We start from the raw sequence: 57,671 nt of genomic DNA, 5'->3' as shown, positions 1-57,671 counted from the left end.
CGATATCTCCATTAAGATTCCGGCATTAAAACCCGGGAAAGATATGCTGGCGCCCGCAGGCACTGTGAAAATTCACTTCCAGGTACAGGTAGCCGCCTGCAGGCTGGATTTTGAAGACCGTTGGTGTTACCAGGTAGAACGCCGGTCGGAAGATAAACGTTCAGCCGGCATAGTATTGGATTATGGAGTTCAACCTTTGCCGTCGCAAAGCCTGTCATTGCATATAACACAGGAGAAAAGCGCCCTTACGGTTGTTGTATTACGTATACTATATGAAGTAAAAAAGAATGGTAAACTTCAAATGGTTTCCGACAAGCGCTGGATGCCGGCAGGCATTGTGGGTTCGTGTTTTGGAGGTCATACATGAAGTAAAAGAGCGGAGATTTAATTCCAAAATCTGTCCCATTTATGTACAACCGATGCTTATCTCCGTTTCCTGTAATATCCCCTGAAATTTTAAAAATCCAATTATTTCGATAGTGCCTGTTTTCTAATCTGCGTATTATTGCTTCAGACCCGACCGACTTTTACAAGTTAGCATCTCACGTATTGTTATTTCATAATTTATAAACGGTATACTGATTGCTGTTAAGCGCTGATAAAACGCCGGTTTTTCCTATTGCCCTCGGCGGAGCTGGTATTGGTTCCTGTAACGAAGCTGTTTTTTTTCAGGGACCCGTATCTGAAAAGCAGGCGATTGAAACAGTTTTGTTTGCATTGGAAAATGGGATCAACCTTATAGATACTTCTCCATTTTATGGCAATAGTGAGCAAAAAATCGGTGTTGCTTTGAAAGAATACGGAAAGCGTTCATCCTTTATTCTTTCTACAAAAGCAGGCACGCATCCTATATATAAAGGATATTCAGGCAACAACATACAACAGAGTATTGATAATAGTTTAAAAACATTGCAAACAGATTACCTCGATGTTGTTCATATACATGATCCCTCCGATGCTGATTTTAAAAGTATGATGAAAAACGGCGGGATGGATATGTTGCTCCGGTTAAAAGAGGAAAAAGTAGTACTTAACATTGGCCTGGGCGTTAGGAGTCATGATCTGCATCGTCAGTTTATTGCTTCCGGTTACGCCGACGTTATTTTGCCATACCTCGATTATAATGTTTTATGTACAAAAGCAGATGCCTTATTGAAAGCAGCTCATGAAAAACAGATTGCCGTTATGCTGGGCTCAGCCTTATGCATGGGATTGCTTTCGGGTAAAAATCCGGCGCATACCAATATCCGGCACTATGCCATAGAAAAAGATGTTTCAGTTGAAAATGCAATGCAGATGTATCATTGGTGCAATAAAAACGAAGTCGGTTTAATGGCTCTTAATTATAAATTTATTCTTGATCATCTGGCTGTTAATACAATAGTGATTGGCGCCTCCTCCAAAGAAGAAGTAAGAGAAAGTTTACATGCCCACAAGGAAAATATTAACCCTGCGATCATGAACTCCTTCCTTCAGCTATTCGGTCTTTCATAAATCCGTTAAAAAACAAATTATTCTTATGAAAAAGAAGCTGCTAAATTATCAGGATGAACGCATTTTGAAATCGTCTAATGGATTGATTCCTGCAGATGTTTACCGTATGATCCTTGATAATGTTCCTTTGATTTGTGTTGACCTTGTGATTGTGAAGGACAACAAAGTTTTTCTTATCAAACGTAAAAATAAACCCTGTGAAGGTGTTTATTGGATACAGGGTGGCAGAATGATGAAGAATGAAGGGGTAGAACAATGTGGAATAAGAAAGGCCGCTTTGGAGTTGAATATTCCGGAACACAAAATTAAAATAACGAAGTTTCTGGGTACATTCTCTACAGAGTTCAACGATTCGGAACAGGGAGCTGCTTCTCATACGGTAAATATTACCTTTCAGGCAGAAATTGAAGATATTCCTTTAGGTTTTGACAAGGACCATTCAGATGGAAGGTGGTTTGATATTAATGGATCAATTCCGCCTGAATTAAAAAATCAGTATAAGCATCATCCATATATTGCTGAAGTATTAAAACTGGTTGAACCTAAACGCATCCTTACAAGTGATAAAATTAAAGTATTGATAACAGGGGCGAGTGGGTTTGTAGGTTCTCATTTGGGAAAACGGCTGAAGCGAGAAGGGTATTATGTAGTAGGCGCAGATTGGGAGGAGCCTGAATTTATGGAGCCGGATGAATTTTGCCATGAATTTCTTCAAACCGACCTGAGGTTTATGAAAAATTGTATGCAGGCCTGCCAGGGAATCGATTGGGTTTTCAATCTTGCTGCCGATATGGGAGGCATGGGATTTATACAAAGCAATCACAGCCGCATCGGATACAATAATACAATGATAAGTTTAAATGTGCTGGAAGCCGCAAGGCATCAGGGGGTGAGACGTTATTTTTATTCTTCAAGCGCCTGCGTTTATCCGTTAAATGCGCAGAATGATGCAGAGAATACCGTTGGGCTGAAAGAAGATTCAGCCTGGCCGGCTTACCCACAGGATATTTACGGACTTGAAAAATTATACGCTGAAGAAATCGCTATAAAATATTCAGAGGAATTTCCTCAGATGCAGGTACGTATCGCAAGATTTCATGGTATTTACGGTGAATACGGTACCTGGAAAGGTGGAAGAGAAAAAGTACCTGCTGCTTTTTGTCGTAAAGCGGCTACTTCAGAATTTGCTTTCGAAATATGGGGTGATGGTGAACAGAAACGTTCATTCTGTTATATCGACGATTGTGTGGAAGGCGTAATCCGGATTATGAAATCTGATTATGATAAGCCGCTCAATATTGGTTCGGATGAGATGATTTCAATGAACGATTTTGCCGGATTGGTGATGAACATTGCCGGCAGGGATTTGCCATTGAAACACCGCGAAGGTCCGGAAGGCGTACGTGGAAGAAATTCTGATAATACCCTCATTGAAAAAGTTCTTGGATGGAAACCATCTATCCCTTTGGCAGTGGGAATAGAAAAAACATATAGGTGGATCGAAAAACAGGTGGAGGAAGAAAAACAAACCGGTATCAATATATCAGCATACAGCGAATCAAAGGTGGTACTTACCGAAGCATCAGATATTAATGATTGAAAAAAAGAATTTTAACTGGACCAATTGGGCCGGAAATCATTCCTGCCTTGCTGAAAATTATTTTGAACCTGAAACGGAATCACAAATAAGAGAAGTGGTTCATTTTGCCCGAAAACACCGGAAAAAGATTCGTGTGGTTGGTTCGGGACATTCTTTTTCGCCCATTGCTATTAGTAATGAAATTTTAGTTTCTCTGAAAAACTACCGGAGATTAATTTCAGTGGGCAAAAATTCCATTCGCTGCGAAGGTGGAATGTATCTGCATGAACTATATTCAATTCTAAAACAAAACAAACTGTCGCTTGCCAATTTTGGAGTCATAAATAAACAAACAGTTGCCGGTGCATTGGCCACCGGCACACATGGAAGTGGTTTGAAACACAGGAGCCTTTCGGCAGCCATTGAGCATTTACGCATAATAAAAGCATCGGGAGAAGTATTGGAAATAAACCAAAATGCTGTATTGAGGATCGGTGATAAAGAATTTAATCTATGGGATGCCGCTTCCATTTCACTGGGCATGTTTGGGATCGTTGCAGAAGTGACATTCAGATGCGAACCCTTATTTTACCTGAAATCAGAGGAATCGATTATTGAGTTTGATGAGTTTATTGAATGCATGGATGACTTTGCAAGGCACTATGAATACTTTAAGGCCTGGTGGTTTCCGCATACCAATAAAGTTTATTTGTTTAAAGCCGTACGCGTAGGAGAGGATATTTATAAAGAAAAAGACAGGCACCAAAAGTTCACTATTGAGCAAAAAATGTGTGATCGTGAGATCGATGAAGTAACGGCGCCCCTGTTTATAAAAAGCAATGAGGATCCTTCTTTGATTCCCATAATCAACAAGTATTGTCTCGATTATTTTTTTACTCCACGTACAAAAATTGGAAATAGTTTCGAAATATTGGTGCATGATGAAACAGTGCCAATGGTTGTTTCAGAATATGGATTGCCTGTTTCTGATAACAATCATAAAAAAGCATTAAAAGAATTCAGGGATTCGCTGGAGCATTCCGGGAAAAAAATCCACTTCCCGGTAGATCTTCGTTATACCGCCGCTGAAAGTTCATGGCTCAGCCCGTCATATAACCGCGATACCTTTTATATTGGAATGTGTGTACGTGAGTATCGTAAGAAAGAAATTCATCCGTCGATGCAATTGTTTTTCGATGTGATGAGAAAATATAATGCCTGCCCTAATTGGGGGAAACTGTCGGATCTGTCAAAAACAGAATTAGAAAAAAAATATCTGCGCATGCATGATTTCCGGGAATTGCGGACCCGCATTGATCCGGAGGGTGTTTTCCTGAACGAATTTCTGAAAGATGTTTTTTAAAAGGTAAGACCTCCCGAAAAAACACGACATTTGCGTTTTTTCAACGACTATGAAGGTTTGCATTGCTGAAAAGCCCAGCGTGGCCAGAGACATTGCAGCCGTTATCGGCGCTAAAGAACGTAAGGAAGGATATCTCGAAGGCAACGGGTACCAGGTTACCTGGACCTTCGGGCATTTCTGTACCCTGAAGGAACCTCATGATTATACTGAACAATGGAAATTCTGGCGGCTCGATGATCTTCCTATGATCCCTGCCAGCTTTGGTATCAAACTGATAGATAACAGCGGCGTACTAAAACAATTCAAAGTCATAGAACAACTGGTGCACCAATGCGAGGAAGTGATCAACTGCGGGGATGCGGGCCAGGAAGGAGAATTGATTCAGCGATGGGTATTGCTGAAAGCGCAATGCGCTGCCCCTGTTAAAAGGTTATGGATCTCCTCCCTTACAGAAGATGCCATTCGCGAAGGTTTCCAAAAGCTTAAAAATGCCGATCAGTACGACAACCTCTATGCGGCTGGCAGTGCCCGGGCTATCGGCGACTGGCTGCTGGGTATGAACGCCACCCGGTTATTCACTAAAAAATTTGCACAGGGCAAAACTGTGCTCTCTATCGGAAGGGTGCAAACCCCAACGCTGGCCATGATCGTAGCCCGGCAAAAAGAGATCAATGCATTTGTGAGTGAAGAATATTGGGAATTAAAAACAGTATACCGCGAAACGGAATTCACAGCAACCATCGACCGTATCAAAGTGCTTGACAGGGCGCAGAAAGGCCTGGCCTATCTGAAGGAACATCCTTTTGAGATCACTTCTTTTGAGAAAAAAGAAGGGAAGGAGGGCAATCCCCGTTTGTTCGACCTTACTGCATTACAGGTAGAAGCCAATAAGAAATATGCTTATTCGGCCGATGACACGCTGAAATATATTCAGAACCTGTATGAGAAAAAAATGGTCACTTACCCAAGGGTAGATACCACCTATCTTTCGGAAGATCTGCATCCCAAAATTGCAGGAATCATGCAGAACCTTACGCCTTACGCCGCGTTAACAGCACCAATTCTTGCCAATCCTATTCCTAAATTGAAGTCGGTTTTCGATGATAAAAAAGTTACAGATCACCATGCTATTATTCCTACAGGTGTTTTTCCTTCGAACCTGCCTCCCGAAGAGAAACGTATTTATGATCTGGTAGCGAGGCGTTTCATTGCGGCTTTTTACCCTGAGTGTAAGATCGCCAATACGACCGTTTTGGGTAAAGTAGGACAGGTGCCTTTTAAAGTGACCGGTAAACAGATCCTGGAGCCGGGCTGGAAGGAAGTATATGCCAATGATGTTACTGTTAAAAAAGAGGATGAGAAGGATGATGAAGAAAAGATACTGCCGGTTTTTGTGGTAGGAGAGAGCGGTCCTCATACACCCCGGATACATCATGGAAAAACGTCGCCTCCCAAACCTTTCACTGAAGCCTCTTTGTTACGTGCGATGGAAACAGCGGGTAAACAGGTTGAAGATGAGGAAATGCGTGAGCTGCTGAAAGATAACGGTATTGGCCGTCCTTCAACCCGCGCTAATATTATCGAAACCCTGTTTCGCCGCAAGTATATTGAGAAACGTAAGAAAAATATTTATGCTACTCAAACCGGCATAGATCTGATAGATACTATTCAAACGGAATTGCTGAAAAGCCCGGAGCTAACAGGTATCTGGGAACGTAAATTACGCCAGATAGAAAAGGGTGAATATGCTATAGAAACTTTCAAGCAGGAACTGATCCAGATGGTCATAGACCTTACTGTAGAGGTAAAAACGGCTAATTATAAAATTATTACCGTGGCGCCTGACCAGCCGGCAAAAAAAGAAAAAGAGAAGGATTCAACACCTAAAAAAGAAGCAAAGCCCAAAGAACCCAAAAAGGCACTGGTGATTGAGGAACAGCAATGTCCCAAATGCAAATCGCATCTGTTGAAGAAAGGCAATACTGCTTATGGATGCGCCAACTTCAGGATCTGCGGCTTCAAGGTGCCTTTTGAAATATTTGGTAAGAAGCTTACCGACAAGCAGATCGCCGACCTGTTAACAAAAGGAAAAACCGGTAAGATCAAAGGATGGAAGCTTACCGCCGCCGACAATGAAACCGAAGGTAAGCTGAAATTGAATACTGCTTTTGAGCTGGAAATTGAGCAATGATTTCGTGTACATATGGCCTTTGGTTTCAATATTGAATGTTTTCGAAAAAGCAGAATAAGCATTTCAGTAAGCTATTTTACCAATTGACGCATTTTGTTTTATAAAATCAACAGAAATAATAACTTGTATGGGAAATGATTTCTGATTTTGAGATTTAGAGATTTCCTGATTTCTTTCGCATTATCATTACCATTAAATCTCAAAATCCCGAAATCTCAAAATCACAAAATTTATAACCCATGCAAAGTATTGCCTGCCGCACTGCCAGTGTAATCATTTTATATTTTACCCTATTTATTCAGGCAGTTCAGTCCCAATGGCCCGAAGTACCTGCTATTGACCTGTCGAAATTCAAGCCTTCTGATTTCACAGATGATGAGCTTGATATGCCTTATTACCTGAGCCATTTTCATACGTTTGCCAACAGCGTAATGGAAACGGGGCCCAACAAAGGGTTTATCAATATTGCGGTATGGCGTACCCCTGATGTAAACAAGCCTTATAATGCCCGCATCATGGAGAACATTCTTTCGCTCACTTATTTCTATTGTACCAATCGTCCATGGAATATATATTATGCATCTCCGGCGCTTCGGCTAAGATTGGAAGCTGCCTTATCGTTCTGGTGCAGTATCCAGAATACAGATGGCCGTTTTAGTGAGTATGGTCCGCAGCAATGGAACCTGCCGGCGACCGCTTTCAGCACAAAATTTATGGGTGAATCACTTCGGCTGCTTAAAGCCGGTCCTGCTATTGATACGGTTATTTTACATAATGTCATTGCTGCAGACCGAAAAGCTATTATGGCGGTACTTACCATCGAAGATCTTTACAAACACGGAAAAGATTATTCAAATCAGTACACGAATGTATGGGCAGGTGCACTGGCTTATTTAGCGCTTTATCCTGATGCTGAAATAAGCCGGTTGCTGGTTGAGCGTATAAAACAATCGGCAACCGATTTTCAAAGTCCGGCAGGATATTTTTATGAAGCAGGCGGTACCGATTTTGGTTATAACTTCAATACACATCACAGCAATTTGTGGATGGCGTATCACTACAGCCGGGGCACTGCTCTTGCCAATGAATTTACCGCAGAAGAAAAAAGATATTACACCTGGATAAGCTATAATGCTGTGCCTGAGCCGGGGGCCATCAACTATACCATCAACAGGGCCATAGAAATGCGCCAGAAAGCAACCACTACAGGAAGCTATTTTTCAGCCGGCCCTCTTGGTGAAGTTGTAGAAGGGGTTAGAGCTTTTAACATGAGCACCGAAGAAAAGAAAAAGGCCATTGCAGAAGCAAGGAAGAACCTCGAAAAAAACTGGCCCAATGTGCAGCCGTTTACACCAGGAGCATTCAGCGCATTTTCGCCCTATGCTTTCCTTCATCGTTCACATTACCAGTGGTATCCTTCACCACAGCAAAAAGAAGCTGCAGTAAAGAATCTGCCATACATAAAAAGCGACCGGTTCATTCACCAGAAAATGGACAGTCGCAATCCAACTGTATTTACATATGTACGTCGGCCCGGTTATTATGTCTGTTTTAATTCGGGCCCCCGCCTTAAACCACAACAACGTTATGGTATAGGGCTTCTGTGGCATCCGAAGGCCGGCTCTTTTTTACAATCGCAAACTGATACCGATGATGCTGCATGGGCTACAAAACCGCAGGGAGGCAAGCTTTATGAGGCGGATACACTGGATGCTTTATTTTTTATAAATAATAAAGCCATCAACCCTATACCTGGCAGTCATGATTTAAAAAACGGAGTTTTAGCTGTATCCTATAAATTAGGTGCTACCGGTAAAAAGTCAATTGTTTTTCATGATCAAACGATCGAAGTAACTATTCAACATCCCGGTCAATTCACAGAATACATTCCCCTGTTATTGAACAGTACCGATTCGGCCGGTATCATTTCGCCCGGCAAAGTAAAACTGAGCAAGCAGGGGGGAACCATCTATATTTTATTTGATGCTGCAGCAAAAGCAACAGTAAAAGAAACAACGCTCAAATCGGGCATGCAACGGGTATGGGTATTGAATATTGAAAGCAGTGATAAACTGCAGTATACTTTCAATATGCAGTAAGCACCTGGTGTTAATAAAAAGATCCCGCAAATATGCTTTGCGGGATCTGTATTGGGAACCACTGTTACTAATTGCCGAGTAAATTCACGGCAGTAACAATAGGGCAAAAAGCGCTTATCACCGCTAAAATAGCTTCTGCATCCTTTGATGAAAGTCCAAATACGTTTTCAAGAACGCCTTTGATCTTATCTTCTACCCAGCCCAGTACTTTGGCTGCCAGTTCGGCCCAGGCTTTCGGATCGGTGAACAACTTAATGAGAAACTCTTTCACAGCATCGAAGCATTTGCCTGCCAGATCGGCCAGTTTACCAACGTTCACATCCAGACTGATGTCGCCGAGCGAATATTGATTGCCTGCCAGCTGGAAGCCGGCAGTGAACTTTGCACCAAAGTTGCCTTTCTGCAGGTCGGCATATATATTCGACGATGCATACACGCCGGTATTTATATTCCATGTGCCCAATGGCCCGAGGTCGATGGAGCCGATGCCAACATTAATGTTACCTGTAACCGATAACATTTCGGCGGTAAAGCTGCCGGTAAGCGTTCCTGTAAAGATCCCTCCGAGCGAAGAGCCTGTTACCTGAAAATTGGCGCCGCTTTCATTGATGTCGACAAAAATGCTCTGACCTGCCCCGAGAATGGTTATTTTACCATTGATAAAGAAGTGTGGTTTTTGAAATTTTTCGGGTGCATTGGGCTGGGTGAATGTAGCGATGGATACCTGCGGTCCGCCGGTTCCTTCTGCAGCTGCAATACTGAAGAAGTTGTCGGTAAGCAAACTGATCTTGTCCATTTGGGCATCTACCCTGATCCCTTTATTTAAAACAATTTCAATGTCGGTATCTAATTTGAACAATAAGATCTGAAGACTGCCGCTGATCTTCGTTCCCTGCGGATAGTAGAAGGTGCCTATCGAAACACCTGCAGGCGACGGCACAAAATAGAACTGGGCTTCACGCGACACTTCAATTTCCTGTTTGCTGTTTTTCACCAGTTGCCAGTGTGTTACGGTTGAACTATCGCCCGAGCCTGCCTGTTCGGTTATATACCATTTTCCGTTTTTTGAATCGTTAAAGATCATCATTCCGTCGCTCGTAGCAGGAAAGCTTTCCTGCTTGCCGTAATTCACGAAATCACTTTGTATTACATCGCCTTTGAAGTTGTTCAGCGCATCTTCGAATGTTGCCGATACATTATTGGGAACCGTAAAGGCGCCGTTTTTGGTGCCTTTAATAGCTACTGCATCCATTGCCGACTTCAACGGTGCCGGTATTTCTTCACTTACTTCACCCACGAGTTTGTCAACAACATCTCCCAGTGTAATATTGCTCAAAGCTCCTGCAATCATGCTTTCGGATGGGGTCGATGTATTGATCAATACCGCGAGAGTGCTGTCGAATAAATCTTCTACCATCAGTTGCGCTGCAAATCCAAAACTTGGCAATCCTTCGAACGAAATACCGAGTTCGAGGGCAAGACCGCCCAGTTGGAAGGGGCCAAATGGCAAAGGCTTGTCGGTTTTCAGCGTTCCCGATGCAAATACGCCGTTTGCAACTACGGTAAGTATTACATCAAAATCAAGATTATTGCCTTCGAGTATTGTTTTCAGCGAAGCGGCCAAACTGAACGCAAAACCATCATCGCCGCCTGCCATCACCATGATCGTTCCTGTTAAACAGGTATTCTGATAACCGAGCGCTCCGGCGCATGTTCGCTGGCTGACATCGTTTACAGGTGTAAGAAAGGTCGTGAGCGATACGCCGAGCTGGAATTGTTTTTTTTGTGTTAAGTATGCCACAAAACCATCCAGCTGTGTACCCTCGGGTATCTTAAGCAAATCGATCAATGCGCCCAGTATTTTGTTCTTTTTGGTAAATACCGTACTGGTATAAAGGAAGAAACCGGGTTGAATACCCCGTGCAATAGCCGGCAGGGTGATCTTTGATTTGCCCAGGCTGGGTTGATTAAACTGTTCAAATCCCGGGAAGGTAAATGATTGATCGTTTAATGTTGAAACGGCCAGCGTAAATGTCTGGAACGGGAACCACGATGCAAAGGCATTTACACTGTCTGATACGCCGCCCGACATATTTCCGAGCTGATCTATTTCGATCTGCAAACCGGCCGCAACGCCCCAGCCGTTAGCGCCTTTTTTAAGCACAAATGCCAGGCTGCCGATTTTGTCGATGACGGTGCCGAGCTCCATTTTATAATCACTGCCCATTTTGGTGAGCAGGATATACGATTGGGTAAACGTAAGATCGAATCCGCCGGGTGCATCAATTGGTTTTTGAATGAAGAAAGATACAATATCGGTGAGCGATACCGTTGGAAAATCGCCCCTGATGATAACGTCGCCGGGTATCTGGTAATTAGATGTTAGCGTTACTCCTGCAATTTGCGCAGTTCCAAAAAAAGTACCGGTTAAATCGCCCGATGCAGGCTTTAACAGGAACATACCCACATTGCTGAAGGTTAATTGGGTTACGCCAAGCGATATGATCCATGGCTTTGGTTGTTGCGCCATCTGCAGAATAAGGGAATAATAATTTCCCGGCGAAACGGTCAGCTCAACGGTATCGATCGACAAATCGCTTACCGGCGGAATGCCGGGAGCGTAAGTGCTCATGAGTGATGACAATGGCACGTCGAAGCCTTCGGCTACAGAAGCCATTATAGTAAAGCTGGTTGATTTTTGGGCATAAATGTTAACCGGTACACCTGCAATATCTACGCTGCCCTGTACCAGTATGTCGATAGCGCGCGTTGCCGAATCGAACGGGTTTTGTGCCGACAGCGTTGCAGATGCCGATTTTACTTCGAAATAGCCGGGCCATATATTCCAGTTGAGCTTTGGCATGCCTATCGTTATCGAAGCGGCGCTTACATCCAATGCTTTGCCGTATCCAATCGTTACACTTGCATATTTAATTCCCAGGCCGCCCAGGTCGCCGGTTTGAACGGCGCCGGGAAAAGAACTTAAAACATTGTCTATTCCCAATATATCAAGGAGGTCGCTGAAATGGCCGATGGGTGAGTTCTCAAAGTTGGCAATCAGTTGAACTGCTTTTGCCCCGGGAGGTGTTACCACGGTAACGTCTATTTGCGCTTTTGCACTGGGTATAGCAAAGGTTCCGGTGTAGGCAACCGTTGTGGTAAAGGTGCTGTTCTTTCCAAACCAATCTGTACTGGTTGTGCTGTACAGCCTGAAAAAATCGGCGGTGAATGTCATACTGCCGAGCGCAAACGGTCCTTTGGCCAAACCTGCTTTCAGATTAATGCCCGGCACCGCTCCCTGCATTTCCCAGGGAAATTGATTGGGCTTCAGCGGTGGCGTAATAGTTCCGTCATAGGGAATATTAATAGTACCCTGTAATGTAAGGTCGCCACCATTACCAATAAGTGTTTCAAACACGCTTAAGATGCCGGTCGGCGTCAGGTCGGCCGTGAAGTTAATGCCACCGATCACATCCTGGCCCGCTATCGTTTGTTCGCAGGTAGAAACCAGAAACTGCGCATTTTTCATTTCCAGTGCGTCGAGCGGACTGGTTGGCTCCGAGTCGGGCTGCGATACATCGAAAACCGTTGGCAGGTTGGGAAAGCTATCTGAGAATTTCCATTTTTTGGGGGGAGGCGTTGAGCCGATCACCGTATAACTGAAAAGGGCCTGCACATTTCCTGCAACGATAGTAAGCGTAAGGGTTACAGGAACGCTGGTTGTTGTTAAAACAAATTCGCCGGTTCCGTTAATGATAACTGCTGTTCCTTCGCTTGCGGGGTTTGCCTGTGCATTGGCAATTTCAATTGGCTGGTTATTGAATGCGTAGCGGATGAGCCCGGGTATCAGGTTCCCTGCATCGATCGATTGTAAGGTGCTGCCATCGATGATGATCTTTTTTCCGGGAATGGTTCCGTCGTCTGCAATATTGAGTAATGTCCGGATAGGGTTATTCATAAGCCTGGCGCATTAGTGGTTAAATGATTTTGTTGGTTCATATGTATGTCGGCTTCTTAGCGTTTACCTTTTTTGGCAGTGAACGATGCTATACCAAATTTGGAATAATCAGTAAGGCCGTATAATTCGGCCCATACCTCGGTGTTGAAGAAGTCGGATAGATTTTGTTCAGATGGGAAAACAAAATAGCCGAGGTTGGCATCGAAATATTCGTAGATGGCCGGAAATTTTTCAGACCCCGATAAATCCTGGCGATAGCCAAACGATATGGCATGACCGCCTTTTGTGCCGCGCATTTCAATAAGAAAGTAGGAGGGACCGTTTTTTGTTACCGCGGCCTTCATGCGCTTTAATATCTCTATCGAAGCCAGCACATTGCTTTGTGTGAACTTTTCATACGAGTTCATGCCGGGGCCGAACCGTTGTTTAATACGGTCGTTCATGAATTGTTTGATCTTTGTGATCAATGCTGGTTTCTCTTCCTTTTCGGCAATTTCATACTCAAGCTGCAGCAGTTCGAGGTTGAGCCGGTATTCATCGAGCATGGCTTGTGATGCCGCCTGTATATCGAGGTATTTGGGCGGAATGCGGCTTGTGTTCGGCCAAACATTCGTGGCATCCCTGATTCCGTTTACAAAATCAAACGGGCCTGGCTGCCCTGCCTGATAAGCCGTTACAAAATCAAAGGACATGGCAAAACATACACCCCCGCTGTTATTGGCTTTTAGCAGCGGATCGGTACTTTGATCAACCCACACAACGAATGCACCTTTGTATTTATCAACGTAGTTACGCCAGGTTTGTTTATCCATGTTAATGGTATTTAATGGTTGCCTGTATTTGTTTTTTGTTATGCACCGGTTTAATTGGCGCCCAGCTGTTGATTCATCAACGCCTTCACCAGTTTTGTTACTTCGTTGCTGATGGCTGTGAGATGGCTGTTAAACTGGGTTTTGACGGCGGTTACTATTTTTTGCTGAACGTCTGGCGTATTGAGCACTTTTTGCACGGCAGGACCCAGCCCCGACTGATCGGAAATGGTGATTTGCATATTGCTTACGTTCGGCACCTGAAAATCGATGCTGTTAAACGTTACTACCAGTTGGCTTGCATCGTCGCCATCGGGCGTTATAACACTGCTCAGCGAAACTGATTTTACCGTTACTGTGATGCCGAATTGCAGGTTACCTCCCGAATACGAGGCCGAAAAATCGGCGGTAGCGGTAGTTCCGGCGTTTAAAGATCCCAGTAACAAAGCAATCCTGAGCGTGGGCGGTGCTAAAATCATACTGGCTGCCGGCACTGTTGAATTGGGAAAACCGGTAATAACAATGTTCGATAAGGTTACATTCGATAGTTTAAATCCTGCAAAAATTTCAAAAGACCCAATATTCAGGTTCTCGGGCCTGAACGGATTCAATGGCGGGTTCTGGTAGCTGTCTAACAAATTTTTCACATACCAGTTGCTGTTCGGATTGTTCAGTGAATACCTGATGCGGTCAAAGAGATACAGATCCACTTTATTGGTGGCTTGTTGCCCCTCATCGCCCGGTAATGGTCCCGTTACCGCCCCTAAACGGGCATCGAGGAAATTGCCTGTCTGACTGTTCAGGGTATTCGATATCGCATTAATATTGTCGGGTCCGTTCAGGGCATCCTGCATTTGCGTAAACACCGCTGTACTGGCATCACCGGCGCTCATGAATGAGGTAATGAGATCGGAAATAATATCCTGAAAGTCAGATTCAGTGGTGAGCTGGGCTTTAATGTTGGTGAATTGCGGCGCTCCGGTACCGGTTGTAACCAGGGTTAATTTGGTGATGACCAGGTTTAAACCCGACCGGTTAGGGGCCACCGTTATTTTTAAAGATGCGTTAAAATTCAGTTGGGTAATATCTGCCGAAAAGGTACCTTCTCCCACGATCTGAACAGGCGGCGCTGAAGGATCGATGCATGTTGAATCGTCAAGGCTGTTCGATAAACACAGGTTTTGTGTTAAGATGAACGGAACGTTTAACGACAAAGGCGTTATTTTTTGTCCGGGTTGCAGTCCGCCCGGATTATTCGTCCAGTAATTGAACTGCATTTTGATATCGGCCGTTACCGTAGCGCTTGCCTCGTCGTAATTGTAATTGGTAAAGTCGGTTACATATACATTTTCGAGGCCGTTGATGATGACTTTATTAACGCCTTTTGGATCTTTCAAATCGAGTGAAGGATCAGGGTCTTTGGGCCAGGGAATGGCCGGCGTACCGTTGATCTGAAAATATTGATTGGCGATATTCTTCGCAATGGCCAGGCCGCTTGAACCTCCCAGTTTTCCTATCGTCCAGCTGTCTTCTTTAAGCGGCAGCAACGGCGTACCGCCGTTTTGAATGTTCCCCAGCAATACGGGAAGAAAGTTTTTTGACTTCGGATCATTGGCCGAGGTCTTTATGGTGCGAAAAATGAATGCAAATAGTTTTGAATTGCCTCCCATAATAATCTTTTTAAATTTTTCTGTCTACAGTATACAGCGCTATTTCCTCGAGGGCATCTCTGTATGTGTTTTTGGGAAAATGTTTTAAATATTCAAGGGCATCCAATGCCTCATACCGGGCATCGGCATACGATCGTTCAATGGCCTGGGTCGATTTGATGGCCATGATCTCGTTGCTGAGATCATGGGGCGGTTGCATTTCACCACGCATTATTTTACTTAATGTATGCGTGGCGCCCAGCTCTTCCATAGCGTAAATGATGGGTAAGGTTATCCTGCGTCGTACCAGGTCAACGCCCACCTGTTTACCTGAATCGGCCTCATCCTGCAGAAAGTCGAACAGGTCATCCATAATCTGAAAGGCCCTGCCAACACGACGGCCATAAAATCCGATCCTTCTTGAATCGCCTGTATGCGCTTTTGCCATCGCCATTCCGGTTTCGCAGGCCAATCCGAACATGATCGCTGTTTTTCGTTCAATAACATCAAAATAGCGTTGACGAAGGGCTACCAGATTCCAGTTGGGATTTGTTTCCAGTTCGTCGAGCTCGCCGGTGCAAATATTGAAAGCGGTATCGAGCACCATTTTTACCAAACCCATTTCGCTGTTTGTTTCAACGGCATCTACAAAGGTTCTGATGGCCTGTACAAACTGCAGGTCGCCCACCAGTATGGCTGCATTGGTGCCGCGTTTTGCATTTACCGATGAAAGTCCCCGGCGCAATAAGGCATCATCGATGATGTCGTCGTGAATAAGCGTTGCCACATGCAGCATTTCGAGCGAAGCGCTTGCTTTTATGATCTTATGCGACAGTTCTTCATCGCCCCGCAACAGCCGGGCAGCTAACAGCAGCATAACCGGCCTGATTTTTTTGCCTCGTTTATAAATCTGTTGCTCGGTGTCGGTTAAATGCCTGGCCTGCGGTTCAAGGGCGGTTTTAAGGGTTTCTTCAAATCGGGCCATATCCGGGGCCAGCATATTTTCGAGTATATGATTTAAGGGGTTCGACTTCCCTTTATCGCCTGCATACAATGCACTTGCCCGGGGCACATCTATTTCGTATTGATCGTTTGCCACTGTTTGTGTTTTGTTGTATTGTATGAAGTACCGCCATGTTATGTCCCTGACAGAACATAACATGGCTTTCAGTTTCATTTTTTAACTAATCGACATTGATTGTAACACAACCTTCTCCAGAATGCTTTGAATGCCTGATTGTATTTTGCTTTGTAATAAACTTTTTACAAAATGCATATTGGCCAGGCGTTCGCGTACGATGTCGGCAGTTTTGCCTTGCCAGTTTTTGTCATCTACTTCAATATAAAAACCGGGTAATGTTACCTGTGCTTCTTTCACTTTCCAGGCGGCTGTTCGCTTATTATATTTTAAGGTAATCGTAGCTTCCAGTCCTTTCAGGTTGGCCTGGCAATCGCCGGCCCACAACAACTCAGGTTGCAAACCTTTTATGACGGTCAGTTCTTCCTGGAACAGAAACATCTTTTCCCTGATCATTTTACGTTCATTGCCGCTTAAAATTCTCCATCCGTTTTGCAGGGCGGCTACATCGGCGCCTCCTTCTTTGCTGTCTTCATCATATGCCTGATCGATCATGTTGTTAAATTGTTCGTCAGACAGCTGTATCATGCTCAGGGTGGTATCATTCAGTTTGCCGTATACCTGGGGTCCGGTAAGGTGAGCAGGTTGCGTACCATCGCTTCCTGTTTGATTTACCGTTTCGTTGAAGCTTGCTGCTGCTTTCGCCGCATCGTTATACTTTGTTTCAAGCGCTGTGTTCCCATCTCTGCGGGCCTGTATGGCCATAATTCTGAGCGCGATGGCAACATTCGTTTGTTGCGAGGCTGCATTATAGTTGTAGGTGAAGCCATTGGCATATAACTTGTCGGGCGAGTTAACAACAGTGCTGCTGTTTATGGCATCATGGGTATCTCTCGACATTTGCGTGGTGGCGCCGCCGGCGGCCCATAAGGTTCTCAAATTGGCGCTGGTTACAAATGCGGTATTGTATGCTTCGCTGTGTGTGTTATAGTTCGACATCAGCGTTGGCCCGTGAACCGTTCCCTGAATGGGATCGCGCTGACTGCGGGCCTGTGTTACCATAGCATCTATTTCGGCCTGGGATAGTGGCTGTACGCCATTGTCAGATGAACCTGCCTCCCCGCATGTGTGCGGGGCAAACGTTTCGTTCAGCTCGCGCATATTGCCTCCGGTATCGAGGTTTATTTTGCCTGCATATTTTGTATTGATTTCATAACGGCCTTTTAATGTAGCATCGTTTAAACGCATAGCTATGGTGAGCTCATTTCCGGTATAGCTGCATGCACCGGTGTTCAGTGCCGGATTGTTCAGGACGCTTAGTGCAAAATCCCTGAAGCGAAACGACAAATGACCATTTTCAAAATCCACGTTTTCGGGCATTTCGGCATGAAAGGCGAGGGGATAAAAAGGGGTATTGTTAAGCTGAATGCTGTTATACTCCTGTTTTAAACCGGCATTCAATCTTGTTTCAAGCGACTTCCAGTCGAATGTTTTATCCTTTTTCATAGTTGACTATTTTCAAATAATTTAAGTTGATGGTTATTGGGGAAAGGATACGTTAAATCCTTCCACTATCAGTGTGTTTCCCTGTGGCACAAGCGCCGCGCCGGGGGCGGCAGAAAGCTGTATGTTTATGCCTTCTATTTGTTTGGTTATGGTAGCGCTTTTGTACACTTCAATGTTTTGCGCTGCCTGCTTTATGATCTGGTTTACGATCTTTCCTTTAAATATTGCCGATAGCAGATCTACAAAGCCTGCCGCCAGGGCTGCGAGGGTTGAGCCGATAACGCCGCTCCATTTGGGGGCTGCAATGATTTGAATGCTGTCGATTTCGCCGATACTTAGCAGTACGCTTTCTGTTGTACTTACTGTTACGCTGAAGGGAATATCTAACGGGTTGGGTTTATAATCAATGGAAAAACTTGATACTACTTTGTCCCAGTCAGACGGGTTTGAAATAGCATCGATGGCAGTACCAATGGGGCATAGCAAGGTTTTGGCGATGGCTGTTGCCGTTCCGGCCAATTCGCCATAACCGCTTATATCGGTAATTTGTATACTTGCCAATGTTTTATTGTCCTGAATTTTACCGGATACGCTTTTGAGTGTTCCCTGTATTTCGGCGCTGGCATTTGCGGCGCTGTCGCCGGTTGAATCGGATGCTTTTAACGGCATGTTCGCCAGCTTTTCTGTTAAAAGGGCATTAATAACGGATAACCCGGCCTGAAGATAAGCGTTCAGTGAGTTGGGCGGCGTGTAATTATCAAGGTTTGTTGCCGGGCTGCTTTGCATAGAAGTGGCTACTACCAGCTCATTGTTGTTGGTGATATCCATCACTGCGTTCTGAAATTTGGTGGTGGTATACTCCGATGGTATCTGCGGGAACGGGATCGCGTTCAACAGCTTGTTTACGGTATTCAACGCATAGGGAATGATCAGTCCGTTTACGATGGCTTTGGTGATGCCGTCTTTTGCCCACTCGCTTTCGTCGATCCAAACCGACAGGCCTGTTACATTCAATACATTATTCGTCAATGAAAATTCAGCATATACTTCAATGTTGCCTGTTGTTGATACCGATACGCCGGCCAATTTGCCACTTATATTCAGGTTGTTCACCAGTACCTGAAATACATTGCCGGCAGGCGGTTGTCCGGTTTGTTGCGTACCGTCGGCGCCAAACGATTGCTGCCATTTGGTTGTTGCAGGAGGGGCCAGCACTACTGAAGGGCTATTCTGCATAACAATGTCAACAGTAACCGAAATGCCATCGATAACCTGCGAAAACTTTTGTGTAAATATTTTTGATTGCGCTACAGGATTCCCAAACAGGCTTGTTAGTGTGTTGTTTAAGCCGGTTTGGGTCATTCCTACAGCAATGTCAAAGACTGCCATATGATTTTATTTATGAATTGTTAGATAGTTTGTTGGTGAAGAAAGTCTCTGTCCACACGGCTCCCGATTCCCTGTAGTTTGCGGGAAACCGGTCAAAATCCTGAATATGTGGGCCATGCAGTGGATCTTCGATCATTATACTTCCGTTTTGATCGTTGTATCCGTTAATAAGTATGTAATGAGCGCCTCCTTTAAACCATTCCAACCGAACGCCCAGGGGCCTTCCCTGATTTATTTCAAATTGAATTCTTTCAAAAACAGGCTTGCCGATTGTCCAGTGACTGAAGCAGTTCACGAACTTCAGCGCAACGTCGAGTTTAAAATTTACATTTCTTTCAAGCAGTTCTTCCTGTGTATAAAGTCCTTTGCCTGCATTGAAACCGGCTAATAAACTGTTAACTATTTGAACCTGGCCGATGCTCATGGTTTGATAGTATGAGGCTACTGCACTTGCAATGGCGGCCCAGCACCATCGTGATTTTAATTGCCGTTCAACTGTAACCTGCAGCCTGCATCCTGTTTTATCGATAATGGGTTGCTGATAAAATGCGCCAACGCCCGATACTTTTGCATCGCCAGGTTCTATAAAGATTTTCATATTTCAGCTGTTTAACTCAGCGAGGTGCATTGGGGAAAAATTCCTTTCAATGCATTGTTAACGGCAGGGGCTACCGCTCCTTGTATCAAACTGATGATTGGCCCTTTTACCTGGCCCAGAATAAAGTCTTCGAGGGGATGAAGCAAACCGTTGAAAATTCCCAATCCATCGATATCTACATTTATATTGCCGTAATTCAACCCGGGATTACTTACCTCGATCTGCGTGAGGCAAATCTGTTGTCCGATGGTAGCATCAAAATCGCCGGTTGCGTTTATCGTTACCGATGAAATGGTTACGTTACCGCCGATGCCTACAGATGGTTTTATAAATCCGCATCCTGCTCTGAAACTGCCGCCAACGTGAATACCGAGGCTCGAGGTGATGGTTGCATTTAACTGCACGGTTCCGTGAAGGGCCGATCCATCGGGCGTTGTAGTTGACGAAGTGATAACAAGCGAATTGATGTGCAGTGTAGAAAGGCCGGTGAGATTTTGCAATACATAACTGGCGGTGGCATCTGCCGTACAAATGCCTAAATCGATGCTTCCTATGGTTTGCGAGCCGGATGTTACATTTACCATTGGATCTAATCCTCTTGATTTAATGGCACCATAAACGGCGTTATTGATATCTGCCAATTTTGAGCTGATCAACGCGTTTAATAAATCCTGAAACTGGTTACTCATAGATTTTGTTTTTGGGGTTAAGGGAAATATTTCAGTTACCGGTTACTGGTTACCGGTTTCCAGTTGCCGGTTACCTGGTAACCGGCAACTGGTATCTGTTTATTGCTTCAATACTTTGAACGAATACAACTGTTTATCAATAGCAACAGTTAGGAAATACACGCCGGGTGTTAACTGCGCTGCTTTACTCATTACACAGGTGCTGAACCCTTTCGGCGCCTGCACATTTTCCTGTACAACCTTTCGGCCGTATATATCTGTCAGTTGCATAGTGAGCTTTCGGCTTTCGGGCATATACAAACCCACTTCCAGTTTATTGTGAAAGGGATTAGGGCCAACACGCGTTACGGGCGATGAGGGCGTGGTTAAATACACAGTAACAATATTGCTGTATTCAGCAACTCCTGATGTACTAATCATTTTAAGGCGATAAAATAGTTTGGCTGTATGCAGCAGTGCAGCGCCGGCATCGGTATTATCGTAGTTTTTAGTACCACTTCCTGTTAGGGGTTGTATACGGGCTACTGATGTAAAGCTGCGGCCATCGGCGCTTCGTTCCAGTTCAAAATGATCATGATCAACCTCACCGGTGGTTTTATAGTTTACTTTCACATCGGAGCCTGAAACCTGTGCAGCGAATGAAAGCAAATTAACAGGCAGTGCGTACGGACTGGTTTGTATAATAAAACCACTGAAACCCGATACATCGAATGTTATTTCCCACATGCCAGTAGTGGTATTCCATACAATGTTTGCATCTGATGGATCAAGAACTGTTACTGTTGATGTGTAGCTGCCCGGTAAGCCGCTGCCATTGTTGCTGCTGCCGCTGTACTTGCCAATACGCAAATTGGCTTTGCCTGCAATATCTGTTGGGCCGGTTGGCAAATCGGCCGTGCTGTTCGGCGCGGCATTGAATGCATCAAATTCGGCCTGTGAAAAGTAAAGCGTAACCGTAGCCGTTGCAGTAAGCGGGTTTGCCGAAGGGGTAATTTGATAATGCCTTTGTACAAATGGTTTTGAGCCATAGGTTGGCACTGTGCTTTCGACCCATACTTCACTGGTTACATTACCTGTTACAGGGCTGGCGCCCGAAGGCGTTACTTTGTCGATTAGCTGGCACGATGAACCATAATATAAATTGTTGAATGTATTTACCGCCTGCGTTTTGCTGGTATTTGCAGCCGGTAACGACGGAGCGGTTGCATTCAATAATGCCCCATTACTGTAAACCGTACCACCGCTATTGCTCACAATGACCCGGTAATATCTTCCGTTCACGGTTGTATTGTTTGAAATAGTAAGGGTGGCTGTTGTTACACCGGAATATATACCTGTGTTGGTTAATGTTACCGGCGAACTGAATGCGGCATCTGTGCTTTCCTGCCACTGCCAGGTAAGCGAAGATCCTGAAGCAGTTACCGTGAATATCGATGAAAGGCCGAGGCAATCGGTAGCAGTTGACGGATGCGTTATAATAGAAGGGGGCGGATCGTTATACCTTGCAACAAAAAGCTCCAGATCAACACCCGCTGTAACTGATACAGCCGGGGAAGAGGGTGTGAACGACAGGGTGCCGCCGGCAAAAATTCCACCCACCCATATATCGTGATTGGTACTTACAGCTACATCTGTACCGGCATCGGTGCCACTGGTTGCACTGCCGGCGGTAGCTAATTCTATGGCATTACCCGTTGCCGCATCAACTTTTACCAAAAAAACATCATCACTACCTGCTGAAGTAGCTGTTAATGGGGTAGAAGCGCCCGGAAAAGAAATGCTGCTCTGGTACCTGCCGGTTATATAAACGCCGGTGGCGCCGGCATCGTTTGCAAAGGCTACATCATTACCGCTGGCCGAACCGCTGGCGCTTTTTACCCAGGCAAATGAACTGGTGGCGGGGTTGTAGCGTGCATAAAATACTTCATCAAAACCACCTGCGCTGTTGGTTAAACTAAAAGCGCCGCTTACTGTTGCACTGTTAAAGTAACCATTAATGTAGGCAGCCGATGTATTGGCGTCGTAAGTAACGGCCAGTGCTTCATCGGCATTGGGGCCGCCTGCAGCTACTCCGCTAAGGAAATTACCCGAAAGGTCCATTCGCAATAAACAAATATCGGTTTGCCCCGCATTGGTCAATGTTACAGACGAAGTAGCTGATCCATTTGAATAATAAGATGCATTTGAATTGGCAAATGAACCGGTTATTATCAATTCATTTTGCAGAGGCAAAAAAGCGATACCGCTTCCTGTAACATTATCATTGCCCACTACGAGCGGTGATGCCTGTGATGAAGCGCCGCCGGAGCTTACCCAGTTAAAGGTGCCAGAGGCTGCATCGAGCTGCGCCACAAAAAAATCGCTGGTATAAGAAGATATATTTCCCTGTACGGTTCTTTGAAAAGCACCGGCTGTTCCGAAAGAGGCGGTGGCATTGGCCGTACGTGTGCCGAAAGTACCGGATATGTATATATGCCCTGCGTTATCCATGCAAATGGCTTGTCCTTTGTCGAGCGTACCGGCCCCGCCAAATGCGCGGGCCCAGTTGGTAGCGCCGGTGGCTGCGTTAAGGGCAAATACAATTCCGTCGGTGCTTCCGCCCACTGAAGTAAGTACAGTAGAGGCGCCTATTGTACTGGGAAATTGCGATTGGCCGGTTATATATACCGTAGTGCCATCGGTAACAATGCCCAGGCCGCCTACATCTGTAGCCGCGCCGCCAAAATCAATCGCCCACTGGCAAAGGCCGGCCGAATTAAATTTGGCAACAAACCCTTCGGTTTGCGTTCCGGTGGCGGTTGCGGTTAATGTGGCAGTTCCGTTACCGAAGTTGATGCTGCCATTAAAATTACCGGTCACATACACATTGCCCGAAGCATCGGTACACATGGTATTTACAGCATCGCTGAAACCCGAAGTGCCGCCGCCGTAATTGGCTGCGTACTGCCATTGCTGCGCCGATGCCTGTAACGTGAGAAGCATTAGGATGATTACTACATGAAGCAGTAGTGCTATTTTCTTTTTCAGATACATAAATAATTATTTTTCCATCCCGACACGGATGATACAGGCTGGTCGCTCATTATTTTTATATGCGCATCAGCATCCGGTGAAATGGTATCGGTAATATGCAAAGCACATTTACCATCTTTATCGCCTGTAATTGCAGCCTTATAAAGCGGCGCATAGGTATAATGTGTAGCAGGATGAAAAGCAGTGACACCTCTCGGGCTTTCGTACAGGAAATTTTTCAAAGAGGGAATACCGTTTTGCAGCAGTGCCATTGTTACTATTCCGGCTTCCCATCCCAGTAAGTGAAATATATTGGCCGCTTTGTTTGTAGCCGATTGTATGCTATTGGTAAATACTTTCTGTTCAGGATTAACCAGCAACCTGGACCATGGAACAACCGTATAAAACTCACCTCCCGGAAAATTGCATTTGTTCAGCAGTTGCTCTTCGGCCATAAACGGCGTGCAATAAAAAGGTACCTGCGTGGCTTCGGTATTTTTTTCATACAGCGCTTTAAAAAATAATTCGGCCTGGTAGCTGCTGAAGCAGGCCGCCACCGAAGCGGCCGCTGTATTTCGAAGTAAACCCAAACAGGGATCTATTGTAAACTCCTGTGGCGCAAAGCTGCTTACATAATTACCGCAAATAGCGCCTCCGGCCTCGGAAAGGCCGCGGTCGCAGCTCCAGGGGCCCCGGTAACCGCCGTCGTAAAAAGACGTTGCCATCAATACTTTACGGTTGCCCGTTCCCGCCATATTACCGGTTATGCGGCAGGCATGCAGCCCCTGTAATGAAATATGATAACAAAAAGGCGAAGGCGTTGCCTGCGGTAGTTGCATACCTGTATCAAGAATAAGCAAAGGTTTATGAAAGGCTTCGGCCAGATGATATAATGCCTCGGCATTAGCCGAACTGCAGTAAGCGATCAGCAGGTCGGCATTGTCATTTAGTAGCAGTTTTTCGGCTTTGGCATAATTGAGCGTTTCATTTTCACCAAAGCCTATATTTTCCGTGAAAAACAAATATTCCCTGCCGCTGTCTGTGGCCAACCGGCATTTCAGCGCCTCCAGTATATCATATCCCATCGTTGGATAATCGGTAGAGCGTGGAAGTAACAGGCCTATTCGTATTGACATGAGTTGTATATTTTTTTCAGGTAGCTTTATTAGCCTCTGACAGGAAAGTCGCCCTGTATGCAAATGATATAATTCAATGCCATTACAGGATGCAGTATCGGAATGGTTTGAATTGAACCGGTTCCTGCTGCTGTAGTAGTTATATTGGCTTTATAGGGAGCCATGATAACATCACTGCTATAATCGTACAGCAATTGATTTGAGTTGGTGGCATATACCGATTTGGCTGGTGTTTGCGAATTCGCAACAGCAGCGGCATGCGGTACAATGGTCATCTGAACCGGATGCGTATGTGCCGGAATGTTTTGGCTTTTTAAGCCGGGTATTATTTCGGTACCGCCAAAATCACCGGGATAATACATTGAAGTACCCTGTCCGGTTCCAATTATAGCCCTTCCACGTAAATCGGGTAATGCGAAAGTGCGTACGCCATCGCCGCCATATGTAGTTCCGATTATAGAAAATAAAGAGGTGTTCGACGCAATAGGTAATAAAGATCCATCGCAAAGTGCCCAGTCTTTGGGTGCAAAATTGCCGGCAAAAAGCATGGTAAATCCTAAAACTGCTGCCATAAGTATGTTATTTTAGATTATCAATCAGCCATGCGGAGGAAAAATTCCGTTTATACAAATGATATAATTCATAGCCAGGTAAGGCGACATTGTATTGATCGGCAATTTTGTATTGTCGACCGGCGCCGGTTGTGTTGTCGCTGACAGGGTGGTTGCTCCCATTGAAATGGTATCGCCTGGGGCTGTGCTATATTGCGCCGAACCGCCATTGATGATTGAGGGGAATTTATTTTCCGGCGCAGTGTCGTTCCCAACGCTGTTGGCACAGGGTGGGGCAGCTGTAATTGTTCCCTCTAACTGATGGGTATGTACAGGCAGGTTGTTGACAGTGATCGTTACTGTTTCATTACCGCCGGTTTCACCCTGTAAATAAGACTGCATTCCGGGGGCTTGTCCTGCATGAATGGCTACACGTCCGCTTAAATTGGGCAAAGCGAATGTATTCACGCCATCGCCGCCATAAGTGGTGCCGATCAAAGCAAAAAGAAAATCATACTGGCTGATTGGTAATACCTGACCGCGGCAAAACATCCAGCCTGCCGGCTCAAAAAGCCCGGCAAAAGGTATTATCATGCCTATGTAGGGAAGCTCGAGCATGTGTAATTATTTTTTGGTTGATGATCTGTAATTGATATTATCCTCTGCTGGGATAAATACCTGCCATGCTGATTATATATGTAATAACCAGATAGGGGGTGCGGGTAATTACCGGTACTCCGGAACCTGCATTACCGATAGTCACGTTTTTATAATCCGGTGTAAACATTGTACTGTCTGCAGCTGACGCATAGGCGCCTGTAAAGTCCGACGGGTAGCCGCCATTTACAGTACCATCGATACCGGGGCCGCTGTTGGCGTTTAAATACAAATTGATATCACCATTATGGGTATGTGATGGAATGTGCGCGAGGGTTAATTGAAGCGACTCGGCTCCTGCCAATTCTCCTAAATTATAATTGTGGTAAGGCGATTGACCTGGCGATACGGGCGTTCGTCCCCGAAGATCGGGTAACTGAAAGTTGGTAGTACCGTTGCCGCCAAACCTGGTGCCGAGCAAAGAAAACAAAGCCTGGTTCTGTGATATAGATAATAGCTGGCCGTTGCAGGGAGCCCAATCACGGGGAACATAAGGTCCGGCAAAGCACATTATTGTGCCGAGTATCTGGTCCATAAGCAATGGATTTGCGTTTTATTAAATAATGTTATTGTAAAGAGGCTTCAAATTTCCAAACGATACCGTTTAAAGACAACCGCCGAAATACCCGAAAAAAAATCGGGTACTTGTATGGGGAGAGGAATAAATTAACCGATCGGGTATTGCTAATTGTTAATGTAACTCAGCGAAGATAATGCGCGCAGAAGGGGCCGGTGAACCCGTAAACAGGGTATTTAAAGGTGGTTTTAGGGCAGCAAAAAGTGGTTTTCACCCTTGGGCATTTCGCAGGAAATCGTTTGTTTTGCTCCGATATGTTATTATTTTTACTAATTATTCCAAACCTATAATAAAACAATGTAATATGAAGCCCCTGATCTTTTTTTCTTTTCTGACAATTGTTATGGCAGATTCATGTAAACCTACAACCGGTACGCCTCCGGTGTTAACGGGCACTATCGATAGCGCTATGGCAAGGAAAATTGTAAATAATTTCGGAAAACGTGTTTATCTAAAACATCAGGGCGGGTTAATTTTTAGTGATACCCGCTGTGTATGGTTTAGCATTAAACAGTTAGATACGCTTGTGCAACAGATAAAAAATGAGGGCGGTGATGGAATAAGGTTTTACATGGCAACGTACGATTCATTGCCGAATAATAACTACAGAGTACCTCCCAAATATCGAAATTGCAGCACACTTGTTATGGTATCGACCAGAGATTCGGTGATTACGAAAGACTCTTCACTGCATATTGACTATTATGGTAACAAAATAAAAAACAAGCGGGGCGCCATTGTTACTACAACACCCGAAAACCAGGGAGAACTATGTCCGCCGCCAACGCCATGTTCTGCCGAAGGAGCTACATTACTGCAATAAGATTGGGATATGACAGTTTACTTTACCGTAAATACCATTTCGGAATTTCTTTGTTTTGTAATAAGTGTTTTTTGCTTATACAGGGAAAAGGATAAAGTTTGGAAAAGCTTTATCCTTTTCCTGTTGCTTACCTGTTTGGTTGAGCTGGCCGGTATTCATATAGGAAAACGGTTACACCGGCCGAACTTTATGATATATAATATTTTTCTGGTGGCAGAATGCGCCGTATTGAATTATTTTTTCTATCATTTGGTTAAAGCAGCGGTTAACTTAAAGAAGCTGTTAACCGGATGGTTCGTATTTTTCCTGCTATTTTATTTCATTGAATTATATGTAAAACATTTTAAGGCGTACGTTTCAGCATCTTCAACAATTGTGTCGGTTGAAATGATACTCGTAAGTATTTATTTTTACTACCTGTTGTTGAAAGAAGAAAAGTTCAGACAGTTATCAAAATATGCGCCGTTCTGGTGGGTTAATGGCGTTATTTGCTTTTATTTCGGAGGCGTTGCCTGCAATATTTTTTTCAGTTACCTGCTACAGGAAAAGCTGGGTGCGATTCCTTCTGCCAGGTATATCGTGTTCAGTATACTGAATGTTATTCTGTACACGTGCTGGTCATATTCTTTTATATGCAGATACTTTCAAAGGACCTCATCTTCCTGATCGGTGTAGCGTCGGTGATCTTTCTGATCGCGCCGGTTTCACTTATTGCTTTTGTAATGTTGTACAACAACAGAAAAAAAAGGCATGAGCAGGAAAAGGAATGGCTAAAAACCAACTTCGAAAATGAGTTGTTGAGAAGCCAGATCGAAGTGCAGGAACAAACGATGCAAAACTTTGCCAGTAACCTGCATGATAGTATCGGACAGCTTTTAAGCCTGCTGGTTATTACCCTAAGCACTATTAAACCCGATAAACCCGAACGCATACCTGAGAAAGTAGATTCTGCCTCGCAGTTGGCCAAACGCGCTATTAAAGAACTCAGGCAGCTTTCGCGGGTAATGTACGGGCAGGAGCTTATTCGAATGGGATTAGATGAAGCAATCGCTTTTGAGCTCGATTATTTAATAACGGCCGGCACGCATACCGTCAGCTTTAATAATAACTATAATTCGAACGAGGGACAAAGCGATAAAGATATTATCCTGTTTCGCATCTTTCAGGAATTGTTAAACAACGCCGTGCGCCATGCCGAAGCCACTGCCATCGATGTATCTATTGACCAGGATGATCAACACCTGAAGCTGGCGATCAAAGACAATGGAAAAGGTTTTAATGAAAACGACGTGGTGTTAAAAGTAAAAAAGGGCCTGGGTTTGTTTAACATCAAAAAGCGGGTAGCTTTAATTGCCGGCGAAATTGATATTATTACCTCGATCGGCAATGGCACCGAAATAAAAATAGTAACGCCATATATTTAAAGAATGGACAATAAAGAAATATTGGTTGGAATTGTAGACGATCACACGATGTTTCGGCAGGGCATCCGCAGCATTTTATCGGAAAATGAAGATATCAGCATTGTATTTGATGCGCCCAATGGCAGCATCATGAAGGAAAAGATAGCCACCCATCCCTTACCGAATGTTATATTGATGGATATTACCATGCCGCAGGTTAACGGATATGACGCCACGCGGTGGCTTAAACAAAATCATCCATCGGTGAAAGTGCTTGCATTAAGCATGTTCGAAGAAGATGAGCCTATCATCAGAATGCTGAGGTGCGGGGCCGGGGGGTATATATTGAAAGAATCGACTGCGGCCGATCTTGTTTTTGCTATTAAAACCATTGCCGAACATGATTATTTTTTGAATAACCTGGTTACCGGCAAGCTGATACGTTCGCTGCAGGAAGAAATAAAAGCACCCAATGTTGTTAGTGACCTAACCGCTAATGAAATCAGATTTCTGGAGCTTTGCTGCTCTGAACTCACCTACAAAGAAATAGCCAATAAAATGAACCTGAGTGTGCATACGATCGATAATTACCGCGATGCACTGTTCGAAAAACTCGATCTGAAATCGAGGACCGGACTTGTTTTATTCGCTTTGAAAAATAATATTGTCAGGTTATGATATATGCATTCGACGAAAAAAAGTAAAGCCTTCAAATCGCAGAAGATTTGAAGGCTTTTATATTTAGTTCGTTTTACAAAAGGAGGGGGTGAAAACACCCATTTCTTTGCATAATTATCATTGCCGGTAATAAAAAAATCTTTCAGGTTATTGTATCTGAAAGGTTTTAAATCAAACCCAATTAAGAAATTGCCATATTATTCTATCAGTATATGGCGTTCAAACACTCTGTTGCCGGTTTTATCGGTTAAACTCAGAACATAGGTGCCTGGAGCTGTAATTTGGGGAAGGTGAATGGAAGTTTGCAAAACCTGTTCACCGGAAATGGACTGATGAAGCGCCGGCCTGCCATTCAGATCACGCAACACAATTTCGTAAGTGTCATTGGTAAGTCCGCGAATAGTAAGGTTAATAAGATGGTTCTTTACCGGATTGGGATATACGTCAATTGAAAGAGAAGCAACCGGTTTTACATCAATCAGGCTTACTGCGCTGTATGCCGCGGAGGTGCCATCCTGTTGAACCAGTTTAACACGATAATAATTTTGGCCGGATAATGGTCGGGTGTCCATAGCTGTTTGTGCGCCTGCTGCCTGTACAGGAATTTGCAAAACAGGTAAATAGTTTATGCCGTCTCCGCTTCTCTCTATTACCTGTTCTTTCAGATCACCGGTTTGGTGTAAATCCCAGTTCAGCTTTACCTGGTCATTGATAATAGAGGTATGCAGTTCATCTAACAGGTCGGGCAATACAATAAAGGTGGCATCAGTTACCCAAAGCCCTGCAACCGCGAGTGGGTCAAAGCCTCCGCCAGACAGGTCGGTAGTGGTAGGAAAGTTGCTGGCATTGGTATAGTCAACCATTTTGATTACCGGCGATACGGTTACATCGGGACCAAAAATTGAATAGCCGTATATAGAGGTGTTGTTGGCAACGCCGAGGTCGGAAAAACGCAAAAACACACCGTCGCGTGTTTGTGTATTATTGCTGCTCATCATCAGCATCCGGGAGTCGGCCGGATTTTTTCGTAAGATGGCATAGGTAGAGCTGCCGCCTACACCGGAACCATAATTGGCGGCTGTTATAGAAACAGCGCTATAGTAAGAGGCAGGGTTGCCGGCTGCATCCAATGTTTTTATGGCAGCGATGTAAAACGGGTCATGGCCACCGGAAGCGCCCCAATCGAATGCTACAAACCCGGCTTTGGTATTGTCTGTTGCTTTTAGCCCAACAGTGAAAATTACATCTTCTCTTTCTATATTAATGTTATTGGTGGCATTGGCATTCTGAAAAACATTGTCTATGCCAATATTGAAAATACGCTGTACAAATAACTGTTCAAGGCTGTCGTTATAATCGGGGTACAGGGATAAAGTACCGTTGTTCGCCAGGGCGCCGGCAATTTGTTCTATACGGAACGATTTACGAAGACCCGTTACAGTGGTATTGTCTACCCTTCGAAATTTAACGGAATAAGAAGCCGGCTGGTAATGATAAACCAACAAATTTGCCTTCAGTGAGTCGAGTATTGTAACATTATTGGTAGCCGAAACATTGGTACCGAATTTATACGTGTACGTATTGGAAGGGTTGGAGCTGGGATAATTTCCAGTGGCTTCTGTGCCTGTGTAGCTGGTTGATGTAGTGGCATTTACTGTATGCGTATATACAGTGGCTACAGACAATTGAGCCTTTACCGGAAGCGATGAATCAGCCAGTGCCACAAGGGCAGCAAAGCTAACCACGCTGCGGTATGCAGCCTGGCTCAGGATTAAAGAAGTTTTCATTGAGTAAGGGTTTTGGGTTATGTTCTGATTGATAACGAAGCCCCGTACTCAATATTTCGAACAAAATACCATGTCTGCCGGATGTCACTTATAATAGAATTTCAACATGACTAATATCCAGATGAATACATTATTTATATATGTTACTTTATCTGCATAGTAATAATTGGAGATATATAATATTTCATTATGTTACAGATAATGTAGATAACACAAATTTAGTGTAGTGATTAACTCCTTTTGCACTGCTACATCTTCTATAACAATTTGCGAAAATTACCTTTTGAATTCTATTGGTTAATACATCGTCCTGGTGGCGGGGCGCGTTAGTAGTTTATTGTAATTAATTAAATAAGCTTATAAATGTATTCTTCAATTTCAGCCTGTCTTGCGTTGGCAAATCCTTTGTCGGTTCCGATTTTAACAAAGCCACATTTTTCCAGTACTTTTTGTGAGCCGAAGTTATCAAAAGCTACACGTCCGAAAATTGGTCTGGTGGTTTCTATTTTTAAAAATTCAATAAGCGCATTTGATGCAATTCCCTGACCCCAGAGTTGTTTATCTATCCAGTAAGTAATTTCTGCATCGCCCTCCATAACGTATTTACCTACGCTGCCTGCAATTCGGCCATCCACTAATATTGTTTGCGTATGAATATTGGCGTCGCTAAGAAATCCGATCCATTTTTTTAAATAAGCGTCTTTATCGGTATGGTCTTTTGGCATAAAAGCCGCGAGATAACAGGCTTCTTCGTCGAGCTGAAATTGAAATAACAGCTCTAAGTCGGTGGTATTAGTTGGTCGGAGTTTGATGTTTTTATTATCTGACATATTTAGATCTCAGGGTTAGTTCTTAAATACTTTTTGAAAATTGTTATTATTAATTTAGTTGTCATAGACCGGAAGAATGGGGGATTTGAATGTAAAATAGAATTTTTTTAGTAATAGATCAAAGCCCCGGAGGATCATAAACGAGGTTGGAATATGCAGAAGGGTCATTTACTAATTGTTGATTAGTGCCGGAGGATGAAAACACCCAATATATTCAAAACATTTAGCGTTATATTCAATTTGAAATACCCGGAAACTAATGTTCAAACGAATTAAAATTTACAGAAAGATTAAATCAGGGAAATTTGCGGAAGCTCTCGCGTTACTTCCCTCAGACGAAAATATTACAGGGCTGTATCTTATTTTTAGAGCTATCTGTTTCTTTAAATTGTTGCAATACGATAAAGCAAAGCAGGATCTTGATAGAGCGAAAGAATATAAAAAATACGCATATCTGGCGTTCAACAACCAGGGGTACATTTATCTGGAACAGGGGCTTTGGGAGAAAGCAATTACAGAACTTACCAGGGCAAGGGAAATAGAACCTGACCACAGCTTTGCTTTAAATAATCTGGGATATGCTTATATGATGACGAATCGAATTGAAGAGGGGGTGCAAATGGTAGAAAAAGCAATCAAACTTGATAAATACAATTATTATACAACAAGAAACATTGGCATATACTATATGCTAAAAAAGCAATTTTCCGATGCTTTAGTGGTTCTGGAAAAGGCAAAAGCCAAAGACAAAACGATTGATGATATAGATATTTATATTGCAATATGCCAATCAAATAACGGAAATAGCGATCGTTTTTCTGAAATGATACAAAAATTTTCAGACCATCAAAAAAATCGACTTGCAAGTCTTATTCGAATCTTTAGTTAAATATTCATCTTTGGTAATATTTTCATCTAATAGGGTTAAGTATATTTTTCAACTATTTTCCTTTTTACATAAGTTTCCAGCTGCAATTCAAAAACAGGATTGTTGTAGCAACTCTCGAATAATGATTCAATATTGCCGCAAGACAATGATTTTGATTTTACCAGTTGAGCGAGTTTCGGATTAGCCGATTCCCACTCATTTTGAAGGCAATGATCTTTAAGAAAACATATTATGATCTCTGCTTTAAAATCAGATGCAATATCCTTTACCTGATCAATCATCAGCGCTACGTCATCATCAACAAATGAATAATATACAGGGTCAAATTGGTCGGTACTTTTAATGAGGTATTTTTTATAGGGAAACATACATTGTGGTTTGGTAACAAAAATAAACTCATATACTATCAGGGCGCACGCTGGCTTACTGCACGATTGAGTTATGTTAATATAAGCTACAGGTATTTATTAATTTTTGTAGCCGGGCCTTTGAATGAATAGATGTTTGTTGCTACTCTATTCTTCTCTTCTGCGGGCTTCATTAACCTTAATAGGACGATTGTCGATCGTAAATCCATTTAATTCGCGAATAGCAATTTCTGCTTCCTTTGTATCATTCATTACAACAAAACCAAATCCACGGCTGCGGTTGGTAACTTTGTCCATAATGATATTAACGGAAGAAACTTCTCCATAACGGGAAAAATGTTTTTTTAAGTCATCACCCTGCACGCTGAAGCCTAAATTAGAAACGTAAATGTTCATTTTGTAGAATTTAGAAATGAAAAATGATCTGAGGAAAAAAGCAGGAGGTAAAGGAAAGCTAACTGATAGCAATCATTCGATTACAAAGTGCTGATAAACTCAAATTGTTGCCTCATAAAGGTACGTCAATTTTTGTTCTTTCATTTTAGTTTATTTCGTATAACATCAAGGGTAATGTAGCAGGCTTTTAATTTAATAGGTGCAATCATTTAAATCAACTACCTTTAGTTGCTTTTCAGAAGATCTTCCCATCTGTTTCCTTATTTCTGCCCACTCCGGTTTGTAAACAAATACGTAACGGATATAACTGCTTTATTGCCTGAAAAAACAGGCCCTGAGATTTATAGCTATATATATTGGCAGTGAATTACATCATTCTGCTTTATTATTTTATTACTAAAAACACCTGCATGACAACACCTGATCAACGATCAAAAATTCTTTTCATAAGTACTTTCCCTCCGGTAAAATGTGGTATTGCCAGTTTTACGCAGGACCTTATTAATTCGATCATCCCGCAGATAAATGAAAATTTTTTAATCAACATTTGTTCCCTTGATAAAAACGGAAAACACTTATATAAATTCCCTGTAAGTATGGTCATGGATGGCCATAAGCTTGACTCCTGTATTGAAACAGCTGATAATATCAACCGGGATCCGGATATTGAACTTGTTTGTATTGAACACGAATTTGGTTTGTACGGCGGTGAGTTCGGTGCATTTTTACTTGGCTTTCTGGCAATGCTTGAAAAACCTTTCATAATCCGGTTTCATACGGTGCTGCCGGCTCCTGATGCAAAAAGGTTGAAACTTGTTCAAACAATAGGATCACTGGCCGATAAAGTAATTGTAATGACCTCCAACTCGGCCAGGTTATTGAAAGAAGATTATGCGATAATTGAAGACAAGATTATCATTATACCACACGGAACTCATGTGAATAGTAATGTCGGCGCCGATGAGCTGAAACTTAAATATGATCTTAAAAATAATCTGGTTCTTACCACTTTTGGTTTATTAAGCCCAAACAAAGGAATAGAAAAGGGCATATTGGCCATGAAAGAAATCAGTATAGAATTTCCGCAGGCCATTTATATAGTATTGGGCCTTACACATCCTAACCTTCTGCAACAGGAAGGCGAAAAATACCGGAACTATCTGCAACAATTAATCGACGAAAACAATCTGCAGAATAATGTACGGTTAGTGAATGAATATGTACCCACCAAAAAGCTGATGGAATACCTGGCATTAACAGACATCTATCTGTTTACTTCCAAAGATCCCGATCAGGCTGTAAGCGGCACTTTCTTATATGCCATGAGCGCAGGCTGTGCTATTATTTCCAATTCGTTTGTTTTGGCAAAAGAGATGCTGGATGAAAAAACCGGTATTATCATTCAACCGGGCCAGGAGCATGAATTGGCCGTAAATGCGATCTTCCTGTTACAAAACAAACACATAAGAAAACAAATGGGGCATTATGCCTCTTTAAAAACAAGAGATTCTGCCTGGAAAAAAGTTGCTGCAAAACATCTGGAATTGTTTGATGAAATTCTGCAAAAACCTGTGGTGAAGACTGAATTGTTTGACCAGTTACTAAGCAAATTATAAATACAAAATTATTTATGCAAACAGAAGATACTTTACTTTCCCAACCGCCTTTATTTACGATGGCGCAAATGCCCGATATAAATTATAAGCATATAAGTAATTTAACCGATCATACCGGTATTATTCAACATGCCATATTTGCTACGCCTAACCGAAAAGAGGGGTATTGCATTGATGATAATGCACGCGCTTTGTTGTTCGCAGTATGGGCCTGTAAGAATAATAAAAAAGATCAGGTAGCGCCTTATCTTCTTCCGGTGTACCTGAGTTTTATTCATTATATGCAAACTGATGATGGTTACTTTCGGAATTTTTTAAGTTACACGATGCTTAATCATGAAGACCGGGGTTCCGAGGATTCATTCGGAAGAACCATGATGGCACTGGGTTATTTGATAAATGAAGGACCTTCATTTTTACTGGTAAAAACAGGCCAGGAAATATTTGCAAAAGCATATCCGCATGTTAATATCCTGACTTCTTTACGTGGTATTGCTTATACAATAATCGGTATTTGCCAGTTTATTAAATACCATTTTCCCGATGACCGTAAAAGAGACATGGTGATCAATCTTTCCGAAAAAATGATTGGTATGTACAGGGATAACAAAAGTAATGACTGGCATTGGTTTGAACCCATTCTTACTTACGATAATGCTATGTTGCCGCTGGCTTTATTGAATGCTTATGAGGTTACGCAAAATGAAGAATATCTGACGATCGCTCTTGAATCAATGAATTTCCTTGAAACAAAAGTATTTTATAATGATTCACTCAGGCCAATAGGCAATGAAGGATGGCATAAACGAGGAGGGCCTGTTGCGCAATTTGATCAGCAGGGAATTGATGTAATGGCGATGGTCATGTTTTATCAACAGGCTTACAGGATCAATGGCGAACAACAATATCTTGCCCGCATGTATAAAAGCTACCATTGGTTTTTGGGTGATAATGACCTGGGATTATCATTATACGATTTTTCTACCGGGGGATGTGCAGATGGTTTACAAAGTGAAGGCATTAATTTGAACCAGGGTGCCGAAAGTACATTAGCATACTGGATATCGCATCTGGTAGTGGCTTCAATTTTAGCAGAATGAGAATAGCAATTCTTGCCCCGATAACCTGGAGAACCCCACCGGTAAATTATGGGCCGTGGGAGCAGGTGGCGTCTGTTTTAACAGAAGAATTGGTAAAAAACGGTTTGGATGTTACTTTATTTGCCACCGGAGATTCTATTACGCAGGCAAAAATGCAATCAGTATGTCAAAAGCCATTGGGCGAATATCCGGCCGATGCCAAAGTATGGGAATGCCTGCACATATCGAACCTCATGGAACAGGCCTCGGAGTTTGATATCATACATAATCATTTTGATTTTCTACCGCTCACCTGGTCAAGGTTAATAAGGACCCGGATGATAACTACTGTACATGGGTTCTCGTCTGAACAAATTGTTCCGGTATATAAAAAATATAATAACCAGGTATGGTATGTATCGATAAGCCATAGCGACAGGCATCCTGACCTGCAGTACCTTGATACTGTTTACAATGGTATAAACGAACAACAGTTTCAGTTCGGCTCCGGCGAAGGAGATTATTTATTGTATTTCGGAAGAATACATCCTCATAAAGGCGCCTATGAAGCCATTCAAATAGCCATTCAATCAAAAAATAAAATAATTCTTTGCGGCCTTATACAGGATGAAAATTATTTTAAGGAAAAAGTAGCTCCTTATCTCAATGATACAACTATTATATACAAGGGAAATGTAGGTCCGGAACTGCGCAATGAGTTATTGGGAAATGCAAAGGCGTTGTTGCATCCGATCGATTTTGAAGAGCCATTCGGGCTCAGCGTTGCCGAAGCAATGATGTGTGGTACACCGGTAATTGCTTTTAACCGCGGGTCGATGCAGGAATTGATTATAAACCAAAAAACCGGGTTTGTAGTTCAAAATATTGCTGAAGCCGTGGTGGCTACCGGTAAAATTAAAAGAATTAGCCGGCAAGCGTGCCGGGAACATGCCATGGCTAAATTCAGCAGCGGTATAATGGCAGCTCATTATATGCAACTGTACGAAAAAATAGCACGCAAATCAGGTGGGCTGTAATTGCCCGGTTAACCGGCATATTTTATTTCATCCAATAATGCTTTCAATGGAACAGTGGCAAATGAGGTGGCATAATCAGATACCGCATATGGAATAAATAATTTATCTCCATGAACAATAGTTCCGCAGGAATATACCACGTTAGGTACATAACCGTGCCATTCATCTTCATCCGGCATCAATAAAGGCTTCTTTAACCGCCCCAGTTCTTTGGTTGGATCGTTCAGATCAAACAAAGCTGCTCCCAGGCAATATTTACGCATCGGGCCAACGCCATGGGTGATTATCAGCCATCCTTTTTCAGTTTCTATGGGCGAACCCGCGTTGCCGATCTGTACAAATTCCCACGGATACATGGGTTGTTGCAATAGTTCAGCCGTTTCCCACAAATACAGGTCATCAGAGAACATAATATAATTATTAACGCCGTCGATACGGGCAATCATGGCATATTGACCATTGATCTTCCTGGGAAATAAAGCGAGGTTTTTGTTAACAGCCGCCTTGCCATGAAGCGGAGACATCTTGAAATGTAAAAAATCTTTTGTTTCAATTATATGAGGTAAAATAAAAGAACCGTCGTATGCTGTATAGGTAGCCATATAAGTAGCGGTACCATCTTCGGTATACTTTATAAACCTGGCGTCTTCAATACCGTTCTTTTCAGTGAAGGTTACGGGAAAAATAACCCGTTCCGACAACAAAGATTCCTGCAAAAAGTGTACTTCATAACAGGTATTCACCATGCTGAGGATATCATATTTTAATTTGTTTTTAGCCATTCCGGTTTCAACATGCTGCAAAGCATTTTTTAAAACCAATTCAATTTCTTTATACGAAAAGGTATCATGCAACTGGCTTAAGATATCAGTTCGAATTTCTTCCGGTAATATTGAATGAGAAAGTAATTCTTTAAAAGCATTTTTGTTAGTCCGTTTTTGTTGTGTGACCCGTCCCTGGTTCATATATTTTCCGGAAGGTTCAAAATGGATATTGGCATGTTTATCGAGTTTTGCCCGTTTAAAAACCAGGGATGATATATGACCTTCGCCTGTAGCTCTGAAACTTATGATCACATTTTTTTCACCGACCACTGTACCCGACTGATCCGGATCTTCGACAATAGATGGATTGAACAAGGCTGCATGCTCCAGCGAATATTCCATGGTAAAATACGACCCGATAAGCAATTTTTTTTCGTTAGACGCAGTTTCGAGTTCTTTTTCGGTCAATAAGTGCTTTATCAGTTCGAAATGCTTTTCAAATACAAGCCGGATATTTTTATAACGTTTACAAAACTCCTGTTGAACCTGCATCAATAGTTCACTCACTTCGTTATCAGGCAACAACATCACCTTATCGATCAGCGCCCTGGAACGTTCATCCCCGGTATTAAAAAATCGCGGAATCACTTTGCGTACATCAGGGTTCAAGCGCACGTTGATTCTGCTAACCTGTAGTGTCATATATGGCTTTAAATCAAATGATAATAATTGATGAAGTTAGACCAATAAAACTCATGAATTGGATTTGTTTTTTTGTCATTTTGACAGCAAAGCTTTCCCGCTATATATTAATTGTATCAATTACGGTTACTGCCGGAGCACCGGTAACAGGCAAAACGTGCCGGGCCTGAAAAATTCCCGTTTCCGATAAACTAAAAACCCATAACTACCTCAAAACCTAATGAAAATCAGGCAGTATTAACATTCGGTACCCTAATGAGTAACATTTGACTCCCCTGTATTATTATGTTGCGTAATAGTTTTACAGCACATTCATTTAAGAGAATCAATAGCTATGTTGAGAAAAAGATTGCTTGCGCTGTGCCTGTTTTCTGTGCTGCTATTTCATGCCACTTCTGCAGAAACGCCGGCCTACATTAAAACCAATGACGGCATTATTGTTTTTACCGACCCATTAATTACCGGCAAACCGAACGCTGTTAAACTGGAAGTTATATCCGATAATATTATCCGGGTAATTGCATCTCCGGGCAAAGAAATGCCGGTAAAAGAAAGCCTTATTACAGTATACACTAAAAAACCGGATCTCACCTGGGACGTTATTCCTTCAAAAGAAAGTATTACTGTTAAAACGAAAGCGCTGATCGCTATCGTAAATCTGAAAACGGGGGTTGTTGGGTTTTACGACCTGAAGGGACGAAAAATTCTTGGCGAAAAACAAACTGCCGGTCGACATTTTCAACCGGTGGTATTCGACGGCAAACGTAATTATTCTGTTGTTCAAACATTTCAAACTTCTGATGATGATGCCTGGTACGGTTTGGGCCAGCACCAGGATGGTATATATAATTATAGAGGGCATCAGGTTAATTTTTTTCAAAACAATACCGAAGTTGCCATTCCATTTTTAGTGTCGAGCAAAAATTATGGCATCCTGTGGGATAATTATTCCTTAACGACAGTAGGCGATGCCAGGCCGTTTCATCAGCTTTCGGCTTTACAGCTTTTTTCAAAAAAGGGTGAGCCGGGATGGCTTACTGCTTCTTATGCCAATGATAAACGCAAACCGCAGGATGTAATTACTGAAAGAGCTGAAGCTGCTATAAATATGGAATTTCTGGGCGACTCAAAGGACCAGCTTCCCCAGGAATTTATGCCCTTTACCGGCATGGTAACCTGGGAAGGAAGTGTTGCCAGTGATTTGTCGGGTGTTCACCAGTTCCGTTTCACATTTGGCGGTTCTTTGAAAGTGTGGCTCGATGGAAAGCTTGTGCTTGACCGCTGGCGCAAAGCATGGAATCCCGCGCCTGCATTGATCCCCTTCAATTTCAAAAAAGGCGAAAAAACATCTATTAAAATTGAGTGGACGCCCGAAGGAACGGAGTCTTATATTTCTTTAAAATGGCAGGAACCTGTGCCATCAGAAGATCAGAACAATTTTAGTTTTTCATCAGAAGCCGGTCAGCAGGTTGATTATTATTTCATCTATGGCAATAACATGGATGAAGTGATCGGTGGTTACAGAAATCTTACCGGCAAAGCACCCATCGTTCCTAAATGGGCATTGGGTTTTTGGCAAAGCCGTGAGCGATACAAAACACAGAATGAAATTTTGTCGACGGTTGACGAATTCAGAAAACGAAAAATTCCGATTGACAATATTGTGCTCGACTGGAGCTACTGGAAAGAAGCCGAGTGGGGGAGCCAGGACTTTGATGAAACCCGTTTTCCTGCTCCTGATAGCATGATCGATGTGTTGCACAAAAAGTACAACACGCAGATCATGATTTCGGTGTGGCCGAAATTTTATGAAGGTATTTCCACCTACAATGAATTTGATAAGAACGGCTGGCTGTATAAAAGAAATATAGCCGACCGGCAAAGAGACTGGATCGGCAAAGGGTATACTTCTACTTTCTATGATGCCTTCAACGCCAATGCCCGAAAAGGTTTCTGGAACCTGATCAATAAAAAAATTTATACCAAAGGAATCGATGCCTGGTGGATGGACGCCAGCGAGCCGGATATTTTGTCGAATGTTGATCCCGCAAAAAGAAAACTCCAGATGTCGCCAACTGCATTGGGAAGCGCGGCAGAATACCTGAATGCTTATCCTTTACAAAATGCCAAAGGCATTTATGAAGGACAGCGTTCAACAGATCCCAACAGGCGCGTATTCCTGTTGACCCGTTCGGGCTTTGCCGGTTCACAACGCTATGCAGCAGCTATATGGAGCGGCGATATCGGCGCCACCTGGAATGATATGAAAACCCAGATAGCAGCGGGCATTAATTTTTCTATGTCGGGTATTCCTTACTGGACCATGGACATCGGTGGTTTTGTGGTACCAGAAAAATTTGAAAAACCAACTGCTGAAGGTCTTGAAGAGTGGAGAGCGTTGATGACACGCTGGTCACAATTTGGCGCTTTTGTTCCTTTGTTCCGATCGCATGGACAGTTTCCCTATCGTGAGGTATTCAACACGGCTCCTGAAACACATCCTGCCTATCAGAGTTTTCTCTATTACGATAAACTGCGTTACCGTTTAATGCCTTATATCTATTCACTGGCGGGAGCAGCTTACCACGACAATTACACCATTATGCGGGGGCTGGTGATGGACTTTGCAACAGATACAGCCGTATTGAACATCGGCGATCAGTATATGTTTGGTTCTTCATTGCTGATAAATCCCGTTTATGAATACAAAGCAACCCAACGCCGGCTGTATTTGCCAAAATGTGCGGGCTGGTACGATTTGTATTCGGGCAAATGGTATGCAGGCGCGCAATATATTAATGCAGAAGCTCCTTATGAACGTATGCCGGTGTTTGTAAAAGCGGGTTCCATCATTCCTTTCGGACCCGAATTACAATACACTTCCGAAAAACCGGCTGATACCATTACACTTAATATTTATACCGGTGCAGATGCTTCTTTCAATTTGTATGAAGATGAAGCCACCAATTATAATTATGAGAAAGGCGCTTTTGCTATCATTCCCATAAAATATAACGAAGCAACAAAAACAGTGACTGTTGGCGATCGCAAAGGATCTTTCAATGGTATGCTGCAGAAAAGAATATTTCGTATCAACTTCATTACACCCGGCGCAATAAAAGCACTTGATCTTAATTCAAAGTGTGATAAAGAAGTGATCTACGAAGGAAAGAAGCTAAACATAAAACTGTAGTCAAGCTAAACATTCAAATATGAAATCCAAAACGATTTGCTTACACTTATGGCTGCTTTGGGGTATTATTTCAGTACTCCTGGTAAGCACACCTACTTATGCTCAAACAGCAAAGATCAACGGTATAGTAATTGATCAGAGAACTTCAACCCCTATTCCCGGTGCAACGGTGACCCTGAAAAAATCGGGCGGCACTACAGTTGCAGATAACGACGGAAAATTTACCATCCATGCATCGGTTGGCGATGTAGTGGTAATTACCGCCGTTAATTATATGCGACAGGAAGTGACAGTGGGTTCGGGCAATCTGAATATTCAGTTGAAGGAATCCGACAATCAACTGGAAAATGTAGTGGTGATCGGTTATGGTACACAAAAGAAAAAACTGGTAACCGGCGCCAACTTACAGGTAAAAGGAGCCGACATTCAAAAACAAAGTACCACCAATGCCTTACAGGCTTTGCAGGGACAGGCGCCCGGCGTACAGATCACGTCGTATTCGGGCCAGCCCGGTTCAGGCATGAATGTGATCATTCGGGGTAAAGGTACTGTTGGTAATTTCGGACCTTTATACATTGTTGACGGACTGCAAACCGTTGACATTTCTTACCTGAACCCTGCTGATATTGAATCTATTGACATCCTGAAAGATGCCGCTTCTGCTGCTATTTACGGTTCTCAGGCAGCCAACGGCGTTATACTGGTTACTACAAGAACAGGAAAAACCAATCAGAAAGCACAGATTACGCTGGATGGTTTTTACGGCGTTCAGAATGTTGCCAAAAAAGCGCAGCTGCTGAATGCGAAAGAGTATGCCACCATAATGAATGAAGCGGCTATCAATTCAGGCAAATCGCCTTATTTCAGCAACGACGTTGTTAACAATTTGCCGGTAAATACCAACTGGCTCGATCAGATGTTTGTAAAGAATGTACCTACTCAAAACTATGTATTGGGTATGCAGGGCGGCGGCGGAGGATCTATCTATTCATCATCGTTAGGGTATACAGGCCAGGGAGGCATTGTAGGCGGCCAGAACATATCTAATTTCGAACGTTACACATTCAGAATAAACTCTGAGCACAATTTATATCAGAATATCATTAAGCTGGGCGAGCATCTTACATTCAATTATGAAAACAGCCACGGTATTGCTGTAGATGGCCAGTACAATAATACATTGCGCGCTGCTTTTGGCACCAGTCCTTTTTTACCTATGTATGATTCTGCCGGCAAATACTTCAGCAGCGATAAAACAGGCTGGTATCCTGGGAAACCCAGTCAATCATGGAACAATGGAGAGAGCAATCCCTATGCCGTGATGGATTATTCCAACCGCAACCGTAACAGCAAACAAAATTTGTTTGGTGATGTGTATCTGCAGGTTGAACCCATTAAAGGATTAAAATTCCGCAGCAGCCTTGGTTTAAATTACCAATCCAGCCAAAGCCACGGTTACACACCGGTGTATCATCTTTCTATTTATGCATTTAACGATACATCGAAGGTATACCAGTCGATGGGTAATGTACGAACCATTCAGTTCGACAATTTGCTGAGCTATGATTTTAAGGTAGGAGGCGGCCACAATGTTAGTGTAATGGCCGGTAGTTCTGCGTTGAAATTAAAAAATACCAGTATATACGGTAGTAACTGGGATTTGCGGGTCAGCGATATAAACTATGCATATCTTTCAGTTGCACAAAACGTGAACAGAGGCGCTCCTTACATGAGTGTCAGTGGCGGACCTTATGAATGGGGGCTGTCATCTTATTTCGGACGACTTCAATACAATTATCTTGAAAAATACCTGTTGAACCTTACTTTCAGGTCAGATGCTTCTTCCAATTTTGCACAGGGCCATCGCACGGGTTATTTCCCTTCAGTGAGTGCAGGATGGGTTACTTCGATGGAAGACTTTATGCACAACTTTCAATGGTTAGATTTTCTGAAGATCCGGGGAAGCTGGGGCCGGGTAGGTAACCAAAATATTCCGGCTTATAAGTATTTATCTCTTATAAACTTTAGTAATGCTGGTTATATTTTCGGACCAACAGAAGGGAACAATACGCAGGGAGCGGTTCCCGACAACACCATCGGTAACCAAAATATTAAATGGGAAACCTCAGAGCAAACCAATATTGGGTTCGACGCTACCGTGATGAAAAAGTTGAACATTACTCTTGATTACTATATCAAGAAAACAAAAGACTGGCTTATTTATATTCCCCTTCAGGCAACTTCGGGTGTTGATGGCATGTGGATCAATGGTGGTGATGTGAAGAATACCGGTGTTGAACTGGCGCTGAATTACCACAACAATATTGGAAAGCTCAATTATTCAGTAGGTGCAAACGGCGCTTACAACAAAAACACCATCGGCAACATACCTACAAACGATCATATACTTCATGGTAATACCAACGTTTTGTATGCCAATGCCGGTGAATTTTACAGAGCTGCAAACGGAATGCCTGTGGGGTATTTCTGGGGATATAAAACGGCAGGCGTTTTCCAAACCGAAGCAGAAGTGAATGCTTATACAGGTAAAACAGGCGGTAAAATTCAGCCCGATGCACAACCCGGTGATGTAAAGTATGTTGATTTGAACAATGATGGTGTTATCGATGCCAATGATAAAACAAAGATTGGCGATCCTAATCCTGATTTCACATTCGGTTTTAATATAGCGCTGGATTATAAAGGTTTCGACTTTTCGGTACAGGCCTCGGGTGTAGCAGGTAATCAAATCGTTCAGTCGTGGCGCAACCAATCAGGTTCACAGGCTAACTATTCTGCCGAAATACTCGAACGCTGGCATGGCCCCGGTTCATCTAACAGAATACCGAGAGTAACCGAAGATAACCGTAACTGGACACAATTCAGCGACCTGTACATTCATAATGGCAGCTTCCTTCGCATTAGCACTATTTCTCTTGGTTATGATTTTGCCAGCCTGGCTAAGAAAAGTTACCTGAGCAAAGTAAGATTGTATGCTTCGGTACTGAATGCTTTCACCTTTACCAAATACAATGGTATGGATCCCGAGGTTGGATACAACGAAGGCTTTTCATCGGGTGTTGACTTAGGATATTATCCAAGACCAAGAACAGTAATGATTGGTGCAAACGTTCGCTTTTAATTAAAACCGGAATGACAATGAAAAAATTAAAATTATATATAGCAGCCATCGCTTTGTTGTCGCTGGCAGCGTGCAGTAAAAGCTTTCTCGATACAGAGAATGTAACATCTGCTACTGAGGAGAATTTTTACAAAACACCATCTGATGCTTACAAAGCATTAGTAGGGGTGTACGATGGATTACAGCGTGTATGGTCATCAGGTATTGCTTTGCCGGTTGCGGCCGAAATAATGAGCGATAACGCATTTGGCGGCACCGGTAATTCAGATGGATTGGGTTACCAGATGATGGATGAGTTCGATAAACTCCGCTCGCCGGCTGATCAAAGCATGTTCGGTGACTCATGGAACAATTATTACAAAGCTATATACCGTGCCAACATGTTGTTGTCGCATATTGACCAGGTTGACTGGAAAGGCAGTGAAAGTTTGCGCAATGTATATGAATCTGAAACACGATTTATACGCGCCTTCTGCTATTTTGATATGGCGCGTTTGTGGGGCAATGTTCCGCTGATCGCCAAACCAACAACAGATAATGTGCCACAGGCCAGCCCCGACAGTGTGTATAAATTTATTGCCGATGACCTGAAGTTTGCAGCCGCTAATCTTCCGGCTACAGGTTATGGCTCACAGGATCCAAATACACATGGACGGGTAACCAAATGGGCTGCCGAAGCATTGTTAGGCCGTGTATACCTATACTACACCGGTTACTACAGCAAATCAGATTTAGCGGGCGCTGTTTCAAAATCACAGGCGTTGGCTTATCTCGAAGATGTGATCAGCAATGGAGGTTTTGACCTGGTTGAGAAATTTGCCAATTTATGGCCTGCTGCATCGCTCAAAAATTATGCAGGGGAAGATAACAAAGAAACTGTTTTCGGCATCAAATATACTTACACAAGCGATTGGAATGGCAATGCCGATGGCAATAACTGGCTGGTAATGTACGGTATTCGTATTCAAAGTATTTACCCCTACGGAATGGGCTGGGGAGCCGGAACGGTGAATGCAAAACTCTGGAATGCGTACGATGCCAATGATACCCGCAAAAAAGCTTCCATTATTTCTATAGCTGATGAAGGACTCGATTTCCAGAACAAAAAAGATCAGCGGGAATATACAGGCTATTACATGAAAAAATACACGCCAATGGCTGATTCTGCAGGAAAAAGCCTGGCCGAAAAAATGGGCGGTGTAAGCTTCCAGATCAGCCAGTTTCAGGATTACGTTTCTATCCGTTATGCAGATGTATTGTTAATGGCTGCTGAATTAGGTTCACCCAATGCACAAACGTACTTTGATAATGTACGCAAAAGGGCTTTTGGAAGCAACTTCGTTCAAACTGCGGTAAGTCAGGCAAATATTATGAATGAAAGAAGACTTGAGTTCGCAGGGGAAGGAATTCGTTACTGGGATTTGCTTCGTCAGGGAGTGAGCGTTGCTGCATCAACCATTGCCGAATCGGTGACGCTACAAAATGGTGGCGTGAATACAACTAAAACCATTCTGGCATCGAAGATCACCGAAACAAAAGGCCTGGTGCAAATACCCAATTCACAAATCACTTTGTCGAATAATGTATTGAAGCAAAATGCAGGATGGTAATGAAGCCGGTGGGCTTATTTGAAAAACATTAACAACATCTAAAATACATACAGATGAAACTTATTAAACAAATAGCGCTGTTATTATTTATAGCGGTATTTACTGTACTTTCCTGCAAAAAGAAAGATTACAGTTTGTCGGGCACACCCGATAAGTCGGAGATCAACATGGAAGTAAAACAGGACCTCACTGTTGATGCCGGTGGCAATACTGTTTACTTAATTAATCATACCGACGCGGTAGAACCGGTTTGGGATTACAGCACCGGTAAATCAATACGACGGGTAGATACTGTTCATTATGCATTCCAGGGCGATTACATAATCAAACGTTCTGCTGTTACGGGTGGAGGATTGGTGGAACTGGATCCAATTACCATCCACGTTACAAAGGATAATCTCAATTATGTAAACGATCCACTGTGGGTACTGCTTACCGGCGGGCCGGGAAAAGAAAAAACATGGCTTTTGGATGCCGATGCAGCAGGTGATCAGAAATTCTTTACCAGTCCTGCTTACTTTACCGGTCAGGATAATGTTAACAGTACAAAAGCAGCCGATGGTCAAAGTGTTATCTGGCCGCAGTGCTCAGATAATACCGATCCGTATTGTTGGAAATATGAGCCCAATTACCTGAATGATACCTGGGTTGCAGATAAAAGGGATTATGGTTTTATGACCTTTAGTTTGAAAGGCGGTCCGTTTTTAACAACTGATCATAAGGGAGTAGGTGGTGTTACAACGGAATCCGGTACTTACTTTTTCGATATAAACACTTTAGCGCTTACAACAAGTAACGCTACTATTTTAGGCGTAGCCTTTACGCCTGGTGATGCCGGCAATATATATAGTGTGAAGGTGCTTACGTTAACTGAGAATACTATGCAATTGGCTGTAAAGAATAAATCAAAACCAGAATATGCAGTTTTGAATTATATCTCCAAGCAATATAGCGACAACTGGGTTCCTCCGCCACCAGCGGTTAAAAAGCCCGATGATGGATTTAATCCAACATTTGCTGCCGGCGAATTATTGACTATGCTTACCGGCGGAACAACATCCCCCGGCCGCTTCTGGACCGTCGATGTAAACGGCAATCCGGTTGACTGGATTGCAAAAGGTAATGGATGGACGACCAGCAAGAGCTCCTCCAGCACCTGGGGCTGGAACGATACATGGGATAATGCAGTGAATGGCGCATGGATCCGTTTCGATAATATCAACGGACAAAATTATTCCCGCTTCCAAAACGGAACACTTACCACAGGTACATTCACCATTGATGAATCAAAGAATATAGTTAATCTTGTTGGCAATACATTGTTGCAGAATTCATCAAGCTGGATGAACCCGACAGCAACTACGCTCAAAGTGGTGAAAGGATGGCCAACCGATTACAGAACAAAAGGAGTATGGTTTGGCACCAGCTACGATGCGGGTAAAGATGAATGGCTTTCGTTCCATTATATTACACCCTAAACGAATGTTGAGATTTCGCGATTTTGGGATTTTGAGATTTCTTTAGCTTTATAATTGCCTTTAAATCTAAAAATCCCAAAATCTCAAAATCAGTAAATAAAAAATAAGACTCTGTGAAACTATTTAAGTATTTAGCAATTCTTTCGATTATACTCGTGGCGTCGTCCTGTAATAAAAAGGATGCTACGGTTACACCCACGCTATCTGTTTCTTCATCGGAAGAATTGTTTGCTGCTGCGGGTGGCACATCAGAGGTAACTGTTTCCAGTAACACAAAATGGACCTTCAGTAATTCAGCAACCTGGTTTACAGCTACTGCATCATCAACAGATGGCAATGGAAAGATCTCTTTCAATGTGCAGTCAAACACAGGTACAAGCGAACGTTCTGTAGTGATTGCTGTAACAGCAGGAGGCCTTTCGAAAGAGATTAAAGTAAGGCAATTAGGGAGTGTAAATGCAGACAGCATTCCGGCCGATGCAACCGGTATGAGCAGCAATGCCGTTCAACTGGCTGCCAAAATCAAACTGGGGTGGAATATCGGAAATACCCTTGAAGCCATTGGAGGCGAAACGGCCTGGGGCAATCCCAAGGTGACCAAAGCTCTGATCGACCTGGTTAAGGCAAGTGGATTTAATGCGGTGCGCATTCCCTGCTCATGGGACCAATATGTAACAGCCTCGGGCGGTACTACACTGAAAACCGATTGGCTGAACCGCGTTAAGGAAGTGGTGCAGTACTGTGTTGACAATGGTATGTATGCTATTCTCAACATCCATTGGGATGGCGGATGGCTTGAAGAAAACTGTACAACCGCCAAACAGGATGCGGTTAATGCAAAACAGAAAGCATTCTGGAAACAAATTGCTCTTACCATGCGCGATTTCGATGAGCATTTGTTGTTTGCCAGCGCCAACGAACCCAATGTTAGTGATGCAACTGGAATGGGTGTACTGCTTTCGTATCATCAAACGTTTATCAATACCGTAAGAGCTACGGGAGGTCACAACACATACCGCGTGCTGGTGGTGCAGGGGCCTTCGACCGACTTTGATAAAACAAACACCCTGATGAATACGCTGCCTACAGATTATATGGCCAATCGTATGATGGTTGAGGTTCATTACTATACACCTTATCAATTTTGTTTGATGACCACAGATGCATCATGGGGTAATATGTTCTACTATTGGGGGGCAGGCAATCATTCCACTACCGATCCCACACGCAACCCAACCTGGGGCGAAGAAAGTGATGTAGACAAATACATGGCCATGATGAAAACAAAGTTTGTCGACAAAGGAATTCCGGTGGTAATGGGTGAATATGCAGCGATGCGGCGCACTACACTTACAGGCGATGCATTGACGCTTCACCTTGCTTCAAGGGCCTATTATCTGAAGTATGTTACCAAACAGGCAAAGGCAAATGGCATTCTTCCATTCTACTGGGATGAAGGATCGCTTGCCGATAAGGGTAGTGGTATTTTCAACAGAACAAACAATACAGTATTCGATCAAACGGCATTGGATGCATTGATACAGGGCGCGCAGTAATTACTGTTATTTTCAATAATTAAAAAGGCTTTAAGTCGTTGCACTTAAAGCCTTTTTAATTCTATGATTTCGCTCACTCAATTTTTATTAACGATATTGAAATGAAGTTCATCCGTTTTAACCATTTCCCAATGCTCATTTAACTGTAATTTCCAGCCCTTGCCTTCAATTACCCGGTCGTTGCTATTTATACCTTCGGCAGCCAGGGTAATTACTTTCCAGTCTTTCATAAGCAGGCCGGTACCTGTTACGGATAACTGCCCCCAGGTATCTTTTACTTCCGCAGTGGGGTAAACAGTTCCATGATCGCCCAGATCAAATAAGGTATTGGGATTAAAAACCATACTCATTTTTATGAGGGTGATGGTTAAAACCGGCTGCCGTGTAAAAAGGTTAATGTATTGATTGGCGGTTTGCCGGCGCTTTTCTTCTTTTATTTTTTCCAACGCAATTATGTCGTTGTGGTCGTATTTTTTTTCAAGCATGGCCATTGCTTCATTCGTTTGTTGCGTTGGCAAATGGAGGTGATAATATTTTGTAATCAGCACCGGGAAATCTGAATTGGAATCAACTTTCAGCGTCCAGCCCGGCGATTTTTCGTATAACAAATAGCCATAAACTGGTCCGGTGATATAAGCAGCTGAGCGGATCAAAGATTTGCGTGCCGCGGCAGAGTCAATTTGCTGATATAAATGCTGCCGGATGCTATCCTGCTGCCTGCCAAGTATTACTCCTGTGTATTCTGCAAGGCCTTCACTCATTTCCAATAACCTTTCGTTTGTAAATGTGGCGGGGAAAAGTTCGCGCCGCTTTGCCCTGAAAAGTAAGGCATTGGTTAAATCGGTGCTACGCTCGCCGGCGGGTTTGCTTAAAGCTGCTTTTAAAGCCTGTAGCTCGAGCAAAAAATAAATTCTTCCGTATAAGCTGCTTAAATGGTCAACCGTTGGGCTTCGATCAGGAAATCCAAGCTTATTCTGTATGCGGTGAAAACATTCATGAAGCATAAGGCTTAAACGCTCATCACGATTGGCAGGTAAAGGCCACAATATAACCGACCACTTTTGACCCTGCCAGTTGATGGATGTATTGGCGAGCATTACCTCTTTCGGAAAAATGCCTTTATAAATACCACCATCGGGTTTCAGTATTTGAGCGCTATCGGGCATATTGGCATAGGTTATTCTTGTAACAGGATCAACAAACAAGGTGGGGCCATATACCTGTTCGGGCCATATATGCTGATTTCGGCTGGCGGTAGCAGCTTCATTGAAATAAGAGGCAGCTACCTGTGTTGTATCCATAGTTTGTGCGTGGCAAACAAATACAAACCAGCAGAAGGGCGCAGCAATGAGTTTTCTCATATTCTTTTTTTGCAAGGTCGGGGTATTACCGATATGGCTGATCGTTATTATATCAGCTGCATGAAATTTTATACCACAGGTGCACGAAAGAAAAATGATTTGGTCATTCGTCCCGGAAAAATAACCGTTGCTATAAAAAGACGCTTGTTTACAGGCGATTTGTATAAATTAATTCATGCGTAAGTTTTTGCTGCATTTTTTTATCTGGATTGTTTTCTTTTTGATGTGGAACCGGGTAGTGAATTTTTATGTAAGTAATGTGACGAACAGAATTTACTTTTCGGCCATGGATGTGGGGCTTATCATTTGCGCCTTTTATATCATTTATTTGTATATCATACCTGATTACCTGAAGCGTAAAAGCATCGGAAAGCTGATCCTGTTATCGGTGCTGCTAACAGCACTGTTAGCCGGAATTTTTTCATGGGTCATGGGCGTATTATTACAACATATGCTGGTACCGATTAATTTTTCTTTTTCATGGACTTATACAGATTTACAATACAATCGTTTTTTTATTGCCCTGATAGGTGTACTGGCAGGTTGCTTTGTAAAACTGGCTATCGACAGGTTCGAAATAGGACGAAAAATGGAAGTTATAGAAAAAGAAAAATCGCAGGCCGAGCTCACTTACCTGAAAGCCCAGCTCAATCCGCATTTTCTGTTTAATTCCCTGAATAATTTATATACCCAATTGGAAACAGACCCGGCCAGTGCAAAAGGAACGTTAGTATCCATTGCAGATCTATTGCGCTACCAGCTTTATGAATGCAATGTTGATTTTATTCCGGTAACGAAAGAGCTCGCTTATCTTACAAATTACTTTAACCTGCAACGCATTCGTAACGATAATTGTAGTGCAGAGCTTTTTATTGAAGGAGATTATGAAAAATTACTCATTGCACCTTTATTGCTCATACCATTTGTAGAGAACGCATTTAAGTACGTTTCGGATTTTGACAATCAGGAAAATAGTATAAAAGCCGATATTCAATTTGTTAACGGCGAACTGAAGTTTAATTGTACCAATACTTTTGATGTTATGAGTCGTCAAAAGGAGAGCAATGTGAATAAAGGGATCGGGATCATTAATGTAAAAAAGCGTCTTGAACTGCTTTACAGAAGTAACTATCAACTCAATGAGGAGATCAGCAATAACAAATACATTATAAACTTAACGCTAATATTGAAATAATGCTTAATTGTTTAATTGTAGATGATGAACCGCTTGCCAGGAAACAAGTTGAAGGCTATGTTGAAAAAGTACCATTTCTTAAACTGGTTGGCGCTGTACGGAATCCTGCTATTGCCGGTGAAGTTTTGCAAAGGGAGCTGGTTGACCTGATCTTTCTGGATATTCAAATGCCTCAAATGACCGGCATTGAGTTTTTAAAGAGCCAGCCCATTTTTCAGCAGGTGATATTTATAACTGCTTTCCCTGAATATGCTGTTGAAGGCTTTGAGCTGGAGGTTACCGATTACTTAATGAAACCGGTAACATTTGAACGTTTTTCTAAGGCAGCACAAAAAGCGCTGGCAAAGGTTAGCGGTTCCCAAACAATAAAGTCGATCAGCGACCGGCCCGATTTCTTATATGTTAAATGCGATCATCGCTTCGAAAAAATTATGATTAAGGATATTTTCTATATCGAGGCCATGCTGAATTATATTAACATCTTTACATCAAACAGAAAATACATTGTTTATTCGAGTCTTAAAGCAATTGAAGACAGGCTTCCGGAGAACGGGTTTTTAAAGATCCATAAATCGTACATAGTAGCCACAAATCATATAACTGCTATCGATAGTCACCAGGTTCATGTTGCAGGATACAGTTTGCCGGTAAGCCGGTCAAACAGAGCGGCAGTGCTTCAGATAGTTAATGCGTTTGGCAGATAGCTTTCTCCGGTTGCTACCGGCATTCATTTTAGTTTATAAAAACAACTCCGCCCGGTGTTGCACAGGCGGAGTTTGAAAATAACGCTTTCCGAAAAATATAACTCTTTTCTATAAAATCTGCCGATGATCATGGCGTTTTGGTAATCTTTCCTTTATGTGTAAAAAAAGTTTAGCAATACGGGCCTCTCAAGGTTTTTTTGCACTAAATTTGTTGTGTTAACCTTCATAGGAATATTATCACGTATACGCCCACTGCCTGTAGCACTTTAATCCCACAACCGTAATTTAATAGTATTTTAAATTTATATAGATAATAAGGATCATTTGTTCCTTATCTATATGCTGACTAATATTTACGTTAACTGAAATTTTAAAAATTAAACCACTCCTTATGAAACTGATTTACCTACTCTCATTTAAAGGATTATTCTCTCCCCAAACTCACTTGTTTTACTAATCAGCGATCTCTTATTGCTGCTGCTATCTTAATTCATACAACAAAACGATGAATTAATAAAGCACTTATTAAATACTGTCATATGTGAATCCTATTTTGTTATATTAAACATTTAAAATCATGACAAAAAAATGTAGCGTGATAGCTACCTTTATCCTATTTGCTTTCCTGAACAACACCTTTGCACAAACATTCAATTATGCAGAAGTTTTACAAAAATCAATGTTCTTTTATGAAGCTCAGCGTTCGGGCCAATTACCGGCCGATAACCGCGTAACCTGGCGTGCCAACTCTGCCATGAACGATGGCAGCGATGTAGGACAGAATCTTACAGGCGGCTGGTACGATGCAGGCGACCACGTTAAATTTGGTTTTCCCATGGCTTTTTCGGCCACCATGCTGGCCTGGGGTGGTATTGATTTTGCTGCCGGTTATAACGCTTCAGGACAAATGAAATACCTGAAAAGCAACCTGCGTTTTGTAAATGATTATTTTATTCGTTGTCATACTGCACCCAACGAATTATATGGTCAGGTAGGCAATGGCGGTACCGATCATGCCTGGTGGGGATCATCGGAAGTGATGGCCATGAGTCGCCCCGCTTATAAGATCGACGCCACTCATCCTGGTTCTGATCTCGCTGCTGAAACCGCCGCAGCTATGGCCGCTGCCAGTATGGTATTTAAAACGGATGATCCAACCTACAGTGCTACCTTATTAAATCATGCTATAGAGCTGTACAATTTTGCAGACACGTATCGTGGCAAATATTCCAGCTCCATTACAGATGCTGCCGGCTATTACAACTCATACAGCGGTTATAATGATGAACTGGTATGGGGCGCCATATGGTTGTACCGTGCTACCGGCAACACTACCTGGTTAACCAAAGCCGAAACCTATTATGCAAATCTGTCGTCGGAGCCTCAAAGCACTATCAAGTCGTATAAATGGGGACTTGCGTGGGACGACAAATCGTTCGGATGTTATGCCCTGCTGGCAAAGCTCACCGGAAAAGCGCAGTATAAAGAAGATATGGAGCGTCACCTTGATTACTGGACAGATGGCTACAATGGGCAACGCATTACGTACACGCCAGGCGGTTTGGCTTTTCTGGATACATGGGGCGCGTTAAGGTATGCCATCAATACAGGATTTCTGGCCAGGTATTATCAGGATGCTGCTACTACCACCGCCAAAGGAACAAAGTATAAAAACTTTGCAGTGGCGCAAATGAACTATGCATTGGGCAATAACCCGCGCAACAGCAGTTATGTGTGCGGCTTTGGCAATAATCCGCCAACAAAACCACACCATCGCACAGCGCATGGATGCTGGTCAAATAACCTCACCGGCCCTCCAACCGAATCACGACATACTTTATATGGCGCTCTCGTAGGCGGCCCCGGAAATAATGATGCCTATACCGACGATCGCGGCAACTATGTGAACAACGAAGTAGCCACCGATTATAATGCGGCATTTTCGGGTTTACTTGCCGGATTGGTGGAAGATTATGGAGGAACGTCTTTGGCCAATTTTCCGGTTGCTGAAACGCCTACCGGTGAATTTTTGATCGAAGCAAAACTGAACGGCAGCGGAAATACATATACCGAATGGAGTGTTTGGGTAAACAATCATACAGCCTGGCCGGCGCGCATTGCATCGAAACATGCCTTCCGGTTATTTATCGATATATCAGAAGGAGTAGCGGCCGGATACACACCATCAAACTATGTAGTTTCATCTAATAATGCAGATGTTACTTTCACGCAGCTGATGGCCTGGGATGCAGCAAACAATATCTATTATACCGAAGTAACGTTTAATCCTTCCATTAAGATATGGCCCGGCGGACAAGGGGAGTCGAGAAAAGAATCGCAGATACGTATCCGTCTTCCTTATGAAGCCAGCGCTTCGGCCTGGAACCCATCGAACGACTGGTCATCAAAAGGTGTCGACGGAACACTTAAAGAAGTTGCTACTATTCCTTTGTATGTAGATGGTGTACTTGTTTATGGCAGCACGCCAACCGCCGGTGAAGTGATACGTGTTACCGGAGTAAGTGTAAGTCCGGCTGCCGACACTTTACAGATCAACGAAACATCGCAGCTTACCGCCACTGTAACCCCAGCCAATGCTACTAATAAAACAGTAAACTGGAGTTCAAACGCACCGGCTGTTGCATCAGTAAGCAGCACAGGTGTTGTTACAGCGCTGGCAGCAGGTTCGGCTACCATCACCGCTACTACTGCCGATGGTAACTTTACAGCTTCTTCAGCCATTACTGTAACCCATGTAGTTGCACCGGTACAATACACAATTACTACGGCAGTAACAGGCTCGGGAACCATTACGTTAAACCCTGCAGGAGGTACTTATTCAGCGGGTACACAGGTAACCCTTACTGCTACACCAGCAACCGGATACCAGTTTAGCGGCTGGAGCGGCAGTGTAAGCGGCACCACAAACCCCGTAACGGTAACCGTGAACGCCAACGTTTCGGTAACAGCAGGCTTTACACAAACACCCAATCAGGGCAATTGTAGTAATCCTACGGTTGTTTCACTTCCATTTAAAAAAGACAGTGCGGGTGAATTTTGTTATGTAATCTCAGGAAACATTTCATATGTAAATTCGTGGAATATGAGTCTGGTTGAGATCAATGGAGTAGACTATACCAACAAATGGTCGAACAGCATGCCTGCCAGAGTGAATGGAAATTATAACATTCATTATGTAGGTTTGTACCCCTGGTCGCACTTTGAGGCAGCCGGAACCAACGCCCTTACTACAAGTCTGAATGTTACAACCGGCACAACTGCCGAAATGAATGGGGGAGTGGTTTATCCCAATCCTGTTAAACAGCGCAACTTTGCCATTCGTTTGGAAGATCAAACTATTACGAATGCCACGGTGATCATTGCCGATCTTTATGGTAAGATCGTGTTCAGGAAAGAAGTAAATGTTAAAGATCCGATACGTATTAATACATCCATAGCAACCGGTGTTTACCATATTACGGTGGCTAAGGGCAATAGGAAAATTATGACGACCAAACTGATCATCTCAGAATAAATCTGATTAAAACAGATATTACTTATCCCGCCTTCCGGCCGAAGGCGGGATTTTTATATTGTAGCCAATAAAAAAGCCACCCCGGTTAAATCAGGGTGGCTTTTGTATACAACTATAATATGTTTACCATCTGGAGCCACGGTTGCCACCGCCGCGGTTACCGCCGCCGCCGCCGAAAGAACCACCACCACCTCTGTCTGTTTTCGGTCTTGCAACCGATACAGAAATCGTTCTTCCTTCGATTTCTTTTCCTTCCAGTCCTTTCATAGCTTTTTTACCTTCCTCATCCACCGGCATTTCAACAAAGCCAAAACCGCGCGATTTGCCGGTTTCTCTGTCTGTTATTACTTTGGCTGAAGTAACATTACCATAAGCCGTAAATAAATTCATCAGGTCGTCATCACTTACATGAAAACCTAAATTAGAAACGTACAAATTCATTTCTTAAAAATTAAAATGTGATTAATGAACTGAGCACTCACAAAAAGTAGAAAAAGCGAAAGTTTACAGAAGGAAAAGTTAGCAAAAGATCGTTTCTATTACTTTAAGATGTACAACTCAATTGTAATTAAAGATAGGGTTTTAAAAGGATACAGACAATTAAACTATTTTATAGGGGGCTAACTTACTGGTTTAACACTATTTAACATTATAATGCAAAACTTTCTTTTGCAATTCGAAACAAAATTAGATTTACCGGTCTTATTTAGGTATCTTGATAGCCATTTATTAATTCTCCCTGCCGTTTAACCGCTTTTATTCGTATTCTTCACTGAGTCATACCTGTATTATTAAAAATAATTTATGCATATTTTAATTGGTAATTTAAATCTCATGACAACTACTTCTCATTTGTCAAATCTTTTCTTTCAATTTGGATTGGTAAAGTCTGCAAGGATTGTGGCCGACAAGGTAACAGGTCATTCGCTGGGATATGGCTATGTTGAAATGGACATTAATTCAGGTACATCGGCTATTAATGGGTTGAATACTATGAAGTTTATGAACTTTTACATAGAGGTGTCTGAGGCTCTGAGGTAACGCAACTACCATTTTGGAGGTAAATTCAATTCGCTCACTGATATTTTCTTTCCGTCTATCATCATCTGGTCAAGAGAAGCAATGGCTTGCCTGGCTTCGTGTTCAACAGGCATTTCAATAACGCCATTTCCTTTAGACCGTCCGTTTAA

The 57,671-nt window shown here is 42.9% G+C and carries 44 protein-coding genes (2 of these 44 running past the window's edge); 23 read left to right on the top strand and 21 right to left on the bottom strand.

Annotation, left to right across the window (positions count from 1 at the left end; all coding sequences use genetic code 11):
• From AC59IL_RS16785 to AC59IL_RS16760, 6 genes are all read left to right on the top strand, one after another.
• A protein-coding gene (locus tag AC59IL_RS16785) for a hypothetical protein (protein WP_496553324.1) crosses the window boundary here: on the top strand, positions 1–367 show its 3' portion. Its footprint begins 386 nt before the window's first position; the window shows 367 of its 753 coding nt (coding positions 387–753); its start codon lies off the left edge, out of view; its stop codon occupies positions 365–367.
• Positions 368–582: 215 nt separating this feature from the next.
• The gene (locus tag AC59IL_RS16780) at positions 583–1,494 is read left to right on the top strand and encodes an aldo/keto reductase (protein WP_496553323.1); all 912 of its coding nucleotides are present in this window, start codon (positions 583–585) and stop codon (positions 1,492–1,494) included.
• Positions 1,495–1,519: 25 nt separating this feature from the next.
• Positions 1,520–3,094 (top strand): NAD-dependent epimerase/dehydratase family protein, encoded by a 1,575-nt coding sequence (locus AC59IL_RS16775; RefSeq protein WP_496553322.1) that lies wholly within the window; start codon positions 1,520–1,522, stop codon positions 3,092–3,094.
• Positions 3,087–4,436 carry a D-arabinono-1,4-lactone oxidase gene (locus tag AC59IL_RS16770; RefSeq protein ID WP_496553321.1) on the top strand — a complete coding sequence of 450 codons (1,350 nt, stop codon included), beginning with the start codon at positions 3,087–3,089 and terminating at the stop codon, positions 4,434–4,436. The genes AC59IL_RS16775 and AC59IL_RS16770 overlap by 8 nt, the downstream gene beginning before the upstream one ends.
• 49 nt (positions 4,437–4,485) lie before the next feature.
• Positions 4,486–6,627, top strand: a complete 2,142-nt coding sequence (locus AC59IL_RS16765; RefSeq protein WP_496553320.1) for a DNA topoisomerase 3 — start codon at positions 4,486–4,488, stop codon at positions 6,625–6,627.
• 239 nt (positions 6,628–6,866) lie between these two features.
• Entirely contained in the window at positions 6,867–8,726 is a 1,860-nt protein-coding gene (locus tag AC59IL_RS16760; RefSeq protein ID WP_496553319.1) for a hypothetical protein, read from the top strand.
• A gap of 67 nt (positions 8,727–8,793) precedes the next feature.
• On the opposite strand, the gene AC59IL_RS16755 is transcribed toward AC59IL_RS16760, so the two are convergent.
• The 13 genes from AC59IL_RS16755 to AC59IL_RS16695 form a co-directional block, all read right to left on the bottom strand.
• Positions 8,794–12,684 carry a hypothetical protein gene (locus AC59IL_RS16755; protein WP_496553318.1) on the bottom strand — a complete coding sequence of 1,297 codons (3,891 nt, stop codon included), beginning with the start codon at positions 12,682–12,684 and terminating at the stop codon, positions 8,794–8,796.
• A gap of 56 nt (positions 12,685–12,740) precedes the next feature.
• The gene (locus tag AC59IL_RS16750; RefSeq protein WP_496553317.1) at positions 12,741–13,496 is read right to left on the bottom strand and encodes a hypothetical protein; all 756 of its coding nucleotides are present in this window, start codon (positions 13,494–13,496) and stop codon (positions 12,741–12,743) included.
• A 50-nt stretch (positions 13,497–13,546) separates the two neighbouring features.
• Positions 13,547–15,163 carry a hypothetical protein gene (locus tag AC59IL_RS16745; RefSeq protein WP_496553316.1) on the bottom strand — a complete coding sequence of 539 codons (1,617 nt, stop codon included), beginning with the start codon at positions 15,161–15,163 and terminating at the stop codon, positions 13,547–13,549.
• 10 nt (positions 15,164–15,173) lie between these two features.
• A complete protein-coding gene (locus tag AC59IL_RS16740) occupies positions 15,174–16,241 on the bottom strand; it encodes a polyprenyl synthetase family protein (RefSeq protein WP_496553315.1) in 1,068 nt (355 codons plus the stop codon).
• Positions 16,242–16,322: 81 nt separating this feature from the next.
• Positions 16,323–17,726 (bottom strand): hypothetical protein, encoded by a 1,404-nt coding sequence (locus AC59IL_RS16735; protein WP_496553314.1) that lies wholly within the window; start codon positions 17,724–17,726, stop codon positions 16,323–16,325.
• A gap of 33 nt (positions 17,727–17,759) precedes the next feature.
• Positions 17,760–19,115, bottom strand: a complete 1,356-nt coding sequence (locus tag AC59IL_RS16730; RefSeq protein WP_496553313.1) for a hypothetical protein — start codon at positions 19,113–19,115, stop codon at positions 17,760–17,762.
• A gap of 10 nt (positions 19,116–19,125) precedes the next feature.
• The gene (locus tag AC59IL_RS16725; RefSeq protein WP_496553312.1) at positions 19,126–19,713 is read right to left on the bottom strand and encodes a papain-like cysteine protease family protein; all 588 of its coding nucleotides are present in this window, start codon (positions 19,711–19,713) and stop codon (positions 19,126–19,128) included.
• Between the two features lie 11 nt (positions 19,714–19,724).
• Entirely contained in the window at positions 19,725–20,402 is a 678-nt protein-coding gene (locus tag AC59IL_RS16720) for a hypothetical protein (RefSeq protein ID WP_496553311.1), read from the bottom strand.
• A 99-nt stretch (positions 20,403–20,501) separates the two neighbouring features.
• Positions 20,502–23,435 (bottom strand): T9SS type A sorting domain-containing protein, encoded by a 2,934-nt coding sequence (locus AC59IL_RS16715; RefSeq protein ID WP_496553310.1) that lies wholly within the window; start codon positions 23,433–23,435, stop codon positions 20,502–20,504.
• On the bottom strand, positions 23,426–24,550 hold the full coding sequence (locus AC59IL_RS16710; RefSeq protein ID WP_496553309.1) for an ABC transporter substrate-binding protein: 1,125 nt from the start codon (positions 24,548–24,550) through the stop codon (positions 23,426–23,428). Before AC59IL_RS16710 ends, AC59IL_RS16715 begins: the two co-directional genes overlap by 10 nt.
• Positions 24,551–24,579: 29 nt before the next feature.
• Entirely contained in the window at positions 24,580–25,122 is a 543-nt protein-coding gene (locus AC59IL_RS16705) for a phage tail protein (RefSeq protein ID WP_496553308.1), read from the bottom strand.
• A gap of 24 nt (positions 25,123–25,146) precedes the next feature.
• Positions 25,147–25,719 carry a phage tail protein gene (locus AC59IL_RS16700; RefSeq protein WP_496553307.1) on the bottom strand — a complete coding sequence of 191 codons (573 nt, stop codon included), beginning with the start codon at positions 25,717–25,719 and terminating at the stop codon, positions 25,147–25,149.
• A gap of 37 nt (positions 25,720–25,756) precedes the next feature.
• The gene (locus tag AC59IL_RS16695) at positions 25,757–26,293 is read right to left on the bottom strand and encodes a phage tail protein (RefSeq protein WP_496553306.1); all 537 of its coding nucleotides are present in this window, start codon (positions 26,291–26,293) and stop codon (positions 25,757–25,759) included.
• 346 nt (positions 26,294–26,639) lie between these two features.
• On the opposite strand from AC59IL_RS16695, the gene AC59IL_RS16690 reads away from it, so the two are divergent.
• The 4 genes from AC59IL_RS16690 to AC59IL_RS16675 are packed head-to-tail and all read left to right on the top strand — an operon-like array spanning position 26,640 to position 29,239.
• A complete protein-coding gene (locus tag AC59IL_RS16690; protein WP_496553305.1) occupies positions 26,640–27,158 on the top strand; it encodes a hypothetical protein in 519 nt (172 codons plus the stop codon).
• A gap of 9 nt (positions 27,159–27,167) precedes the next feature.
• Entirely contained in the window at positions 27,168–27,824 is a 657-nt protein-coding gene (locus tag AC59IL_RS16685; RefSeq protein WP_496553304.1) for a hypothetical protein, read from the top strand.
• The gene (locus AC59IL_RS16680) at positions 27,791–28,582 is read left to right on the top strand and encodes a sensor histidine kinase (protein WP_496553303.1); all 792 of its coding nucleotides are present in this window, start codon (positions 27,791–27,793) and stop codon (positions 28,580–28,582) included. The genes AC59IL_RS16685 and AC59IL_RS16680 overlap by 34 nt, the downstream gene beginning before the upstream one ends.
• Positions 28,583–28,585: 3 nt before the next feature.
• Positions 28,586–29,239 carry a response regulator gene (locus AC59IL_RS16675; RefSeq protein ID WP_496553302.1) on the top strand — a complete coding sequence of 218 codons (654 nt, stop codon included), beginning with the start codon at positions 28,586–28,588 and terminating at the stop codon, positions 29,237–29,239.
• Between the two features lie 197 nt (positions 29,240–29,436).
• Here AC59IL_RS16675 and AC59IL_RS16670 read toward each other — a convergent pair whose 3' ends face one another.
• Together AC59IL_RS16670 and AC59IL_RS16665 are read right to left on the bottom strand one after the other, a co-directional pair.
• The gene (locus tag AC59IL_RS16670) at positions 29,437–31,026 is read right to left on the bottom strand and encodes a T9SS type A sorting domain-containing protein (protein ID WP_496553301.1); all 1,590 of its coding nucleotides are present in this window, start codon (positions 31,024–31,026) and stop codon (positions 29,437–29,439) included.
• A 347-nt stretch (positions 31,027–31,373) separates the two neighbouring features.
• Positions 31,374–31,856 (bottom strand): GNAT family N-acetyltransferase, encoded by a 483-nt coding sequence (locus tag AC59IL_RS16665; RefSeq protein ID WP_496553300.1) that lies wholly within the window; start codon positions 31,854–31,856, stop codon positions 31,374–31,376.
• A 259-nt stretch (positions 31,857–32,115) separates the two neighbouring features.
• On the opposite strand from AC59IL_RS16665, the gene AC59IL_RS16660 reads away from it, so the two are divergent.
• On the top strand, positions 32,116–32,745 hold the full coding sequence (locus AC59IL_RS16660) for a tetratricopeptide repeat protein (RefSeq protein WP_496553299.1): 630 nt from the start codon (positions 32,116–32,118) through the stop codon (positions 32,743–32,745).
• 35 nt (positions 32,746–32,780) lie between these two features.
• Here the strand turns inward: AC59IL_RS16660 and AC59IL_RS16655 are convergent, their stop codons facing one another.
• Entirely contained in the window at positions 32,781–33,113 is a 333-nt protein-coding gene (locus AC59IL_RS16655; protein WP_496553298.1) for a hypothetical protein, read from the bottom strand.
• Between the two features lie 147 nt (positions 33,114–33,260).
• Entirely contained in the window at positions 33,261–33,509 is a 249-nt protein-coding gene (rbp, locus tag AC59IL_RS16650; RefSeq protein ID WP_496553297.1) for an RNA-binding regulator, read from the bottom strand.
• A gap of 410 nt (positions 33,510–33,919) precedes the next feature.
• Between rbp (AC59IL_RS16650) and AC59IL_RS16645 the strand changes: the two genes are divergently transcribed.
• The 3 genes from AC59IL_RS16645 to AC59IL_RS16635 are packed head-to-tail and all read left to right on the top strand — an operon-like array spanning position 33,920 to position 37,241.
• Positions 33,920–35,125, top strand: a complete 1,206-nt coding sequence (locus AC59IL_RS16645) for a glycosyltransferase (RefSeq protein WP_496553296.1) — start codon at positions 33,920–33,922, stop codon at positions 35,123–35,125.
• 14 nt (positions 35,126–35,139) lie between these two features.
• A complete protein-coding gene (locus AC59IL_RS16640; RefSeq protein ID WP_496553295.1) occupies positions 35,140–36,225 on the top strand; it encodes a glycosyltransferase in 1,086 nt (361 codons plus the stop codon).
• Entirely contained in the window at positions 36,222–37,241 is a 1,020-nt protein-coding gene (locus tag AC59IL_RS16635; protein ID WP_496553294.1) for a glycosyltransferase family 4 protein, read from the top strand. The genes AC59IL_RS16640 and AC59IL_RS16635 overlap by 4 nt, the downstream gene beginning before the upstream one ends.
• A gap of 8 nt (positions 37,242–37,249) precedes the next feature.
• Here AC59IL_RS16635 and AC59IL_RS16630 read toward each other — a convergent pair whose 3' ends face one another.
• A complete protein-coding gene (locus AC59IL_RS16630; protein WP_496553293.1) occupies positions 37,250–38,707 on the bottom strand; it encodes a glycoside hydrolase family 130 protein in 1,458 nt (485 codons plus the stop codon).
• 334 nt (positions 38,708–39,041) lie between these two features.
• Between AC59IL_RS16630 and AC59IL_RS16625 the strand changes: the two genes are divergently transcribed.
• The 5 genes from AC59IL_RS16625 to AC59IL_RS16605 all read left to right on the top strand — a co-directional run bounded on the left by AC59IL_RS16625 (position 39,042) and on the right by AC59IL_RS16605 (position 49,686).
• Entirely contained in the window at positions 39,042–41,900 is a 2,859-nt protein-coding gene (locus AC59IL_RS16625) for a glycoside hydrolase family 31 protein (RefSeq protein WP_496553292.1), read from the top strand.
• A 19-nt stretch (positions 41,901–41,919) separates the two neighbouring features.
• Positions 41,920–45,042, top strand: coding sequence for a SusC/RagA family TonB-linked outer membrane protein (locus AC59IL_RS16620; protein WP_496553291.1), 3,123 nt, complete (start codon positions 41,920–41,922; stop codon positions 45,040–45,042).
• Between the two features lie 17 nt (positions 45,043–45,059).
• The gene (locus AC59IL_RS16615) at positions 45,060–46,652 is read left to right on the top strand and encodes a RagB/SusD family nutrient uptake outer membrane protein (protein ID WP_496553290.1); all 1,593 of its coding nucleotides are present in this window, start codon (positions 45,060–45,062) and stop codon (positions 46,650–46,652) included.
• 53 nt (positions 46,653–46,705) lie between these two features.
• Positions 46,706–48,130 (top strand): hypothetical protein, encoded by a 1,425-nt coding sequence (locus tag AC59IL_RS16610; RefSeq protein WP_496553289.1) that lies wholly within the window; start codon positions 46,706–46,708, stop codon positions 48,128–48,130.
• A gap of 113 nt (positions 48,131–48,243) precedes the next feature.
• A complete protein-coding gene (locus tag AC59IL_RS16605; RefSeq protein WP_496553288.1) occupies positions 48,244–49,686 on the top strand; it encodes a cellulase family glycosylhydrolase in 1,443 nt (480 codons plus the stop codon).
• Positions 49,687–49,763: 77 nt separating this feature from the next.
• Here the strand turns inward: AC59IL_RS16605 and AC59IL_RS16600 are convergent, their stop codons facing one another.
• Positions 49,764–51,047, bottom strand: a complete 1,284-nt coding sequence (locus tag AC59IL_RS16600) for a hypothetical protein (RefSeq protein WP_496553287.1) — start codon at positions 51,045–51,047, stop codon at positions 49,764–49,766.
• Positions 51,048–51,222: 175 nt separating this feature from the next.
• On the opposite strand from AC59IL_RS16600, the gene AC59IL_RS16595 reads away from it, so the two are divergent.
• The 3 genes from AC59IL_RS16595 to AC59IL_RS16585 all read left to right on the top strand — a co-directional run bounded on the left by AC59IL_RS16595 (position 51,223) and on the right by AC59IL_RS16585 (position 56,481).
• Positions 51,223–52,242 carry a sensor histidine kinase gene (locus tag AC59IL_RS16595; RefSeq protein WP_496553286.1) on the top strand — a complete coding sequence of 340 codons (1,020 nt, stop codon included), beginning with the start codon at positions 51,223–51,225 and terminating at the stop codon, positions 52,240–52,242.
• The gene (locus AC59IL_RS16590; RefSeq protein ID WP_496553285.1) at positions 52,242–52,946 is read left to right on the top strand and encodes a LytR/AlgR family response regulator transcription factor; all 705 of its coding nucleotides are present in this window, start codon (positions 52,242–52,244) and stop codon (positions 52,944–52,946) included. The genes AC59IL_RS16595 and AC59IL_RS16590 overlap by 1 nt, the downstream gene beginning before the upstream one ends.
• Before the next feature lie 577 nt (positions 52,947–53,523).
• The gene (locus AC59IL_RS16585; protein ID WP_496553284.1) at positions 53,524–56,481 is read left to right on the top strand and encodes a glycoside hydrolase family 9 protein; all 2,958 of its coding nucleotides are present in this window, start codon (positions 53,524–53,526) and stop codon (positions 56,479–56,481) included.
• Positions 56,482–56,604: 123 nt separating this feature from the next.
• Here AC59IL_RS16585 and rbp (AC59IL_RS16580) read toward each other — a convergent pair whose 3' ends face one another.
• Positions 56,605–56,922, bottom strand: coding sequence for an RNA-binding regulator (gene rbp, locus AC59IL_RS16580; protein WP_496553283.1), 318 nt, complete (start codon positions 56,920–56,922; stop codon positions 56,605–56,607).
• Positions 56,923–57,285: 363 nt separating this feature from the next.
• Here rbp (AC59IL_RS16580) and AC59IL_RS16575 point away from each other — a divergent pair, with 363 nt between their 5' ends.
• Positions 57,286–57,522, top strand: a complete 237-nt coding sequence (locus AC59IL_RS16575; protein ID WP_496553282.1) for an RNA recognition motif domain-containing protein — start codon at positions 57,286–57,288, stop codon at positions 57,520–57,522.
• Between the two features lie 5 nt (positions 57,523–57,527).
• Here AC59IL_RS16575 and AC59IL_RS16570 read toward each other — a convergent pair whose 3' ends face one another.
• On the bottom strand, positions 57,528–57,671 hold the 3' portion of the coding sequence (locus AC59IL_RS16570) for an RNA recognition motif domain-containing protein (protein ID WP_496553281.1). 108 nt of this gene lie beyond the right edge of the window; 144 of the gene's 252 nt are visible here — the last part of the coding sequence; its start codon lies off the right edge, out of view; its stop codon occupies positions 57,528–57,530.

It is taken from the genome of Niastella sp. sgz303648 (genome assembly GCF_059587045.1).
The sequence above is the reverse complement of the archived record's forward strand: the minus strand, read 5'-3'. Positions and strand labels throughout refer to the sequence as shown.

Excerpts from the sequence above, each read along its gene's own strand:
- AC59IL_RS16775 (WP_496553322.1), top strand. The coding sequence starts at position 1,520 with ATGAAAAAGAAGCTGCTAAATTATCAGGATGAACGCATTTTGAAATCG.
- AC59IL_RS16770 (WP_496553321.1), top strand. The coding sequence starts at position 3,087 with ATGATTGAAAAAAAGAATTTTAACTGGACCAATTGGGCCGGAAATCAT.
- AC59IL_RS16765 (WP_496553320.1), top strand. The coding sequence starts at position 4,486 with ATGAAGGTTTGCATTGCTGAAAAGCCCAGCGTGGCCAGAGACATTGCA.
- AC59IL_RS16760 (WP_496553319.1), top strand. The coding sequence starts at position 6,867 with ATGCAAAGTATTGCCTGCCGCACTGCCAGTGTAATCATTTTATATTTT.
- AC59IL_RS16755 (WP_496553318.1), bottom strand. The coding sequence starts at position 12,684 with ATGAATAACCCTATCCGGACATTACTCAATATTGCAGACGACGGAACC.
- AC59IL_RS16750 (WP_496553317.1), bottom strand. The coding sequence starts at position 13,496 with ATGGATAAACAAACCTGGCGTAACTACGTTGATAAATACAAAGGTGCA.
- AC59IL_RS16745 (WP_496553316.1), bottom strand. The coding sequence starts at position 15,163 with ATGGGAGGCAATTCAAAACTATTTGCATTCATTTTTCGCACCATAAAG.
- AC59IL_RS16735 (WP_496553314.1), bottom strand. The coding sequence starts at position 17,726 with ATGAAAAAGGATAAAACATTCGACTGGAAGTCGCTTGAAACAAGATTG.
- AC59IL_RS16730 (WP_496553313.1), bottom strand. The coding sequence starts at position 19,115 with ATGGCAGTCTTTGACATTGCTGTAGGAATGACCCAAACCGGCTTAAAC.
- AC59IL_RS16725 (WP_496553312.1), bottom strand. The coding sequence starts at position 19,713 with ATGAAAATCTTTATAGAACCTGGCGATGCAAAAGTATCGGGCGTTGGC.
- AC59IL_RS16720 (WP_496553311.1), bottom strand. The coding sequence starts at position 20,402 with ATGAGTAACCAGTTTCAGGATTTATTAAACGCGTTGATCAGCTCAAAA.
- AC59IL_RS16715 (WP_496553310.1), bottom strand. The coding sequence starts at position 23,435 with ATGTATCTGAAAAAGAAAATAGCACTACTGCTTCATGTAGTAATCATC.
- AC59IL_RS16710 (WP_496553309.1), bottom strand. The coding sequence starts at position 24,550 with ATGTCAATACGAATAGGCCTGTTACTTCCACGCTCTACCGATTATCCA.
- AC59IL_RS16705 (WP_496553308.1), bottom strand. The coding sequence starts at position 25,122 with ATGGCAGCAGTTTTAGGATTTACCATGCTTTTTGCCGGCAATTTTGCA.
- AC59IL_RS16700 (WP_496553307.1), bottom strand. The coding sequence starts at position 25,719 with ATGCTCGAGCTTCCCTACATAGGCATGATAATACCTTTTGCCGGGCTT.
- AC59IL_RS16695 (WP_496553306.1), bottom strand. The coding sequence starts at position 26,293 with ATGGACCAGATACTCGGCACAATAATGTGCTTTGCCGGACCTTATGTT.
- AC59IL_RS16690 (WP_496553305.1), top strand. The coding sequence starts at position 26,640 with ATGAAGCCCCTGATCTTTTTTTCTTTTCTGACAATTGTTATGGCAGAT.
- AC59IL_RS16685 (WP_496553304.1), top strand. The coding sequence starts at position 27,168 with ATGACAGTTTACTTTACCGTAAATACCATTTCGGAATTTCTTTGTTTT.
- AC59IL_RS16680 (WP_496553303.1), top strand. The coding sequence starts at position 27,791 with ATGCAGATACTTTCAAAGGACCTCATCTTCCTGATCGGTGTAGCGTCG.
- AC59IL_RS16675 (WP_496553302.1), top strand. The coding sequence starts at position 28,586 with ATGGACAATAAAGAAATATTGGTTGGAATTGTAGACGATCACACGATG.
- AC59IL_RS16670 (WP_496553301.1), bottom strand. The coding sequence starts at position 31,026 with ATGAAAACTTCTTTAATCCTGAGCCAGGCTGCATACCGCAGCGTGGTT.
- AC59IL_RS16665 (WP_496553300.1), bottom strand. The coding sequence starts at position 31,856 with ATGTCAGATAATAAAAACATCAAACTCCGACCAACTAATACCACCGAC.
- AC59IL_RS16660 (WP_496553299.1), top strand. The coding sequence starts at position 32,116 with ATGTTCAAACGAATTAAAATTTACAGAAAGATTAAATCAGGGAAATTT.
- AC59IL_RS16655 (WP_496553298.1), bottom strand. The coding sequence starts at position 33,113 with ATGTTTCCCTATAAAAAATACCTCATTAAAAGTACCGACCAATTTGAC.
- rbp (WP_496553297.1), bottom strand. The coding sequence starts at position 33,509 with ATGAACATTTACGTTTCTAATTTAGGCTTCAGCGTGCAGGGTGATGAC.
- AC59IL_RS16645 (WP_496553296.1), top strand. The coding sequence starts at position 33,920 with ATGACAACACCTGATCAACGATCAAAAATTCTTTTCATAAGTACTTTC.
- AC59IL_RS16640 (WP_496553295.1), top strand. The coding sequence starts at position 35,140 with ATGCAAACAGAAGATACTTTACTTTCCCAACCGCCTTTATTTACGATG.
- AC59IL_RS16635 (WP_496553294.1), top strand. The coding sequence starts at position 36,222 with ATGAGAATAGCAATTCTTGCCCCGATAACCTGGAGAACCCCACCGGTA.
- AC59IL_RS16630 (WP_496553293.1), bottom strand. The coding sequence starts at position 38,707 with ATGACACTACAGGTTAGCAGAATCAACGTGCGCTTGAACCCTGATGTA.
- AC59IL_RS16625 (WP_496553292.1), top strand. The coding sequence starts at position 39,042 with ATGTTGAGAAAAAGATTGCTTGCGCTGTGCCTGTTTTCTGTGCTGCTA.
- AC59IL_RS16620 (WP_496553291.1), top strand. The coding sequence starts at position 41,920 with ATGAAATCCAAAACGATTTGCTTACACTTATGGCTGCTTTGGGGTATT.
- AC59IL_RS16615 (WP_496553290.1), top strand. The coding sequence starts at position 45,060 with ATGAAAAAATTAAAATTATATATAGCAGCCATCGCTTTGTTGTCGCTG.
- AC59IL_RS16610 (WP_496553289.1), top strand. The coding sequence starts at position 46,706 with ATGAAACTTATTAAACAAATAGCGCTGTTATTATTTATAGCGGTATTT.
- AC59IL_RS16600 (WP_496553287.1), bottom strand. The coding sequence starts at position 51,047 with ATGAGAAAACTCATTGCTGCGCCCTTCTGCTGGTTTGTATTTGTTTGC.
- AC59IL_RS16595 (WP_496553286.1), top strand. The coding sequence starts at position 51,223 with ATGCGTAAGTTTTTGCTGCATTTTTTTATCTGGATTGTTTTCTTTTTG.
- AC59IL_RS16590 (WP_496553285.1), top strand. The coding sequence starts at position 52,242 with ATGCTTAATTGTTTAATTGTAGATGATGAACCGCTTGCCAGGAAACAA.
- AC59IL_RS16585 (WP_496553284.1), top strand. The coding sequence starts at position 53,524 with ATGACAAAAAAATGTAGCGTGATAGCTACCTTTATCCTATTTGCTTTC.
- rbp (WP_496553283.1), bottom strand. The coding sequence starts at position 56,922 with ATGAATTTGTACGTTTCTAATTTAGGTTTTCATGTAAGTGATGACGAC.
- AC59IL_RS16575 (WP_496553282.1), top strand. The coding sequence starts at position 57,286 with ATGCATATTTTAATTGGTAATTTAAATCTCATGACAACTACTTCTCAT.